We start from the raw sequence: 57,671 nt of genomic DNA, 5'->3' as shown, positions 1-57,671 counted from the left end.
GATTTTTTCTGAACCTGAGCCATAGCCCTTTGCATAGAATTGAGCCAGGTAAAAGTATGCGTACCCACGCATTGCTTTAGCTTGACCCATAATGTGGCGTTTCAAAGGCTCTGTTTGCTCTGCATCAGTGCCACCTAGTGCATCTATCACTGTATTTGCACCAAATATTATTCTGTAATAATATCGCCATGGTTTGTAAGCTCCAATATCTGTGTTATTAACAGTTGCTTGATATCTCGCTATCCTGGAGTACCATCCATAGGTTACCCCTGCCAGCGCCATATCAGAAGATAACATGTCGCTATAAATATCGTAGCCTTTTTGGCCAAAATCATCGTGGTCCAGATCTGTACCGCCTGTGCCTGTGTTATACATTGTAGAGTATAGACCAGCAATATTACCATTTAGCAAACTTGGGTCCTTCTCCGCCGCAGCTGCAATTTGTTCTGGAGATAACTGTTCAGTTGGCTCAACATCCAAGAAATCGTCATTACAGCTTGAGGCCAGTAATGACAGGGCAAGTGCCCCAACTATATATATACTTTTTTTCATATTGATTCTCTATATTATATTTTAATTCTTAAACCTGCTGTTACTGTTGATAGCGGCGAATAGCGGTAAGTGCTTGAGCTTCCGGCTTCGGCAGTTGACGGGTTGAAGCCATCACGCGCTGTGTTGATCCAAAGGTTATCACCAGTAACCCAAACAGAGAGACCACCGATGCCATACTTCGATACAAAGCTCGTAGGAACCGTGTAGCTTAATCGCACATTGTTAAGAACTAAATAATTTGCTTTTGTAATAAATCTTGAGGAAGTAGAGGCAACATTAGCGTCATACTCATTCGATAAACGCGGAACATCAGTAATGTCTCCTTCTTTCTGCCATCTATTGAAGATATCAGTATGCCAGTTGTTACCACCAACTACATCGTTGCTCATTAGTCCTGCATAGGTATAGTCATAAGCATAACCTCCAAAGCTATACAGTAACTGGGCGCTAAGGTCAAACCCTTTATAGCCAGCTGATAGGTTAAATGCACCTCTTACATCAGGCAAAGCTGATTTACCGATATATTTCTGAGTTGCCTGAGCATAGTTCTTTGTAGTAGAGGTAAGCAATGTTGCCCCAGGATTTTTAGACTCGTAGTCAGCCAAGTTGGTAACCTGCTCTCCAGAATCGAATGAGCCATTTCCGTTAGCGTCGTCATAGTGTACTGTCCACATACCTAATCCATCCTGTGGGTCTACACCCGCCCATTCTCTTACATAGAAGTCATAAATTGAGTGGCCTTCAGACCAAGCGTATGGTGCCTGCACATCAATAGTCTTAGGCTGTCCTGTTGCAGGGTCAATCGGCATTTTAGTAATCTCATTGCTAAATATTTCGCCGTTAACGTTCAAGCTCAATCTATAGTCTTTTGCCTTAAATACATCTCCTGTCAAATCAAATTCAACGCCTTGGTTTTTCAGGTTACCGTCGTTTACCTGGAGCAATGCATACCCAAGAGAAGGCCCAACGCGTCTTTCAAAGATCAAATCCTCGGTATTCTTCTGATAATAATCAACTGAACCAGTAATGTGGTTTCCTATCCCGAACTCTATACCTGTTTGGAACATCTTCGACGTTTCCCATGTAAGGTCAGGGTTACCCTTCACATCAAATGAGAAAGCCGGAGCATCGTTCAGGTTATCAACATTAAACAGGTCATATCCTGGATAAAAGCCTACACCTGCCTGATCACCAATCAAACCATAGCTTGCCTTTAGTTTCAAAGAATTGAAAATCGGCAAGTTATCCATGAAGTCCTCATTTGTAACTAACCATGCGGCACCAACTGATCCGAATGTACCCCACTTGTCCTTTCTGAATCTAGAAGAACCGTCTCTTCTTAGTGTAGTTGACAAGAAGTACTTTTTGTCAAAGTCATAGTTGATTTGACCAAAATAACTCTCTAACGAATACTCATCAGTATAAGAGGCTGAAGGGTTTTTTACAATGGCATTATTCAGGTCCTCTAACAATGGATCTACTAAGCTATATCCTGAAGCATCTAAAATGTTTCTTTTCCAGTTAGTAGCTTCGTGTGCAGCAAGAGCCTCAACGTTATGTTGCCCGAAGTCTTTGCTGTATCTTACTAGGTTCAGGAGGTTATAGTTAAACAACTCCGTTCTTCTAAGGAATAAACTACCATTCTGTGATGCTGAACCACCATAGTATTTATTACCTCTATCTACGTATTTGTTATGATAGTACTGCGCGCCAATTCTGTTCTCAAATGTTAGCCCTTTGGCAATATTGAAGTCTAAACTAGCACTACCATTCAATTCGTTGCGGTTGTTTCTGTTTGTGTCATACGTTGCATCGGCGATTGCATTAGTTAAACCACCAAAGCCACGTGCAGTTACTGTTCCGTAATCATACTGGTTTCCGCCAAAGATAGGGTCTGTAATAAACCCGCCTTCAGCATCTCTCATGAACAGTGGATAGATAGAAGGGATATTATCTACGAACCAAAAAATGCTTCCTGAGTTGCTGCTCTGGCCATTGTTATTGGTTTCGCTTCTAGCATAGTTAAAGTTTATTCCGCCGGTTAACCAGCTATTAACTTCCTGCCTAACGTTAAGGCGAGCCGATATACGCTCGTAATCAGAATTAATGATATAGCCTTTATCATTCAAATACCCGAAAGAAGAGTAGTAGCTTGTTTTGTCTGATGAGCCACCAAACTTAACATTAACTTCCTGGCGGGCGGAATTTTGAAAACCATAATCTTCCCAGTTCTCAGGATCGTACTTTCTGGTTACTCCCGGCCTTACAGTTCTGGTTTCAGGGTCAATCAGTTCGCCACCATCAGCTACATTCCATAAGTTATATCCTGGTCTAATTCCGGCATTTGAGAACAAATTTGCATTTGCATAATCAACTGGGTTAGTTGTAATTTTTGGGTTAGCATCGGCATAGTTATAGAGTGCTTCCCAGCTCAGGCCAATATATTGCTCAGGAGATTTGATTGTGCTATAGCGTGGCAACAGGGCCATATTTGTACCAAAATTGGCATCTGCCTCTATGTAAGACTTTTTACCTCTGCCGCTTTTGGTAGTAATCACAACTACGCCGTTTGCTCCTCTTGAGCCATAAATTGCTGTTGCAGCTGCATCCTTCAGCACTGTTGTTGATTCGATATCAGCTGGGTTGATTGAGTTTAAGCTTCCTGAAAAAGGTACACCATCTACAACATATAATGGAGCACGGTTACCATTAACGGAACCAATACCACGAATACGGATAGTAGCTTCTGTGCCAGGCTGCCCGCTCGTGTTAATTACTCTCACACCTGCAACCTCACCTGCTAATGCCTGTGAAACGTTTGAAACGCTTTTGCTTTCAAGCTTTTCGCCGCTAACAACTTTTGCTGTACCAGTAAAAGATTGCTGGGTTGTAGTAGAGTAACCAACTATAACTACTTCTTCAAGCTTTTTGTCGTCAATTGCCAATGAAACATTAATAGTATTAGTATTTCCAATGGCGCGTTCCACTGTTTCGTAGCCAATAAATCGGAATACTAAGGTATTTGCCCCATCAGGCACATTTATCGTGTAAGCTCCATCGGCAGAGGTTGCCGTACCTACTGTTGTGCCTTTTGCAAGCACAGTTACTCCTGGCAACGCATCACCAGAAGCAACCGCAGTCACTCGTCCAGATACTGTTTTACTCTGTGCTTCTACATCCTGCAGAAACGCAAAAAACAGAGTAAAACTTAACAGTAATAGTTTTCTCATAAAATGATGTTTAAGGTAAGTAGATTTTTGTGTTTAATTCAAATATAACTATTTTATTCATAACATCTGCTATTCCATTAAAAAAAGCATAAACATTTTCTGATAAAATCTCCTAAACACAACATCTACGTTACAACACATTTTAGGAATTTTTACCGAAAACGCACAATTCTAGCTAATTAGCCAACATTTTAAATATGCGCATACATGATGTTTAAAATAATTCATAAACCATCAACCAACAGGCAGAACCTTTAAAAATATAACTTTACCAATAATACAACCTTTTAACACTACCTATACGCATAATATCATTGGAATATATATGTACTTTTACACTCTTATACTTTGGTTATTTTAGCAATAAGTAATAGCAATTAAGTTTGTTCCAATCTATCACTGAGCAGAGCGCATGCTCTCTTTATTAGGAAGAAATGCTTAGCTTAGATGCTTGTCTATGAAGGACGATTTGAATAGCACTGACAAATTTTTCTCAAGAAGTCTGAGATATCAGTAAAAATACGGCGGAAACTACCAAATTATGTGCACTAAGGTAATTACTGTACCATACGCACATAACTAATCACCGCAATTAGGCGCTAACGCAAACCTCTCGCCACGCACCGATTTGTGGCCAGCAGTAGTACTATAATCCATATATAAAGAGTCAGTTATTCATCATCATTGCACCAATCACTACTTTAAATTTTATACTTCTCATGAAAACAACCCTAAAAATTATCTTCGCCTTAATGTTGGCGGCATGGCAAACGCTCCCTACTCTGGCAACTGGTGCCGACAAAGACCTGAATGCCTTGCTTTGGCAGATTTCTGGCAAAGGGCTCAAAAAACCATCGTATTTGTATGGTACCCTTCATGCTATTTGCCCTGAACAGATGGTTATTCCGCAAGTGCTGCGAGATAAAGTTGGCCAAACGGAGCAGCTTACCTTGGAGCTGGACATGGACGACCCGAATATGATGGGGCAGTTTATGGCAAGCGCGAAACTCCCGAAAGGGCAATCATTGAAAGCCTTATTTAGCGAGGCGCAGTATAGACTGCTTGCCGCTTACTTCGCTGAAAACTTTAGCGTTGACCTGAAGTACCTTGACAATATGAAGCCCTTCATACTTCAAACCATGATTCTTTCAAAGCTGACTGGCTGCACTCCGGAGTCTTATGAGCAGAGGCTGATGGATATTGCCCACAGCAATAAACATGAAGTGATAGGCCTCGAAACAGTACAGCAGCAAATGAGTGCCGTAGACCAGTTACCTGATTCTATGTATGCCGATATGCTGGTACGCATGGTAAGCGATATCCCTCAGGCGAAAACAGATTACCGCAGATTAGTGGACTTATACTTAGCGCAGGATTTAACTGGGCTGGAAAGTCTTATGAAACAGAATTACACACCGGAACAGTACTTAAAATTCAAGGAGGTGTTTTTGTCTCAGCGCAACAAAGCCTGGATACCGGTTATAGAGCAAATGGCAAACGCAAAGCCTACTTTCTTTGCAGTAGGGGCAGCGCATCTGCCCGGCGAGGACGGCGTAATAGCGTTGCTGCGCAAGCAGGGCTTTAAAGTTACACCCGTTATAAAGTAACCCTTACTCAAATTTATAAACTTTAAAAGGCAGGTGTAGCGTGCGCTACACCTGCCTTTTATATTCACCCGTATGTATAACCCTATGCACCAACCACATGCGCCCGATCATACTTAAATTTAAATGAAAAAGCTATGCATCAACAACTGCTACTAACCGTATTTTTGGGGCTGCTGCTGCAACCGTCAGTCACGCTTGCACAAAGTATAGATGCCTGCGCTGAAACCCGCTTACAGACAAACACAAGAAGAGCCGTTGTTACGCCACAGCATCAACAGCTTATGAGCAAGTATGATATCACCTTTTATAAATTGGAGCTGGAGATAGAAAGGGACAGAACGTTCATCAACGGAAAAGTAACACTCCAGGCAAATGCAATGCAGCCGCTGGATGTATTTGCCTTTGAGTTACACCCCAACATGCGCATAGATTCTGTATTTGTGAATGATCAACAGGTAACGAATATATCACGGGATGATGCCAATGCCAAGATTATACTTTCTTCGCCGATTGCCGCCTCCAGCATTGTTAAGGCAGTTATATATTACAACGGCAGAACATACACAAGGCAAGGGGGCTCTATTGGCTACGGGTTTAACACAGCTGTTGAGCCGCAATGGGGCAACTCCGTGACCTGGAGCCTAAGCGAACCATACTCTGCCTACGAATGGTGGCCAACAAAGCAAGTTCTATCCGACAAGGCCGACTCGGTGCATGTGTTTGTAACCACATCTGCAGAGAACAAGGTTGGCTCTAATGGCACACTTACCCGCGTAGTAGATTTGCCAGATGGCAAAAGGCGCCACGAATGGAAATCAAACTACCCTATTGCCTACTACCTGGTGTCTGTGGCCGTGTCAGATTACGAGGAGTATACCTTAACAGCACACCCCACCGGTGCACCAGCCCCCATACCAATCGTAAACTATGTTTACCGCGGCGGAGCCCTTGAGGCTTACAAGGAGGAGATAGATTATACACCAGGTTTGATAGAGCAGTTCTCCGAGCAGTTTGGCCTTTACCCCTTCTACAAGGAAAAGTATGGCCATAGCATGGCTCCCATCGGGGGCGGCATGGAGCACCAGACCATGACCACCCAAAGCACCTTTTTCTTTACCATAACAGCGCATGAGCTGGCACACCAGTGGTTCGGCGATAACGTAACCTGCGCCAGTTGGGAAGATATCTGGCTAAACGAGGGCTTTGCCTCCTACGCCGAGTTTTTGGCACTGGAGACATTCAATATCCCCGCCGCTTATGAATGGATTAACGGGGCACACCAGCAAGCGCTCTCACGGCCAAACGGCAGCCTTAAAGTTTCTGACACGACCAACGTAAACCGAATCTTTGACTCAGCGCTTAGCTATAAAAAAGGGGCCAGTGTATTACATATGCTGCGTTTTGAGATAAATGATGATGCAATATTTTTCAGAGGACTACAGGAGTACCAGCAGCGCTTTGCAGGGAAAACTGCCTATACTTCAGTTTTTAAGAAAGTAATGGAAGAGGTATCTGGCCTCGCGCTTGATTATTTCTTTGAACAATGGTTTGAGGGAGAAGGCTACCCTGTTTATACGTTTGAATGGAAGCAGGAAGGCAGCCGCCTGATGCTCAAGAGCACACAGACACCCAGCGGTAACACGCCTTTTTTTGCTTCAAACCTTGAGTTCAGGCTGGTATTGGCCAACGGGCAGGACAAGTATGTCCGCGTAAGGCAAGAGCAGCCTAGCCAAGAATTCATACTTGATCTACCGGCATCGCTTCAAGCTTTAGAACCTGACCCAGACAGCTGGCTGCTGATGCGGGTCCAGGACATACTCGAAAACCCTGAGCTTAAGTTTATGAAGCCGGCACAACCCGTACTTTACCCTAACCCAACCTATAGCCAGAATATTACTATTGCCAACTTAACTTTCAGTGCCACAGAGGCTGCGGTATATAATGCTGCCGGCCAGAAAATGAGGCATTATACATTTTCGCCTAATCTTAAGCCTGTGCTTAATACTACCGGACTAAGCGCTGGCACTTACATAATTTCACTAACAGACGGCAGGCAATACTATCAAACCACTTTCGTAAAAGCAGGCGACACTCCGTAAGCTCCATTTTGATATACTGCTGTTTTCCATTATCTTGATGGTAAATGCCGGACAGCACGCCCATACCTCCCCCATTAAAAGCACAGCGATACCAGTACCTGCTTGAGGCCGCCATGTGGCTATCGGGTTTGCTGTTGCTGGCTATCATGAACCCAAACGGCGAGCATCTCTTTAGTTTTTGTCCTTTTAGCTGGGTATTTGAGCACGGCTGTTGGGGCTGTGGGCTAGGCCATGGCATTGCATACCTTGTGCGCGGCGAGTGGCAGGCATCCTGGCAGGCACACCCTTTGGCCGCCCCTGCTATACTATTACTTATGGCCCGCTGCATACAGTTGTTCCGCTGGCACAGGCAACATTTCGACATCCACTTTATATAAGACTATGGCTAATATCTTAAACCTGATGCCGGACCTGGAGCCGGATGAAATGCAGTACATCCAAACGCTTGTGCAGGACATGACCGACCAGGAAGCACACCAGTTTGCCAGCATTTACCGGGCCCGCCGCCGTGAGCCTATGCTCATCCTGATCACAACGCTTATCGGGTTTATGGGCTTTGCAGGTATACAGCGCTTCCTGATCGGGCAGATCGGGCTGGGCATTTTATACTTCTTCACAGGTGGCCTCTGCCTGATAGGCACTATTGTAGACCTCGTTAACCACAAGCGTTTGGCTTATGAGTATAATGTAAAGGAGGCATACATGGTTAAACAGATGATGGGAGTAAACTATCGCCCCGGACAATAACTAACTAGTATACCTTTGATCCGCTACACAAGCTGCCGCTATACAAGATTTGGCAGCAGGCTATGCTTACCTGTAAGTATGGCCTTTGCATCGGCCTGTAGCCAATTTTGCAGGAGGGTGGCATATACATCCCTGAAATCAATTTTATACTTCAGGTCGCCGGCATCAAGGTCTGCCAGGTTAGGGGCTGCATTGTAAACTCCTGCCCTGCGTAAGCTGCCGCCAATTAGGAACAGGTTGTTTGCCGTGCCATGGTCGGTGCCGTTACTGGCGTTTTGCCCCACGCGGCGGCCAAACTCCGAGAACACCAGAATTAGCGTATCTTCAAATGCATGCTGCTGCCGAAGGTCCTGTACAAAGCTGTATATCCCCTCGGAGAGTTCCTGCAATAACCTGGCTTGCTGGTCGGCTTGCCGCACGTGCGTATCGAAGCCACTCAGGGAGGCATAGTATACCCTTGATTCCATCCCGCTGCTTATCAGTTCGGCGATTGTTTTCAGGTTTTTAGCAAACTCTCCCTGCGGGTATTCCTCCTTAGACCGGTATGTCTTCACCTGTTGATGAAGATAGGCTGCCGACTGCTGGGTGCTGATCAGCGTTTTATACAGATACTCCACATTTTCGTGTGCGTGGTCGGCGTGGTGCTCCTGCGCAACCTGCTTCAGAAACGTATCCTGCGAAGCTTGGTAAAAGCGCCGCACATCCTGCACAGCAACACCGGTATACTTCTCCCCTTTCAGTGCCAGGCTTAACGCATCGTCTACCTCTATGCCCATGGTATTTTTACTATTCCCGGTGGTGCAGCAGGAATCGAGGTAGCGGCCTAACCACCCAGTACTCAGGTACTCATCCGAAGCGCTGCCGGTTTGCCAGATATCCGTAGACCGGAAATGCGACCGATCAGGATTTGGATAGCCTACACTGTTGAGTACCGAAAGATAGCCTTGGTCATGAAGCTCTCTAAACTTGCCCATGGCAGGGTTAAGGCCTAATCCTTTCTCCAAACGCAGCACTTTGCCAGAAGGTATTGCCAGCGTTGGCCGCGCTTTAAAGTATAAATCGTCCTCGAACGGCACTATGGTATTGAGCCCGTCGTTGCCGCCGCTCAACTGTATCACGACCAGGCGCTTGCCGTTGGTATTGCTCAGCAAACCCATGCCGTTGGCCGTATGCAGGAAATTTGGCACGAGCAGCATGCCCGAGGCAAGCGACGTTAGTTTCAGGAAATCTCTTCTGGATGTTGCCATTGCTGGTGTTCTTTTAAATGGGTTGATACGTTAGCTTAGCTGATATTCTGGCAGCGATACCACACGCAGCAGCACAGCCATCATTTTTTCTTCCTGCGAGCCATGGGCTGGTATACTTTGCTGGATCATCGCCAGCTTTTGAGGCTGCAGCGGCACTTGCAGCAGGTAGTTAGCCATACTTTCGGCTAACTGCTGCTGTGGCACTTTTTGGAACGCTTTATAGAAATGGCTTAGATCAGCTTTGGCCCGAACAATGCGCAAACCATCCACGCGTTTAGCAACAGGCTTGGTAGGCTCTGTATCGTCATCAGGTTTTAAGGCAACTTCCAGAGCGGCATCTTGCAGCAGGGCTTGCCCCATCCGCAGCCTGAAGGCCAGTGTAGAAGAATCGATCCAACTGGGGCCGCCTTTCCAGCCACTCACGTTTGGCGGCTGAAACAGTACTTGCCCCAACACATTCTGCAGCACGATCGGGGCACGCTCCTCAGTATAGTTTAAGCTGAACATGCGCTGCATACCCACAAGCAGCTCCACCGGTGATTTTATGTGGCTGCCCATTACTTCCGAAGTATAAAACCAATCTGACGTGAAGATCTGCTCCAGCAAGACTTGCATATTATAACCGGAATCAAAAAACTGCTTGGCCAACGTTTCTACACGCAAGGCGTTGGGCTGCTCGCTAACAAAGAAGGTATAAATCTTTTGGGTGATAAACGTAGCCGTGCGAGGGTTATCAAGTATGATCTTTAAGATATCATCTCCGTTGAAATTGCCACTCCTGCCCATAAAAGTCTTGCGGCCCTCATCGTGCTGCCTGGCCCGGAACACGAACTCCCCCTGCAGGTTGTATCCCCAACCTGTAAACGCGCGCGCAGCTTCCTTTATATCCTGCTCTGTGTAGTGGCCACGGCCCAGGGTAAAAAGCTCCAGCAGCTCGCGGGCAAAGTTTTCGTTGGGTTGCTGTTTGCGGTTTTGCTGGTTGTTCAGGAATTGCAGCATCGCCGGATCTTTGGCCACTGCCGATAGCAACTCCGGGAAAGGCCGCAGCGCATAGGCCCGAAGCGTATTATTTTGCGCCTGAGCCAGCCCCGGATGGCGCAAACGGCAGGCGAAGTGCCCATGCCAGAAAAGCGTCATTTTCTCGCGGAGCTGAGCTTTGGAGGTAGCCATTTGGGTAAGCCAGGCTCGGTTAAGCTCCTGAAGCGACTCCCGTAGCATTTTGGCAGCTGCCGCGCGCTGCTCACCTGATAGTTTGCTTATGCTCTGCAAATCAGGAATTGGCACTGCAAGGGGTTGCGCTCCGCTGTTTTCATTCAACAACTGCTTAATGGCTTTCTTTAAACTTTCAGTAGTAGCATCGCCGGGTATCGGGCCAAAGCCGGCGCGCCACTGCAGATGCCTAATTTTTTGCGCTTCGGTTATGAGTGCCATCATATTGATAAGGTAGTGTAGTGGTTAGATAGGCAAGTGCCAGTGGGGTTTAAAAGTGCCTTTCAAAAACATAGACCGAAAGTAAATCCATAAAAAAAAGCCCCACAAAGTGAGGCTTTTTTCAGCTTACTATATGACGTTCACAGTTATTCTTTTTCTCCTGATGTCGTAGCGGCACCGCCTTCGGCGTTCATCCTAACCACACCAGTCTGGCCGGCGGCGTTGGTCATTTTAACCTCGTAAACTACTTCAGCGTTTACATCGCCTTCCTTTGGAGCTACCTTGCTGATTTCTCCAACGGTCCAGTCTTTATATACATCGTTTTTAAGGGCGTTCTGCACAGCTTCAGGTGTTTCCTCTAGCTTTACAACCTGGTGGTTAACATCCTGCACTGTTTGCTCTATAGCTTCTGTCTGTGCTTTTACCTGGCCTTGCACCTGGCCCTGCACTTGCGCGTTTGCATTAATTGACGTTAATCCTAATATGGCTGTTGCTGCCGCAAAAAATGTCGCTTTCTTCATAGGTCTTGTTTACTAGATTGTTATTGTCAAAATCTATAATGACAGAACCATGCCAAACACCTAACCTTGCTTAAGAACCTGATTTAGAGCCATTATTAAATAAATACATTTTATATATACTGTGGAATATATCTTCTATTATGTCCCGATGCACCCCATAATGTAGAAATATTCCACATCTCCTTCAGCATATTTCGCAGGCTTGTAGACACGTTATATATTCCTGGCGGCTATGCTAACTAATTAAGGTATGTAAAGTATAATAGGTATTGTTTTGAGACTTTAATTAGAAAAGCTATGGAATGCAACGTTGGAATTGTTGAACAGAAAGTACGCGTATTGGCTGGCATGACCTTGCTTGGGGTGGGTGCCTACTATAACTCTAAACCTGTAGCCGCAGTGGGGCTGATCCCTATACTTACTGGCATGTTGCGCTGGTGCCCTATTAATGCTGCAGTTGGCTACAATGGCTGCGATACGCATGGCAACTAGCTCGGCAACGCCACCTGTATCAGCACACACAATAAAAATTAAATTGCCTGCGCTGGTGTATGATGGTGCCTGCAGCTTTTGCAAGTACTGGATATCGCGCTGGCGCAGGCTCACCCAAAATAAGGTACAGTATGTTCCGTATCAGGAAGTGCCGGATGGCTTTTATGGCATCCGGCATGCGCAATTTAAAAAATCGGTATACCTAATAACGGTTTATGGCCGGCCATTACACGCTGCCGCCGCCGTGGCTGCATTACTGCAACTAAGTGGCTATGGCACTTGGCACTGGCTTTATCACCGTATTCCTTTAGCTGGCAAGCTAGCAGAGGCCGGGTACCGCATTGTGGCTAACCATCGGAATTTTTTCTACAAATTAACGCGGCTGTTCTTCAGGAACGCCTGACAGAAAGCAAGTATAACAACTACCCCCTGCGCTACAGTATAACTAAGTCAGTCAACCTCTTAGCACATGGGAGTACTAATCATTTTCATACTTACCCTCCTCAACGGTTTCTTTGCCCTGTCTGAAACTGCACTGGTTTCTGTAAAGAAGAGCCGGGTGGAGCATCAGGCCGCACAAGGCAGCACCCGTGCCAAAACGATACTCGATCTACACCAGCATCCCGAAAACTTTCTGTCGTCCATACAATTGGGCATTACCCTGATCGGCATTATTGCTGGCGCTTATGGCGGCACTACGTTATCCGATAAATTTACCCCGCTGCTAAGCAGAATCCCTTTGCTGGCCCCGTACGCACAGCAGCTCTCCATCACACTGCTGGTAATACTGATCACCTATTTTACGATTGTGGTGGGCGAGCTGATTCCTAAGACAATTGCCCTCCGCAACACCTTGGGCGTGGCCTTGCTGGTGGCTCCCTTCATCCAAGTGTTTACAAAAATCACATACCCTTTGGTGCACCTGCTGTCCGGGTCTACAAATCTGATCATCCGGTTACTGCGCATCCAGCCTAAAGGCAAAGCTCACACGGTAACAGAAGAGGAGCTGCGCCACATGCTGCGCATTGCAGGCCGGGAGGGTGTGCTGGAGCATGAGGAAGAGCAACTGCACCAAAACATTTTTATACTTTACGACCAGCGCAACAGCCACCTCATGACGCCCCGCAGCAACGTAGACTGGATAGAAGTAAGTATGCCCGCACCTGCTATACATCAGCTCATTCTCCAAAGCCCGCACTCTAAGTTTCCGGTATGCCGGCAGAGGATAGACCATGTAGAAGGCTTGCTTTCGGCCAAGGATTTCCTGGCTTATGAGAGGAAGGAGGATTTTAAGCTAAGTGTGCTTTTAAAAGAGCCTGTATTTGTATCGGAGAATATGCTGGTAGTAAACACGCTGCGGCTGTTCCGGGCGCGCAAGCAGTACTTGGGCATAGTAGTAGATGAGCATGGGGCCGTGGTTGGGGTAATTACGCTGCACGACATTCTAGAAGCCATTGTGGGGGACATCCCGAATGTAGAGCCGGCAACTGAACCAGACATTTTTATACGCGAAGATGGCTCTCGGCTGATAAACGGCATCACACCTGTCAGGCAACTAAACCAGCACCTAGGCTATGCGCTTATTCCCGAGAACAAAGCACTTTACAGTACGCTAGCCGGTTTTATACTTCATCGCATCTCACAGGTGCCACGCATCGGTGATAAGGTTAAATTGGATGGCCACGTGCTGGAGGTGATAGATATGGACGGCGCGCGCATAGATAAAATAATTCTGTCGGGAGAGGTTTCTGAAAGCCATACATAACTAACTTATAAACATGAGAAAGATAAGCTTATACATAGCCGCCAGTTTAGACGGCTACATTGCCCGCCCTACTGGTGACACCAGTTGGCTACAGGATGAGCGATATACTATAGCGGGAGAGGATTTCGGGTACAATTCCTTTCTGAAAACGATAGATACCACCCTGATGGGCAACCACACCTACCAGGATATCTTGGGTTTTGAGGGGCCATTTCCTTATCAAGGTAAAACAAACTATGTCTTTAGCCGCTCCTCTCACCCTGATACAGAACACGTGCGTTTTGTGCAGCACGAGCCCGTAGGATTTGTACAACGCCTCCGGCAACAAACAGGCCCTGGCATTTGGCTGATAGGCGGCAGTCAGCTCAACACCCTGTTTCTGAATGCCAAGCTGATTGACGAGATCATACTTACCTGCATTCCTGTTATACTTGGCGATGGTATTCCGTTGTTTGCGCCTGGCGCCACGGAAACGCGCCTGAAGCTTCAAGAAAGCAAGTCTTACCAAAATGGTTTTGTGCAACTCACCTATACACCCGGTGCATAAAAGCCGAAGGGCTGCCAACATGAAGTAAGGTGGCAGCCCTTCGGCTTTTTTTAAAGTTTTTAAACTGAGCGTCTTTGGTAAACTGGTGGCTTGTAAAATCGGTTGGATTAAATCTTTTTGGGTGGATAACCGGTTGGGCGCTCTGAGAGGTCGCAGCTTGGGTAGGTCTGGTTTTGCTGTTGTTGCTTATCCAACCTGTGCTTGCGAAGTATACGCTCTTCGTCCAACAATTCTTGGCTTACGCCGTCGGTAAACCCTTTAGTAGCCCCCAAGCTATCATCCGCTGAACTTAAATCATAGTTCCAGGTATCAGATATTGATCCTGTGGAACTTCTTCTATGCCTTTTCATATCATACACTCCTTTCGTAATTGAGTGCTGGCTGGGTGCCTGCACAAATGCTTAGTACTTATTGTACTATCTTATACGAAAAAATCAACCCTTTTAGCTACACCCTATGTTATGACATTGTAAAAAAGTGCGCTCTAATGCCTTAAAACCAGTTTCCTGTAAAAATAAAAGGCCAAACCGCAAAGCTATCCGGTTTGGCCTTTTTGCATAGATTGCTATGCTTATTTCTTTTTCTTGGCTTTTGCCTTAGCCTTTTTGGCTTTGGCAGCCTTTACCTTGGCATCGGTTTCCTCGGCTTCCTTCATCAGGGCTTTCCAATCATAGGTGGCAGCAGCGCTGAAGTCTATGGTGGCCTCGTAATCGTCTTTATCAACTGACAGTACTTTAATATCCTTAGTCAGGTATTTCTGGATCTCGTCCAGGATAGGCTTTTCTTCAGGGCTACAGAACGATACAGCAATGCCTTTTTCAGTGCCTCGGCCCGTACGGCCTACACGGTGCACGTAGTTCTCAGGCTGCTCCGGCAGGTCGTAGTTCACTACATACTCCACCCCTTGTATATCAATGCCGCGAGCACTCACGTCGGTTGCCACTAGCAGCTTTACCTCCCCTTTCTTAAACTTGCGCATCACATCCAGGCGGTCTTTCTGCTCTTTGCCGCCATGTATGCTTATGGCCTCAATACCTGCGCGCTCCATGGCTGCCACCACGCGCTCGGCACGCACTTTAGTACGCACAAAGGCCAATATCTTCTTCTCCGGATTTTCCTTTACCACTCGCTCCAGGAAAAAGCGCTTGTCATCCATATCTACATACATCACCGAGTGGTCCACGCTTTTGGCTACCGGGTCTTTCGGGGATATTTGTATACGCACGGGCTTATTCACCAGCGAGTAGGCCAGTTCCTTGATCTTTTCGTTAATAGTAGCCGAGAAAAACAGCGTTTGCCGCTGTCGGGGTAGTTTCGTGATCAGTTGGCGGATATCATGTATAAAGCCCAGGTCCAGCATGTGGTCGGCCTCGTCCAGCACCAGCACTTCTACACGATGCAGCTGTATGTGGCCCTGGCTTACCAGGTCGAACAGGCGGCCCGGCGTGGCTACCAGCACATCAATACCGGCCTCCAGCTTGGCAATCTGCGGGCCTTGCTCCACGCCTCCGAACACGCAAAAAGTATTTACGCGCGTGCCGCGGCCAATCTCGTTAAACACTTCCGTAATTTGTAGGGCCAGCTCACGCGTTGGCACCATTACCACGCACTTAATGCCATCACCGCGCTTGCGGTTTTTGCTGAACTGAATCCTATCAAGCACCGGAATAGCAAAAGCAGCTGTTTTACCCGTACCGGTCTGGGCAATGGCCAGCACATCCTCACCCTTCATAATCGGCGGGATAGCTTTAAACTGGATATCGGTTGGCTTCCTAAAGCCCAGTTTGCTCAGGCTTTTCTTTATCTCGTCGGAGATGCGGTAATCTTCAAATCTCATGGTGCTGGTATTTATACTTGGCTTACCTATACTTACGGTGCTGCCAGGCTGCAAAGGTACGCTTAATTGTTAAATTGCTGCAGGCTTTATTGTTGCCCTTTCCTCTCTTGCTGTACCGCTTCTGGTATGGCACGTATATACTTCCTTTGCTCCAACTTTTATCTGCCTTTTTAAAGAGTTTAGCATGATTTAAATAAAAAAATCAAAGTATTCTAAACATTTTTAATAGCAATACTATTATTCACTAGAGTAAGTGTATCTTTGCACGACAAAACAAATAGGTCACAGCTAACAAGTATAAAAGCAAAGCATGTACGCAACAGGAATTAAGCTCTCGTTGAACCACAGGTCATACTTGCGGGAGCCGGAAGCAACAGAACTGGGCCGTAAAATCATCACCGAAAGTATAACGCTGATTGATGCGCTTGGTTTTGAGCAATTCACATTTAAGAAGCTTGCCGCTGAGATTGGCTCTACGGAGGCATCTGTTTACCGTTACTTCGAGAACAAGCACAAGCTGCTGGTATACTTAGTGTCCTGGTACTGGGCCTGGCTGGATTACCGCGTTACCTTCGAGACAAACAACATTGCCTCACCGCGCAAGCGTCTGCTCCGTGTTATACAGGTGGTTAGCAGCGCAAACTTAAACGACCCGGCCACTACCCATATTGATGAGGCCACGCTGCACCGCATTGTTATTTCTGAGGCATCCAAAGTATACCTTACCAAGGAAGTGGACGCCGATAACAAGGAAGGTTACTTTCTCGAGTACAAACGCCTTTGCAAGCGTATTGCCGAGATTGTATCGGAACTGAACCCAGCATACGCCTATCCGCACGCGTTGGTAAGCACGATGCTGGAGGCGGCGCACCAGCAGGTTTTCTTTGCCAGGCATCTGCCCTCACTCACCGACGTGCACGGCCATGAGCAGCCCGAAGCCGCTACCTGTGACTTTTTAAAGCACTTGATTTTTTCTGCCATTGACGATAAAACTACCCGCTAACTTATGTGCGCTAAATTAAAAAAACCTACACCCATGCAGCGTTTCCTGCAGCTTCTTGCTTTGGAGCGGCGCGAAATTATTTACATGTATGTGTACGCCCTCACAGCCGGCCTTATCAGCCTTTCGTTGCCGCTGGGCATACAAAGTATCATCGGCTTCGTATCGAGCGGCGAGATTCCGGTTTCGGTAGTGGTGCTGATCGGGCTGATTGTGCTGGCGCTGCTGCTGATGGGTGGCCTGCAGGTCATGCAGCTTTGGCTAGTGGAGTTTATCCAGCAACGCCTTTTTGCCCGCACCGCCTTCGATTTTGCGTACCGTGTACCGCGCCTGCAGCAGGAAGCCCTCCATAATTATTATCCGCCTGAGCTCATGAATCGCTTCTTTGACGTGCCCCTGTTGCAAAAAGGCATGGCAAAGATCCTGATTGATTTTTCGATGGCTGTAATCCAGATCATCTTCGGCCTGCTCCTGCTCTCGCTGTACCACCCATACTTCATCTTCTTTGGCGTGCTGCTGATTTTTGCGCTCGTGCTTATACTCTGGTGGACCGGCGACAAAGGCGTGAAGACCAGCCTGGAAGAATCGAAGTACAAGTATAGGCTAGTGGCCTGGCTCCAGGAGATGGCCCGCTCGCTAAGCACCTTCCAGCTGGTAGGCCATACCAACCTGCCTATGCAGCGCACCGATGCCTACGTGAGCAGCTACCTGCGTGTGCGCAAGCAGCACTTCCGGGTACTCATGACGCAGTACTTCAGCTTTGTGGGCTTCAAGACATTTATAACCGGAGGCTTGCTGGTGCTGGGCTGTGTGCTGGTAGTGCAGCAGGAGATTAACATCGGCCAGTTTGTGGCTTCTGAGATCGTGATCATTCTTATCATGTCGGCGGTCGAAAAGATTATAGTGAAGCTTGACACCGTGTATGACGTACTGGCCTCGGTTGACAAGATTGGCATGGTAACCGACCTGCCTATTGAGGAAGCCAAGGGCATTGACCTGCGCGAGGTGGCACAGCGCGGCCTGGAGCTGCAGGTAGACCATCTCTCCTACCAGTATCCCGACTCCCTGAAGTCGGCTTTGCATGATATTTCTTTCCATGTGCAGTCTGGCGAGCGGGTTTGCCTGGCAGGGTACAACAGTTCCGGAAAGTCCACACTGATTAACCTGCTACTAGGGCTGCTGCCGTCTTATGAAGGCAGCATCTCCTACAATAACCTCTCGCTGCGCGACATTAACAAAGCCACGCTGCGCAGTTTGGTGGGCGACAACATTTCCAAAGAGCAGGTTTTTGACGGCACGTTTCTGGATAACCTTACTCTGGGCCAAGACCTGCCGATGCAGGACATTGTATGGGCCCTTGAGGTAACTGGCCTGACTACCTTCGTGCACGCCCTGCCTGATGGCCTGCATACCTACCTTACCGGGGGCAGTATGCGCCTGCCGGCCAGCGTGGCACGCAAAATCATACTTGCCCGCAGCCTAGTGCAACGCCCTAGGCTCCTGATTATCGATGATTTCTGGGCAGGCATGGAAAAGCCTGAGAAAATGCGCCTTTTAAACCTGCTGTTTGCCCCGGAGTTTAACTGGACGGTGCTGATTGTGAGCAACGACCCGGATGTGATGCAGCTTTGCCACCGCACCCTGCTGTTGCAAAACGGCAAACTGGCCCTAAGCGGCTCCTTTGATGAAATACGGCAGCAAACCGAGTTACAAGACCTGATTACCATACCGCTTTAAACCATGGCTAACTACCAAGAGCAACAAACCGGGCCCAGCGCCCACCTGGAAGCACTAAAGCATGTGCATTCGCCGAGACTGGGCCGCGTACTTACTTACTGGATTGGCGCTATTTTCCTGATCGGGATCATCTGCCTTTTCCTCCCCTGGACGCAGAACATCCGTACGCAAGGCACGCTTACTGCTTTTACACCGCAAGATAGGCCCCAAACTATTGAGGCCACCATTGCCGGGCGTATTGAGGCTTGGCATGTGCGCGAGGGGCAACTGGTAAAGGCCGGCGATACCATAGTGCGCATTTCGGAAGTGAAGGAAAAGTACCTTGACCCAAACCTGTTAAGCCGCCTCGAGGAGCAGGTGCAAGCCAAGGAAGGCGCCGCAGATGCCACCGAGGCCAAGGCCAAATCTATGGCGCAGCAAATACAGGCGCTGCGCGAGGGCCTACGCTTCAGCCAACAAAAGGCCCGCAACAAGGTGGCCCAAACCCGCCTGAAACTGCAAAGCGACAGCATGGACCTGGTGGCGCAACGCACCGAGCTGCAAATTGCCGAGGCCCAGTTTGCTCGCCAGCAGAATCTCTACGAGCAAGGCCTTAAATCGCTGACGGAGCTGGAACAGCGCCGCCTGAAGCTACAGGAAGCCCAGGCAAAACTGCTGGCCATGCAAAACAAGGTGGCCGCCTCGCGTGCCGAGCTTCAGAACGCATTCACCGAGCTAAACTCCCTGCAAGCCGAATACAGTGACAAAATAGCCAAAGCCGAAGCCGAGCTAAACGCCACCCGATCTTACTTGTATGGCACCCAGGCCGAGATCTCGAAACTCCAAAACGAGTACAGCAGCACCGAGGTTCGGAGCCGCTACTATAGCATTGTGGCGCCGCAAACAGGGTATGTAGTAAAAACACTGAAGGCTGGTATCGGCGAAACTATAAAAGAAGGCGAGGCCGTGGCCACCATTATGCCCGAAAACCCGCAAATGGCCGCCGAGCTGTATGTAAAGCCCCTAGACCTCCCCTTACTAAAGGTAGGCGACGAAATGCGCCTGCAGTTTGAAGGCTGGCCTGCACTGGTTTTCTCGGGCTGGCCAGGCGCCAGCTTCGGTACCTTTGGTGGCAAGGTAGCCGTCATAGATTACGCCGGAGCTAACAACAAGTATAGAATACTGGTAACACCCGACCCAAGCGGAGAACCCTGGCCGGATGCGCTGCGCGTGGGTTCCGGGGTGTATGGCTGGGCCATGCTGAACACCGTGCCAATATGGTATGAGATGTGGCGCCAGCTCAACGGCTTCCCACCGGACTTCGAGGTTGATGGCGAAGCAAGTGCGGCAGATAAGAACGTAAAGGATAAATAAGGATGCTACGCAACATCATAGGTATACTTTGGGCGTGCGCCATACTTTTCTCGGCGCAGGCAAGGCAAACGGACTCGGTACAGGTGCTTACGCTGCATCAATACCATCAGCTTATACTTACGCACCACCCGGTAGCTGCGCAGGCAGGTTTGCTAACCGAGCAGGCGCGCCAGGAGTTGCGCATGTCCCGTGGCTCCCTGGACCCCGTGCTGCAAAGCAAGCTGTACCGCAAGGAGTTCGGCGGCAAGGAATACTATAACCTCTGGGACACCTACCTGCAGGTGCCGCTGTGGTTTGGGCCCGCCATAAAGGCCGGCTTCGAGCGCAACACCGGCCAATTCGTTAACCCCGAGAACAGCACGCCTTCCAATGGGTTGAGCTATGTTGGTATTTCTGTGCCGCTGGGGCAGGGGCTTTTTATGGATGAGCGCAGAGCGGCCATAAAGCAGGCCAAACTGATGCAAGGCATTGCCGAGGCCGAGCGCGTAAAGCTGATCAACAAACTTCTGCTGCAGGCCACCAAGGATTACTGGGATTGGGTTTTACAGCACCGCACCACGCAACTTTACCAGGAAGCGCGGGAACTGGCAGATTTCCGCTTAAACGCCGTGCGGGCGCGCGTGCAGCAAGGCGATTTGGCCGCAATTGATACAGTAGAGGCGCTCATGGCCTTGCAAGACCGCGAAGTAATGTTGCAACAGGCACAACTGGCGCTGCAAAACGCAAGGCTGCAAGTAGCTGTACACTTGTGGGCCGAAGACCAAGTGCCGCTAGAGTTGCAGCCAACAACTATTCCATCCTCTGTAGGTGCCGAAACAGCCACCATTGGTGCAGAGGAACTTGATCGGTTGCTAGCCGCTGCCAAAAGCAACCATCCCGTATTACAAAAGCTAAGCTTAAAAAGCGAGCAACTGGAAGTGGAACGGCGCTTCGCAGCGAATAAGTTATTGCCCAAGTTAAACGCAGAGTATAACGTGCTCCAAAGCGATTTCTACCAACAGCCAGATGCCATAAACCAGTCTTACCTGCAACAGAATTATAAGCTTGGAGTGAGTGTAAGCATGCCTTTGTTTCTGCGCGAGGAGCGGGGCAAGCTTCAGGTAACTAAAACAAAGCAGCAGGCCAATGCACTCGAGCTTGTACAGCAAAGCCGCGTAATAGAGGCGTCTGTGCAAACAGCTTACAATGATTTGTTGGCCCTGGAGAGACAGCTGTACTTGCAGCAAAGTATGGTTGCAAGCGCCCGCATATTGCGCAACGGCGAGCAGACCCGCTTCGAGAACGGCGAAAGCTCTCTTTTCCTGATCAACTCGCGTGAGGTAAAGTTGCTGGAAGCCGAGGCCAAACTCTACGCCCTCCGTACCAAGTATGCAAAGGCCAAAACCATGCTCTACTGGGCCGCCGGCCAGATTCCGGTGGAATAAAAGTGAACTGTTGGTTGATGATTGTCAGGTAGCTTGATGGCTTTATTGTTAAATTGTTTGATGTTTAAATAGTTAAATTGATAAATAGCGCTGTGGAGACATGTTACTGTCGGAGTGAGGAATTGATCTTGAGCAGGCACTTCTCTGGCAAAGACTACCATTTAGCTGAAGTATACTATTTACTACAAACCACGAGATAACTATCGAAGGCGCGCAGCAATTCATTTATCGCTACCTATCTGACATCAAAAAACTAACAATCAACGATTTACCAACAAAACCATCTAACCTATTAAGCAATCAACAATTTATTGCCATCGAACAATTAACAACTCACCTTAATACCCAGGCTTTAACCATACTTGTAACTTGGGCGAGTTGCTGCCCGCCGAAGGTATCGTAGGCAAACCTTAAGATGATGCCGCTCATCACGATTAGAAAAAGTATGCGCACAAACCCTACACCACGTTTCAGGGCGGTGCGGGTGCCAAGCTGCGAGCCAATAATGCTGCAGACAGCCATCGGCACGGCTACATCATACAAGATATAGCCTTTGTAGCCAAAGTATAGTAACGCCGACAGGTTGGTGGCCACATTGATAACTTTAGCCGCCGCCGATGCTGCCAGAAAGTTAAAGCCAAACACCCCGATAAAAATAAAGATCAGGAAACTGCCTGTGCCCGGCCCGAAGAATCCATCGTAAAAACCGATGCTTGCCCCAATTAGCAAGCCGTACACCCGCTCCTTCTGCTCTGTTAGCCGGGGCGCGTGCAACGACCCAAAGTCTTTTTTAATGAACGTATAGATGGCCACCAAAATCAGCAGCAGCAGTATAAGCGGCTTAAGCAAATTGGCATCGAGGTGGCTAAGCGCGCGCGCTCCAAGGAAAGAGAAGAGAAAGGCCGCGCCTGCCGCCGGGAGTATAGCCCGGTAGTTAATTTCAACCGTGCGCACATAGCGCACCATAGCTGCCGTGGTGCCCGCAATGCCGGCAAACTTGCCTGTACCAAAAACAGTGGGCAACGGAGCACCAGGCAGAAAAACAAGCAAGGCCGGTAACTGTATCAGTCCGCCACCACCTACCACCGAGTCAATAAAGCCTGCCATAAACGCGAACAGGCACAGGTATAGAATATTCTCCACGTCCAAAGTATAAATGCGTGTGCGCCCAGCCTGCGGCCATACTTTTTAGAGACCCCAGCGAAAGCCGCGCAAGTTACGCGCCCGCCCACTTTCCTCTAGCAAATGGCAGCCAAATTATTTTCGAATTTATACTTAGCCAAAGGCACTTACAGGCCATTTGCGCTGTTGCTTCCTTGCACATCAAAAAAAACGTCCCGTGTTACACAAATTCCTGAGCTATGCCTTGCTGCTCGGCACCCTACTAGGCAATGCATCCTGCGAGAAAGAAGCCACCGCCACCGCGGTACTAAACCCCACCGAGGCCCCAACAGCGAAAGATCTCTACGTTTCGTCTGAGTTGCTGGTAAGCGTGCCCAAAGAAATGCTGCGCCAGCTGGCCACCGAACAAGGCTACGGCACCTATGGCAACGAGATAAAGTATGGCGTTAGCGTGTACAAGCTGATTTACGCCACTACCTACCAGGGCCGCGAGATACATGCATCGGGTTTGGTTTGTGTGCCGCAGCAAATGGCAACGCCTGCCCCTGTTATCAGTGCGCAGCACGGCACCATTTTCGCGCATCAAGATGCGCCTTCCAATTTTCAGGACATGTCTGGTTTCGAGCTATTTGCCTCCGCCGGGTATATCATGCTCATCCCGGATTATATCGGTTTCGGGGCATCAGAAAACATCCTGCACCCATACTACGACCAGAAGCACTCGGCACTGGCTGTGGTGGATATGATTAAGGCAGCCGAAGCCGTGTATAAAAAGTATGAGGTGCTGGCCAGCGATAAGCTATTTCTGGTGGGTTACTCCGAGGGAGGCTATGTAACCCTGGCCGCTCAGAAAGAAATCGAAACAAACCCAGCGCACGGCCTGAAAGTAACGGCAGCGGCAGCCGGCGCGGGCGGCTACGACCTGACGGAGATGCTCGGCAACATCAAAAGTGGGCAGCCTTACTCGTACCCAGCCTACCTGGCCTATGTGTTGCAGGCTTATAACACCACAAACAACTGGCAGCGCCCTCTTTCTGATTTCTTCCGGGAGCCTTACGCCACCAAGCTGCCTGGCCTGTTTGATGGCAGCAAAGGCGGCAGCGCCATTAACCAGGAGCTTACCACAGACCCGCGCCAATTGTTCAGCGAGCAATTCTATGCTGATCTGCAGCATGCGCAAAAAGAGCTTACTTTAAAGCAGGCCCTTCAGGCAAACAGCTTCCACAACTGGGTACCGCAAAGCCCTACACGCCTCTACCACGGCACCACCGACAATATTGTGCCCTTCAGCAACTCCCGCCAAACCTATGAAATGTTTCTAGACAAAGGAGCCGGGCAGCTTGAGTTTATACCTATCGAGGGGAAAGGCCATGGCTCAGCCTTTGAGCCCATGCTGCAATCGGTAGTGCCCTGGATACAGCAGTTTTAAGCGAAACACCCCGCAGGCCTGGCTTGCGGGGTGCTTTGTTATGCAGTTGCCAAAGTATGAGTTAAGGTGCTAGTTCCGGGCAGCTACCACTACTTTTTCGCGGTATGTGTGCTTTTCGCCATTCAGTCCAAACAGCTCGATGTATAGCAGATAGTAGCCCCAGTTAGCCTTGGTGCCATCCTGGCGCAGGCCGTCCCACTGAAAAAAGCCATTTGCCGCTAATAACTCATTCCGGACCAGTTTCCTGATTTCGCGGCCTCGGTCATCAAAAATAGTAATGTTTGCTACTAGCCCCGATTGCTGCGTGCTATAATTTATAGTTGTAAAATCCTCGAAGCCGTCGCCATCCGGTGAGAAAACCTGCGGTGCTACTGTAAATACTTGTGCTGCCTCAACCTGCTCCTGTGCCTGCGAGTTTTTGTAGCCGGGCGTGGCAAATACTGTACTTGCCGCCGAGTGGAAGTTGCTGGCTATACTAGGCCCCTCCAGCCGCAGCCGCTCCAACGACACGCCATTTACATCATCCAGCAAGGCAAAGTGCATATCATCGGTATAGCTGAAACGATCAGCGGTGCGGCCATCGGGTTGCAGCACTACTACGGTGCCGGCATCGTCGGGGTAACTGGGCAGGCTGCTCATCCGGAGAAAGGTTTCTTGCCAGGCTGCCGGGTAGTTGCTCTTGATGTTATCGGGGTTGGCGGTGAGCACGATGTATTGCCCCGGTGCCAGCACGTAGTTCCCTGTTGTAATAACTCTTTGGTTGCTGGTGGTATCGCCGCTGGTGTTGGCCAGTTGCCAGTTTTGAAGGTTTATATACTTGCGACTGCGGTTTACTAGCTCCACAAAATCGGAGCCGCCCGTGCGTGGGTTGAATAAAATCTCATTGATAACCACATCGCCGGGTTCTGGAGCCGAGGGCAAAGCAAACGTAGCCGCTACTGGTTGATTTAGTAAATTACCGGCGCAATCACTGATATTCTGGGCTGTAAGCGTATACTGCTGCTGCTCTTGCAATGGTGCGCCTAACCTAAGTATAACTTCTGTAAACAGCGGCCCTGTAACTTGCACATTGGCAACAGGTATACTTGGGCTGATGCTGTAGTTGAGTATACTTGCCGCCTGCGCACTGTCTAGCTTCTCGTTAAAAAGCAACTGGATTCTATCTGTAGCCAAGGCTACAGCGCTGGTAAGTATGGGTGGCGTGTTGTCAGGGTTCTGGGCAGCTACTGAATTGGCTTGGGCAGGCGTTCCGCCGCGTGGATCTGTAGCGGCTGTCCAGTTTTCCATACCGCCGCAGGGGTTATTCACATCGATCATCTCCAGGCTCCAGCCACCATCTCTTTTGCTGCTGTTTTTGTACCAGGCATCTGTGTAGTTAACCGCATAGATCAGGCGGCCATTGGGTTGGCGCAGCTGCAAAAGCTCCCCGCTGTTGTTCAGGCTCGGGAAATTACTGATCCCGATCACCTTGCCGTACTGCGTAAAATTGGCCACTTGCGTATTGGGCACCACCACGGCATACTCACCGGGAAGCAGCTCCGCATTCGGGAGCATGGCCGTGGAAGTGGCATCAGAGTAGCGGATGCCCTGCAACGTAAGCACCTTATCGGTGGTGGCATTGTAGAGCTCGATATACTCCTGGGCCGGCAAGCCAACGATTGGTGTTTCGTCGGCCATGATCTCGGTGATAAGCAGCTCGTTGTAGCCGGGCAGCACGGCAGGCGGTGTGAAGCTGAACTCGCGCACGATGGGGATTGGCTGGCTGTTACCGTAGAGGTCGGGCAGGTTGTTTATACTTAGGGAGTTGTTGCCGCTACGGAAGCTCTGCGCAAACACCAGGCGCACTTTTTCGGGTGCTACTAACTCGGCAAGTATGGGTTTTATACTTTGATTTAAGGTGTACGTGACCAGATTCTGTGCCTGCACTGGGCTAAGCGGCTCGTTAAACTCTAAGGTTAATTCTTGAGGGTTTATGGTTTGCAATGCGGTAAGCACGGGCGGCGCCGTGTCCGTGATCAGGAAATCATCGAAGTAGAACTTTTGGCTGTTGGCTGAGCTATACTTCAGCAGCACCCCAAAGTATGCCGAGTGGGTAAAGGTGGCATCAGTGGCGGTACCCTGGCTTGCGTAACTCTGCCCTGTACCGCTTACGTCTATGCTTAATTGCCACTCATGGCTCATACTTCGGCTTACCCGCACGCGCACCAGGTTGTTGCTGGTTGCCACAGTTTTGTCTTGTCCGTTGATGAGTATGGTTCCGCTTTTTCCGGGGTCTTTGCGGTAGAGGCTTACCTCGTCGGCGGTGTTGCCGATGCGCACAAAGTAACCGCTGTTGTTTATACTTTTAAGGTCTTCGGAGGTGGAAATGAGGTATACATCGGCATAGTTGCTGGCAGAGGTGGCCAGTTTCAGGTTTGCCCAGAACTCCCAGACGGTGCCTAATGCTGCCTGCGAGGGCGTTACCAATTGCAAGGTGGTGCCAGTTACAGCCGGGCCGTTGCTTTGCAATTGCTGCTGGGTATTTACGGTAAACGAAGCCGCATCGCCGGACCAGACGGGGTTTTGGGTGAAGTTGCCGTCGGTGAACCGCTCCTGCAACTGGCCGTGCGCCCACCACGGAAGTAGCAGCAGCATAGCGAGTAAAGTTTGTTTCATAGGCTGGATTATGTGTAAAACTTACGTAATTTGCAGTTGCGTGAGGGATAGAGCCGGCACCCCGCAGCGCAGCGAGGAGTACAGGCGAAAGCCCGGCCCTGCTCGCGCCAGCGAAAGGGACACGCCCCACTTTTTGGCAACCTTTGTACTAAATATAGAACTTTTACGATAGCTGGTGTGGTTGGTTAAGCACTTGGGGCGAGTGAATGGATGATTGGGCGAATGAGTGAACCCTGTACATATCCTAAACTAGAGCCGGCAAATAAGAAGCTAACAATCAGCCATTAAACAATTAAAATAAACCCTTAAATGAAAGTAGCAGTTGTAGGCGCCACCGGATTGGTAGGCGGCGAGATTTTGAAAGTGCTGGCGGAGCGCGACTTCCCGGTGACAGAACTATTGTTGGTTGCTTCAGAGCGGTCTGTTGGTAAACAGATGGCGTTTAAGGGTAAACAGATAAAGGTTATCGGGATGCAGGACGCGATTGCGGCTGCCCCGCAAATTGCGATCTTCTCGGCGGGCGGCAGCACCTCTACGGAATGGGCGCCCAAGTTTGCCGAAGTAGGCACGGTGGTGATAGACAACTCCTCAGCCTGGCGCATGGACCCTAGCAAAAAGCTGGTGGTGCCCGAGATTAACGCGAAAGAACTGACGAAGGAGGACAAGATTATTGCCAACCCGAACTGCTCTACCATTCAAATGGTGGTGGCCCTGAACAAGCTGCACGAAGAATTACAGATGAAGCGCATTGTGGTGAGCACCTACCAATCGGTAACGGGTACAGGTAAAAATGCTGTGGACCAACTTATGAACGAGCGTTCCGGCAAGGAGGGCGACATGGCTTACCCTTACCCGATCGACCTGAACGTGCTGCCGCACATCGATGTGTTCCAGGACAATGGCTACACTAAAGAGGAGATGAAGATGATCCTGGAAACCAAGAAGATCATGGGCGACGACTCTATCCGGGTAACAGCCACAGCGGTGCGCATACCGGTGATGGGCGGCCACTCGGAGTCGGTGAACGTGGAGTTTGAGAAAGACTTTACCCTGGACGAAGTATACCGTATCCTTAACCAGACGGAAGGCGTGCTAGTGGTTGATGACGTGAAGAACCTGCAATACCCGATGCCGAAGGATGCTCACGGCAAGGACGAAGTTTTGGTTGGCCGCATACGTTTAGACGAAACTCAACCGCGCACCCTGAACATGTGGATTGTGGCAGATAACCTGCGCAAAGGAGCCGCTACCAATGCCGTGCAAATTGCCGAGTACCTAGTGAAGCACAGCCTGGTGTAGTTTTTCAGATGCTAGATGCTAGCTATTAGACGCTAGACTATTATAAAATACTCTTCTTGGCTTTCTAGCCTAAAGGCTACTGATGGGGACTTTTTCAGTCCCCGTTTTTTTATTGGCGGGAAATTAGGGTTAGGACGCTATACTTCAATAAATACGTAGAATGAAAGTTATCTATAAGATCACGCATCCGAATGGTAAAATTTACATTGGGAAAGACCTCACTAATACCTTGAATTACTTTGGAAGTGCAAATAGTAAAATCATAGAGCTAGACTTTACTTATGAGCAGTTGCGTGACTTCACTATCAGAAAACAAATTATTTGGGAATCTGAAGTCGCTTCGGATTCAGAAGTTAGCAGATTAGAAGTTGAGCTCATCAGGAAATACAATTCTAATGACCCTAAGATTGGGTACAATAATTGGCCAAAGTTTAAAAATAAAGTATAGCTTACCTATGCCGCTATCTGAAGGATCAGGGCTTGACCAGTATCCATCTGCAAGAGAAAACCTATAGCAGGTGCTAATTATATAATGGGCTGACTTCAGCAGTTTCTGTGAGGTACCAGCCACCACGGCTGCCTTTTGCTACTTTGGCCTCCACCTGCACTGCGCCGCTGGTGCCCTGCAGCGTAAACTTTAGGATAGCAGGATTATCGCTTGGTCTAGGGAGATCTTCGTTGTTGTATACCACCTGCTTAAACTGGCCTATTTTAGAAGTGAGCTGAGGCTGCTGCTTAACAAGTTCCACGCCCTGCAAGAAAGACTCTGGTGGCTTTTCCTCCGAGAAGTAATAGCTGATGGTGGAAAACAAAAGGGCCGCGCCATATACTATCAGAAACCAACGAAGTGTCTTTTTTCGGTTTACCCTGTTTTTCAGGAAAGGATAAAACAGAAAATACAGCACCCCACTTACTACAAATAATATAATCACCGCTTTCGCCATAGCCCAAAAGTAACAAAATAGCTTCGGAGTTTTTACTCATTGCACACCTGACGCAAGCTTTCAACTTGTGGCTACACTTGGGCCAAGCTTTCAGTTTGCACTTTACGTCTTCTGAAAATTTATACCGGCACAGTATAAATGGACGCTTACGCCAGAATTATACATGCATGGCAACCACGTTAAAACAAAAAAGCCGGCTATAAACCGGCTGTCATTTTAAACTGGGTTGTCCTTTTTCTCAGGGCACTTGCTATCCATCAGCTCCCTGAAGTTCTCGATGCAGGCTACAGGTATAAATGTGTAGATTTCGGTTTCGCCATCGCAATACTTAAAGCTGGCAAAGTTGGTACGGCTCTTAGGGTATACCCATTTATCGCTTTCGCAACCGTAAACGAATAACGGGAAATCGGTATAGAAATAGTCTACATACGACACAACTTCCTGGCCTTTCACAAACAGCAGACGGCGGTGGTTATCGGGCACTACAGAGCCTTCCCACTTAAAACCGAGCGTCTCGCTAATGGCCTCGCTGTCCTCGTTGGGCTGGAAGTAGTACATCGTATCCCAATCGAAATCGGTAAGATCCGCCATCTGTATCGTTTTATATCCTTCTGCTCCGGGCTCGCCTTCGGTCACGACTTTCATGAGTTTTTCGTTCAGGTTGCTGTTGCTGCCCGAGCAGCTTGCAAGCCACAGCAGGGCTACTATAGGCCAAATGTAATGTTTCATCGAGGTGTTTTATATACTTGGTGTAAGGTATACTTTCTGGTGATAACTAATAACCCTAAACGCCAGCCATACTTTGGTTTTAGTTTTTATACCTGGAAGCCAGCTCTTCCTGTTCTTTGTGTTGCCGGCCAAAAACTTTGGCAATCCAGCGCGGCAGGAAAATGGAGCCTAGTATCAGGTATGGGTAGTATGTGATCAATCGGTACAGCACCACCACAATGCCGCTGAACGGCCCCAAAAACAAGCCAAAGAAACTCGGGAAAGCCATTTCTACAATTCCCGCACCGCCCGGTGTAATGGCAATCAGCATCACGATCCAGAAAATGAGGTTCCGCGACAGGATGAGCAGATGTTCCGCAAAACCTACTTCCACGAAGGCAGCAATAAGGCAGTTTAGCAGAAAATAGCGTGCGCTCCACACAAACACGGTAGAGATGATGGCGCGGGCCCAGTAATTAAAGTCTTTGCCTTTTAACTGCTCCGATGCCCAGATAATCTCGTTGCCATGCTGGAACGCCTGTACACGCCACTTGCGCAGAAAACCAAGTGAAGTAGCCTTTAACAAGAGCCATTTAAATGCACGGGGGCGTACAAACAGCGCATAAATCATCACGAAGGTATACACGGCAATTAGCCCATAGCTAATGTAAAAAGCAGATTGCAGCTTGGCCATGTCGGCCGGGTCCAGGTTAAAGGTCGGGAATACCTGCCCTTGCGTTAGCAGCAGGGCAATGGGTGCGGCCACAATAAAGAACATGTTGTCCAGCACGGCCGTCAGCATAACGTAAGCCAGTGACTTGCCCAACGGAATACCCTCTTTGTTAAGTATGATGGTGGCTATGGTGGTGCCTCCCACCACGGAAGGCGTAATGGCCGAGGCAAACTCCCAAAGCATAATCACATCCACGGAGTTACGCCAAGTCAGGTATTTATCGGTAAGCGACCGGATACGGTACATGTAACCTGCATCCCGGATAACCAGCACGACCAGCGCAGCCATCAGCCACCATACATTGGCCTGGGCAATTCCTTTCAGCTCGTTTACCCTGTCATCCTTAATAAAAATCCAGGCGGTGGCGCCCAAGCCCAACAGTACTGGTATCAGCACTTTTATGGGGCTAAAGCTTTTAAGTATAGTTTTCTTGTTCTGATCCATGTAAGGTGGTCACGGTTTGTCTGCTCCTCCTTCTGCTATGGCTCCTCAGCCCTCTTGCGGCAGACGCGTAAAGCTATTACTATTCGGGAACTAAGCCTAAACGTTGAAAAAAATTGCACTCATATCCCGTACTGCCTACTCCTGAACCAGCAGTTGCGTTACCTGGGCAGCTTGCCCTTCAGCCTCCGTAATAATGAAATCATTAAAGCCATCGCCTACCTCTACGCCTATCAGGTTAAGCTGCAGCATATCCAGGATAGCCAAGAAGTTGAAGATCATGCCGATCTTGTCCGGGAACTCCTCTATCAGTTTGGAGAACGCCAGCCGGTTACGCTGCTGCACCATGCTCAGGATAATATCTCGCTGCTCATCTATAGTATAAGCGTATTGTATAACGGTATGCTTTGGGCGGTTCTGCTCTTCTGTGTAGCGCGCCATCACCTTTTCAAACACCCGCATAATTTTGTACAGGCTTAGGTCCTGCAGCTCATACTCGAAGTGGTTGGCATTGGCTATCTGCTGCAGCTCGTGATGTATGTTACCCCGGCTCTCCTGGGCCATGCGCTGATCCTCCATCTCTGATAGGTCGGGCACAGCGCTTTTATACTTTTTATACTCCAGCAGGTGCTGCACCAGCTCCTCGCGCGGGTCAATTTCGTTGCCGTCCTCGTCTTTCTCCACACGGGGCAGCAGCATTTTCGCCTTTATGCGCATCAGGGTGGCGGCGGTAAGTATAAAATCGCTGGCCACCTCTATGTTCAGCTGCTCCAGCTCCTGTAGGTAGCCCACAAACTCGTTCGTAATCTGGAAGATCGGAATGTCGTGTATGTCAAGCTCATCGCGCTCAATAAAGAAAAGCAACAGGTCAAACGGACCCTCAAACAATGGTAATCTTATCTCGAAACTCACCTTATCAACTCATTTTTAGGCGCGTGTAGCTGCGCAGGTGGCAAAAATAAACAATTTCAGCGGATTGAAACATGCCCGCCCTACTGCATCAACCTAAACCACGGCCGCCATAGTTCATAACCATTTTTAAAGAGACAGGTATAACCCTGAACACACCTGCCGGGGCTCCGCCGATTAAGGCCTTAGCAGACAACGAACGGGTTATATATATTTTTTCATATACTATAGGCACAAGATTCTGCCATGGCTTCGCTGGTTAAAGTGGCTGCTTGTGTTGCATAATTTATTAACTTTACGATTTGGCTCGAATAGTGCCCTTTGCAAACTTTAGCCAGATTTTTTTGTTAGAGGTCTATAAAGACAATTCTATGATTATCAAACCCGGAGAGCTGCTTGCCTCCATCAACTCGCCTGCCGACCTGCGCCAGTTAAAACCGGAGCAATTGCTGCAAGTGAGCCAGGAACTCAGGCAGTATATCATCGATGTTGTTTCGATTCACGGCGGCCATTTTGGCGCAAGCCTCGGCGTGGTGGAGCTTACTACAGCGCTACATTATGTGTTTAACACGCCTTACGACCAGTTGGTGTGGGATGTGGGCCACCAGGCTTACGGCCACAAAATACTGACGGGCCGCCGCGATGTGTTTCATACCAACCGCAAGTATGGCGGTATCTCCGGGTTCCCGAAACGCAAGGAAAGCGAGTACGATACCTTTGGCGTAGGCCACTCCAGTACCTCTATTTCGGCGGCGCTGGGTATGGCGGTTGCCTCTAAGTATAAAGGCGAGGAGCAGCGCCAGCACATTGCCGTGATCGGTGACGGCGCCATGACCGGCGGTATGGCCTTCGAGGCCCTGAACCACGGTGGCGTAGCCAATGCCAATCTGCTCGTAGTCCTCAACGACAACTGCATGAGCATCGACCCGAATGTGGGCGCGCTCAAAGAATATTTAACAGACATCACCACCTCCCGCACCTATAACAAGATGCGCGATGAGGTTTGGAAGATACTTGGCAAGATTAGTAAGTTTGGCCCGGATGCCCGCACCATTGTTTCCAAAATTGAGGGTGGCGTAAAAGCAGCCATCCTGAAGCAGAGCAACCTGTTTGAGGGCCTTAACTTCCGCTACTTCGGCCCGATAGATGGCCACGATGTAAACCACCTGGTTTCGGTGATGGAAGACCTGAAGCATATTCCGGGTCCGAAGATTCTGCACTGCCTAACCACCAAAGGCAAAGGCTTTGCCCTCGCCGAGAAAGACCAGACCAAATGGCACGCGCCAGGCCTGTTCGATAAAATTACCGGCGAGATCTACAAAACTGTTCCGGACAAGCCGCAGCCACCAAAGTACCAGGATGTGTTTGGCCATACTATTGTGGAGCTGGCCGAGCAAAACCCGAAGATCATGGGCGTAACGCCTGCCATGCCTTCCGGCTGCTCGCTCAACATCATGATGAAAGCCATGCCCGACCGCGCCTTTGACGTGGGCATTGCCGAACAGCATGCCGTTACGTTCTCAGCTGGTTTGGCCACGCAGGGCTTGGTGCCTTTCTGCAACATTTACAGCACGTTTATGCAGCGCGCCTACGACCAGGTGCTGCACGATGTATGCCTCCAAAACCTGAACGTGGTTTTCTGCCTGGATAGAGCCGGTTTTGCCGGGGCCGATGGCCCAACCCACCACGGCGCTTACGATATTGCTTACATGCGTTGCATCCCGAACATGGTGGTAGCCGCCCCTATGGATGAGCAGGAGCTGCGCAACATGATGTATACCGCCTCGCAGGAGGATATGGGTCCGTTTACGATACGCTACCCGCGCGGAGAGGGCGTTATGCCGCAGTGGCGCACGCCCCTGGAGCTTCAGCAGGTAGGCAAAGGCCGCACCATACAAGAAGGCGAAGAGCTTGCCATACTTACCTTCGGCCATGTGGGCAACTACGCAGTAGATATCTGCCAGAAGCTAGAGCAGGATGGTATTACGCCTGGCCATTACGATATGCGTTACGCCAAGCCACTGGATGCCGAGTTGCTGCACCACATCTTTGCGAAGTATGATAAAGTGATTACCGTGGAAGATGGCTGCCTGCAGGGCGGTTTCGGAAGCGCAGTGCTGGAGTTTATGGTCGATAACGGCTATACGGCTCAGGTGAAGCGCCTTGGTATTCCGGATGCAATTTTTGAGCACGGCTCCCAGCTGCAGCTGCAGCACGAGGCAGGCTTCGCTCCGCAGGATATCGAAAACGCCGTGCGCGAACTGGTTGGCGCAACTGTGAAAGTATAATTTATTAGACGCTAGATATTAGAAAGAGGCCCCGCAGATATTAAACTTGCGGGGCCTTTTGTTTTTTGTCTGAATCAGGATTTTAAAATTGACAGGATTACGTTTGTGCAGGCAGCTATACTTTGCAGTAACTCGTTCAAAGTATAAATTTACAACAGCACAGGTTGCAAGCGCACAATTGGGCAGGCCACGACCTATCCCTGCAGATATGCGTAACGCAGCAACAAATCCTGATTCAGACATATGCAAAACACTTACTCCGACCACGGCTCCGGCGACACATTGGTTTTCCTGCATGGCTTCTGCGAGAGCAAGCACGTATGGGCAGAGTTTACTAAGCCACTGCAACAGAAATTTCGCATTATTGCCCTGGATTTGCCGGGCTTCGGCGAGAACATCGAAGGCATCAGCAACTACAGCATAGAAAGCATGGCTGATTACGTGAAACACAAGCTGGAGGAGCTGCGTGTGCACCGGTGCATTTTAGTGGGCCACTCCATGGGCGGCTATGTAAGTATGGCCTTTTCCGCAAAGTATGGAAGTATGCTGCAAGGCCTTTGCCTGTTCCACTCCTCTGCCCTGCCCGATACCGACGAGAAGAGGGAAAACCGAAGCAAAAGTATCGATTACGTGGAGCGCCACGGCGTCATCAATTTTATAAACCCGTTTGTAGAGCCGCTTTTCTACAAAGAAAACCGCGACTGGCTGAAGCAGGAAATTGAGCTCATGAAAGAGATTGGCCGCGCCACTCCGCAGGAAAGCGTAACCGGTGCCCTGGCCGCCATGCGCGACCGCCCCGACCGTACTGATGTGCTGCGCAAAGCCAAGTTCCCGGTGCTGTTCATTTTCGGGAAAGATGACGGTGCCGTGCCACTTGAAAAAGCGTTGGAGCAATGCCACCTACCCGGCAACAGCATGGTATACTTCCTGGAGAAAACCGGCCACATGGGCATGTTCGAGCGCACCTACGAAACCCGCAAAGCCATCGAGAAATTTGCCGAAACGATCTTTGGGTAAGTTAGAAGGTTAAAAAGTTTGGAGGTTAGAAAGTTATACTTTCAATACGGCATGCATAGGCTCACCTTACACTTCCAGATACGCAAAAGGAATGTAACTTTAACGCCTGATCCTAGACCTCCCCGCTTATGACACAGACAGCCGTACTTGCGCCTGCGCGCATCTTGCCAACCATTGTGTTCTCGCAGTTTGCGGGCACCTCGCTTTGGTTTGCCGGCAATGCCGTGCTGCCGGAGCTGCAGGCATCGCTGGGTTTGCAGCAGGGCGCGCTTGGCTTGCTTACTTCAGCAGTGCAGTTCGGGTTTATACTTGGCACGCTCTGTTTTGCCTTTTTCTCGCTAGCCGATAGGGTATCGCCACGGCTTCTTTTTTTGCTGTGCGCGCTGCTAGGTGCCCTTGCCAATGCCCTGATTCTGGTATCTGCCACAAGTATAGCCGGTGTGTTGCTTTTGCGTGGCCTTACAGGTTTTTTGCTGGCAGGAATTTACCCGGTAGGCATGAAGATAGCGGCCAGTTGGTATAGCGGCAACCTGGGCAAGGCTATCGGGTATTTGGTGGGGGCTTTGGTATTAGGTACAGCTTTTCCGCATTTGCTACGCGGCTTGGGTGCAGCGCTGCCCTGGCAAAGTATGCTACTGGCTATAAGTACGCTTTCGGCTGCAGGCGGCTTGCTCATGTACCTGCTCGTTCCGGACGGCCCATACTTAGCAAAGGGAGCAGGCTTTAAGGTAAGCAACATGCTGCAGGTATTTAGGGTACGGGAGTTCAGGGCGGCGGCTTTCGGGTACTTTGGGCATATGTGGGAATTGTATACGCTGTGGGCCTTCGTGCCATTTATACTTGCTTACGCTTACCCGGAGTGGCAGCAGGGGCAGCTATCAATTGGTAGCTTTAAGGTGATTGCAGCTGGCGCTATTGGGTGTGTTAGTGGCGGCTATGCTTCGCAGCGTTGGGGCAGTGCCCGGGTAGCCTTTGTGCAGCTGTTGCTCTCAGGGCTTTGCTGTATACTTAGTGTCTGGATTTTACAGGAGCCTTCTCTGCTCCTGCCTTTTCTTTTATTTTGGGGTGTAGTGGTGGCCGGAGATTCGCCACAGTTTTCAGCGCTGACGGCGCGTACGGCACCGCCGCAGTTGGTCGGTACCGCCCTTACGGTGGTTACCTCTATCGGCTTTGCCATTACCATTATCAGCATACAGTTAACAGGCTACCTGCTCACTTCACTGCCTGTTCCGGCTGTTTTCATACTTCTGGTTTTCGGCCCGGTTATGGGCTTATTGAGTATGGGCAAGTTGTTGCAAAAATAAAGTGGCGGCAACCTGCCTTATACAAGTTGCCGCCACCATCGAAACCATTAGTTTATACTTTAAAAGTATAGAATAGTTACTCCTTTACCTCCAGTTCCAGGGTAGTTCCGTCTGGGGCTTTCAGGTCCATTTCGTCGTCGTCTAGCTTTAGCACCTCAAAGGTTTGAGTTACATCTTCATCCTCAAACTGCAGGGTGATGCGCTTGGCAGTCTGATCGAAAGACCAGGTACCTGTTTGCAACATGCCGTTACCACCCATTGCGAAGCGTCCATCGGCATAAAACTGCATATTTTGCGCTTCCTCGGTGTCTGTTAGGTCCTGCTCCTGCCCTGAAGCATCCTTCTCTTCGTCTACCACCCAGGTTTTGTTATCGGCCCCAGAGATCATATTTTCTGAGCCCACTTCTTCTTCGCCGCCGCAGCTAGTAAAAAATATAGTAAGTAACACGGCAAATAGCGGTGCCACAGCTTTATGTGTCTTTTTCATTGTTTTCGGTTTGGTTATACTGAGCCTAGGTTTACGTCCTGCCCCTGCATCTCGTTGCAATCGGCTCATAACAACTAAGTGATTCTGCCAGCGTATCTTATAAGGATGCAGCCGCATTTTATACTGTCTGTGCTGCTCTAAGTAAAACCAAATCAGACTTAAAAACACTAGAATATGGGACTGTTAGATTTTTTTAAGAAGGGCAAGGAAGAGCCGGCTAAACCAGCCAGCAATGTATCATCTAAAAACGTGCAGACGCCGAAGGGCACACAGCCTGTTAGCAAAGGGACTGATGTTACCTCGCGCACGCCCGGTCAGGGTTTTAATAGCCCAGGCGACGTGAACAGGACTTCGGCTGGCCCTAACCAGGACGTGTATACTGTGCAGAGCGGCGACTCGCTTTCCAAAATAGCCAAGAAGCATTACGGCAACGCCAACGACTGGACCAAGATCTATCAGGCAAACAAATCCGAAATAGGCGACAACCCGGACCTTATCCGCCCAGGCCAGCGTTTTGTGATACCGAGAGATTAAAAATAACTGTTTGAGTTAAGGTAGAACAGCCAGCCTCCTTTTGAGGTTGGCTGTTTGTTTTTATATTTGCTGTTGTTTATACTTCTATAGCTGCTGCTTATTACTTTGTACAGGCTATCATTACCGGCCACCGTTCATCCTCAGTTTTATAAACGGCTTGTTTCATTTCTGGCTTTGGTGCCCTCTAGCCCGGGAGGGCTCGTCCTCCCGCATTGCGCTGTGTATTGAAGCTGCCGGGGGTAGGGGCCCTCTTTAGCTTCGCTACAGCCTGCCCTTCGGGCACCGCATCAATACAAGGCGCTCTTTTTCGAGGGCCCCTACCCCCACGGAAAGACTGGGATCAGGTTCGATAGCAGCTGCTTTCCGCACAGTCCCCCTTCGAAGGGGTGGGGTGATTGGTATCGCAGAAAATCCTGTACATCCAACCTAATTTAATAAATCCTGGTTCTGATAAACAAAAAAGCCCACCAGGCATTACACCTGGCGGGCTCTCAATCAATAAGTATACTTTTGCTTAGAAACGCTCGTCAGCAGCGAAGAAGAAGTCGCCTTCGATCTGTGCGTTTTCGTCAGAGTCAGAACCGTGAACAGCGTTTGCCTCGATAGACTTTGCGAATTTCTTACGGATAGTACCTTCTGCAGCATCAGCCGGGTTAGTAGCGCCGATCAGCTTACGGAAATCCTCTACAGCGTTGTCTTTCTCCAGGATCATCGCCACGATAGGGCCAGAAGACATGTATTTTACCAGGTCTCCGTAGAACGGACGCTCCTTGTGCACCTCGTAAAACTTACCTGCGCGCTCTTCAGACAGTCTTGTCTTTTTCATCGCCACAATGCGGAAGCCACCTTCCTCGATCATCTGGGTAATGCCGCCAATGTGGTTTTCTGCTACCGCATCAGGCTTAATCATGGTGAATGTAGTGTTACCGGCCATGTTGTCTTTTTACTTTATTGTTTATAACTTCTAATTTAGCTCGCAAAAATAGCGCATTTCGGCTAATATAGCATACTTTTAAGGCATACTTTAGTTAAGTACCTGATTTACCTGGCGGGTGCAGGGGGCCGGCAAAAGCGCCTTGGTGTTGCTTTAGACTTATTTTATTCAGAAATTCGCGCCTTATATCCTTATTAATCAGAGGATTTATATTTACAGCATGCACGACATTATTGCGCTACAAGAGCTCCTAAAAGAGCCTAAAGAGGTGATGATCACCACACACCATAAACCGGACGCCGATGCGTTGGGCTCTTCGCTTGGCTTGGCTGGCTACCTAAAAAAGAAAGGCCACCGCGTCACCGTAGTCACCCCGTCTGATTACCCTTCGTTCCTGAACTGGATGGAAGGCAACGACGATGTGATTGTTTACTCCTCTAAAAACGATGCTTTGGTGCGTCGTATCATCAACGAGGCACAGGTTATTTTTTGCCTGGATTTTAACAACCTGTCGCGCATCAACGAAATCGGTGAGTACATCCGGGAGGCCGAAGGTACCAAGGTACTGGTAGACCACCACCTACAGCCCGAGGATTTTGCCGACCTGGACTACGCCAACACTAGTGCCGCCGCTACCGCCGAAATCGTGTATGACCTGATTAAGGCCATGGGCGACGGCGACCTGATCGACGCGGGCATTGGCGAGTGCCTCTATGCCGGCATCATGACGGACACAGGTTCGTTCCGACACCCTAGCACTTCCCAGAACGTGCACCTCATAATTGCAGACCTCCTGCATATCGGGGTAAAAACCTCTGACATCCACCGCCTGATCTACGATAGCTCTTCGGAACTGCGCCTGCGCTTTTTGGGTTATGCCCTGAAGGATAAACTGGTGGTGCTGCGCGAGTACAATACAGCATATATCGCTATCACGGCAGAAGAGCTAAAAGCCTACGATTCTAAAACCGGTGATACCGAAGGACTTGTAAACTATGCCCTGTCTATTGAAGGCATCGTTTTTGCAGCCCTCATCATCGATCGTACGCAGGCTGTTAAGATGTCTTTCCGGTCTGTTGGCGATTTCTCGGCCAACGAGTTTGCGCGCAACCACTTTAACGGGGGTGGCCACAAAAACGCTGCCGGCGGCATGTCCATGGACTCGCTAGAGAACACCGTGGCGAAATTCGAAAGCTTGCTGCCGCTTTACAAAGAGCAGTTGCAGCAAGCCACAAACAAGTAAAAACTTATATCAACCTATACTAAATGCTATCTAAATCTAAATTCTTACTGCCAGTGCTGGCAGGTGTGTTGTCGTTGCAGGCTTGCAACAAAAACAATGACGAGTTTTATACTACGGCTGATGGCCTGACTTATAAAATCTTCGAGCAGAAAGAAAACGGCGAGTATGAAAACAGAGGCAAAGTAGCCCCGGAAGACTCTACAGGCGCTAAAATTGGACAGGTGGTAACTATGCACATGTCTTATAAAAATGCGGAAGACTCCCTGCTGTTCGATTCGCGCACGCAAGGTATGCCTATCATGATCCCGGTAATGGAACCATCGTTTAAAGGCAGCCTGGAGCAGGCTCTGATGATGTTATCTCCGGGCGATAGCGGCGTGTTTAAGGTAAGTGCTGACTCTTTGTTTGCTAAGACTTTCGGCCAGCCAATGCCTCCATTCATTAAGCCGGGCTCACAGCTTACGTTCTTCATCAAGGCTGACAAAATCCAGTCGAAGGAGCAGGCGATGGTAGACCAGCAGAAGATGTTTGAAGAGCAGATGAAGCAGGCGCAGGTTCGCGCAGAGAAGCAACTGAAAGTGGACGACGATAAAATTCAGCAGTACATCAAAGAAAAAAGCCTCGCTAACGCTCAGAAAACCGAGTCTGGCGTATATTACGTGGTAACGCAGGCAGGCAAAGGCCCACAAGCCAGCGCCGGCGACGAGGTGACGGTACACTATACTTTAACGCACCTGGATGGCAAGGAACTGGAGTCATCGCGCAACAACCCGATGAACAACAACGAGCCGTTCAAGTTTACGCTTGGCCAGGGCCAGGTTATTAAGGGTTGGGATGATGCCATTCAGCAACTGAAGGAAGGCAGCAAGGCTACCCTATTGGTTCCTTCTCCACTTGCCTACGGCGACCAAGAGCGTGGCCCGGACATGCCGGCTAACTCTATCCTGCGCTTCGACATTGAGTTGATGAACGTTGCCAAACAAAAATAACATAAGCAACTATGTTTTATAACAGCATAAATAACAAAGGAAGCCGCCTGCTACAGGCGCTTCTGCTGTTGTTTGTAGTGGTTACTTTTGCTGCCTGCAAAGACGATGACGTTGACCAGCGTGCAAAAGACGACGCGCAAATACAGCAGTACTTCCAAGCAAATAACATTGATGTTAATACGGTAACCAAGACGAGCAGCGGCTTATACTATCAGAAACTGGAAGACGGCACCGGCGATCAGGTATATCGCGGAGACAGAGTTTCGGTGCACTATACTGGCACACTGTTAAACGGCACCAAATTCGACTCGAGCTACGACCGCAACGAACCTTTTGAGTTTCAGATAGGCGTTGGAAACGTGATAAGAGGCTGGGATGAAGGATTGCAACTCATGCGTGAAGGCGAAAAAGCCCGACTGTTTATACCTTCTCATCTGGGGTATGGCAGCAGCAATTCTATTACTATCCCGGCTAACTCTCCATTGGTTTTCGAGATAGAAGTGCTGGAAATCAAGTAAGACCTTACTTTTACCACAAAAAAGGCCGCCGGATCATACTTCCGGCGGCCTTTTTTTATACTTGGTTTTTACGTTTCGCTACTCGGCCAGCACTTCAGAAAGTATAGCCAACGACTTTATCTCGCCCAGTTTATCCACGTGCAGCTGGTAATACCGGATCACGATATCGAGCAGCTCGCGGCGCACTTTCCCGTTAGGTATAGTGGCGTGGTCAGGCTCCTGCAGCAACTGGTCGAAGTATGCCTCGTGGGCTTGCAGGGCGAGTACAGGCGGTGCCGCAGTGGCTGCCTGCACGTTATGCGAGAAGGCCACCTGCTCCACAATCTCTGCCCCGGAGCTAGGCCCGAAACCCAAATGAAAGCTAAGTTGCAGCAAGAACACCAGATGGAAATTCTCAAACCCACGGTCCATCTCATCAAACGTAACCACCGCGTTAAACAGGAAGTAAAACAGCGGCTGGTTCTCCTCCTCCTCCTTCACCGTGCGCGATACAAGTTCTGACAGGAACAACAGGATGCTGCTTTTGCGGATATCAAAAGGAATAGTGGAAAAAGGGTAGGCCGATTTATACTCTGAAATACGTGTTAGCCCGCCGCGCGGCGAAGTATAAACTACCATATCCAGCAGGGTAAAAGACTGAAAAAGCGCAATGCGCGAGCCAGTACCTTTTTTGCGCACACCGTTTACAATGTACGACTGCACACCCAGCGCCTCGGTATAAATCCTGGTGATGATCGAGGACTCCCTATACCTGATATAGTTGAGCACGATGCCTTTTGTCTTGACTAGCATTTACTCCAGTACGGCTATTTTAGTGATGCAGGTTTGATTGCCGTCCTCACTGGCGCTTAGCACCAGGTACACACCGGCTTTTACGCGGTTTCCGTTGTAGTCGCGGGCGTTCCAGGCCAGGGTGCCCCCGGTGGCTTTCGCCTTGTAAACCAGGTTGCCCGCTACATCGGTGATGCGCACATTTGCATGGTTAGGTAAGCCGGAAATGCCTACTTGGCCTGTAAAATCACGTTGCACAGGGTTCGGGAATACCATGGCACAGGCTGGTTTGCCCTCGGTGCGGGTGGCATCGGAGCGGAAGGAGGCTACACCAGCTTCGGTTGCCACAAAAACCTCCCCTGATTGATGCTCTACGCCTACAGCGTATACTTTATCGGAAGGCAACGGGCTGTTCTGTGCGGTAAAGTGATGTATCAGTTTATCGCCATCTGGCCCGAAAAGCCACAGGCCGTTGTCAGTACCCATCCATTTGCGGTTGGCTCCATCCACGGCAATGCTCCGCACGGTTTGCCCTGCCAGTAAAGGCCGGCCATCAATAATAGGAATGCGGGCATCATAAGGGTTGGAATCAAAGGCAAAAGCCGGGTTGTAATATACGCCCACACCGCTTGCCGTGCCAACCCAGATGTCGCCATTCAGATCTTTGGCCATACTATAAACCATGCCATCGGGCAGGCCGCCGTTCCTGTCTCCTGTGGATAAAATACGGAGCCTGTTCTGCACATCATCGTAAACCACCACACCACTACGGCTGTTACGCCGCCTGGCAATGGAGAGCCACTTCTGCCCAAAATCATCAATAACGATATATGTTAGGTTGCTGCCATCAACCAGGTTTGGTAAGGTATAAGATTGCCAGGTGCCGTCTGGCTGCAGTTTAAACAGGCCGGGCGCAGCGGTTTGCTGGTTTCGGTTTACGGCCCATACATTGCCCTCCGCATCAACATCCACGTCCGTTACGCGCACATAGTCTGTTTGCGTGCTGGGCCCTGCGGCGCTCAGCAGCGGGCTGTTCAGGCCATTGTATACTTTGCCCTGCTCAGGGCTTTCCCACTCTATCAGGCCGGTGTGGTAGCTGCCGAAGTATAGCTTTTTAGTAACCGGGTTATAAACGGCGCTAACCAGATCTTGAGCTCCGCCAACAGCCGAAGCAGGATTGAGCTCCCGGTTAAAGTTTTGCCAGGTGCCGTTTTCATACTTGTAGAAACCATCCGTGATGCCGCTTTGCAGATAGCTCTCGTTGTAGCCGCCGCTCAAAACGTACACAGCACCCCCGTAAGTATAAACCCCGAAACTGTTGCTGGCATATGGGCCATTCGGGGCGTGCGCCGTAGCCTGCCCAGAAAGAAAGCTGGCTTTTACCAACCCTTTGCTATTGTCGGCAACCCACAGGGAGCCATCGGTTTCGGCGGCAGCTTTGCGGGGCTGGGCCAGCAGCGGGTGCGCAACTGTATGTTTCTGGCCTTTGGCGTCCAGCACTGTTAGGCCGGTAGTGGTGGTAATGCTTAGGGCTGCAGGCGTGGCATGAATGCTTTGCACAACGCTCCCGGAGGCAAGTAGCGTGTTCTGCCATTTGCCATTTTGTAAAGTATAAACGGCATTTGGCGTGCTGCAATACAGCTGCTCCTGAAAAACGGCCAGCCCGCTAATTTCTGTCGTGCCAGGCAAGCCTTTGCTCTGGTTGCTCCAGCTCTGGAAATCCTGCAGGTTGGCCCCGCTTACCGGCGCCGAAAGTATGCCATAGTTTGTAGCAGCGTAAACCTTGCCTTGAAGTATGGCAGTGGCCGTTGCGCTGATGGCCTCGCCGTTGGGGCCAAGGTTACTGTAAGTGTCCTTTACCTCGCGCTTTTGCAGGTCCAGCACCACTATGCCAAAGCTGCACGACAAGTAAGCAAGCTTGTTATGGATGTATAGGCTGTTGATCTTTTTTTCGCCGGGGATGCTTTTCCGGAAGATGTCTGTGATGCTGTATACCTTATTATCGCGGAGCAGGTCTACCTTGGTGCTTTGGTAGGCAATTACGAGTGTGCGGGTAGTTTCATCGTAAGCGATGTCGCTGATCTGTTGCTCGCTCAGGCCGTCTACTTTGGTTAGGGCCTCGGTGGTGTTAAACTCTTTGTCGTAGTAGAACAAGCCTTGCTCGGCAGCCACATACACCAGGTCTCCGGCCAGGGCCACGGCTTTGCCGCGTTGGTAAGGCACGTGCACCTGCCACCCTCCTATCGGAACCTGGCTCTGCGCCTGCACCGCCGCAAAATTACCGCAAAGCATCCAGGCCAGGAGTAAGTATGGCAGGTATTTCAGCGCTTGTATCTGGATGGCATGTTTGGCTTTCACGGCAATGGCTTTAAAATATGGTTAGCTCTTTTTGCCCTTGAGGCCCTCTATAAAGCAGTGGCGGCAGCGGGCTTCGTAAGAATCCGACTCGCCCAGCAGCACCTGCTTTTCGTCGGCGGCGTTTCTAAACGAGTAATTGGCAATATCCCCGCACTGCACGCACACGGCATGCACCTTGGTAACGTACTCGGCCACCGACATCAGCGCCGGCATAGGCCCGAAAGGCTTGCCCAGGTAATCCATATCCAGGCCAGCCGCAATAACGCGCACGCCGCTGTTGGCCAGTTTTACGCATACTTCGGCCAGGCCCTCGTCAAAAAACTGCGCCTCGTCTATACCCACTACATCGCAGCTGCCACCCAAAAGCAGCATATCCTGTGCAAAGCCTATGGGCGTAGAGCGAATGGCGTTGGCGTTATGCGATACCACATCCTCGTCGTGGTAGCGTTTATCTACGGTAGGTTTAAAAATTTCGATCTTCTGCTTGGCGATCTTGGCGCGGTTTAGCCTTCGGATCAGCTCCTCGGTTTTGCCTGAAAACATGGATCCGCAGATCACCTCAATCCAACCTCTTCGGGTAGCGTGGTTGTCGTTGCCTACGCGTGGTTCAATAAACATTTATACTATATGTGCTAATGTGGTAATTCGTGACTATGCCGCAGCAGGGTAACTGTTGTTGATTGTTAATTGTTGGATTGCTGAATGGCTAAATTGTTAATGGCTAGGTTAACAACCTTCTAACTTCCCACCTTTCTAACCTTCTAACTACCTAACCTCCCAAAATCTCTACCTCTCTAACTACTATAGCTCATGTGCGGCAGTTTGGTTTGTTCTGGCACTTTTCCTGTAACTTCGCCACTGGGCAAAGTACATTGGCAGGTCAATCTTTCGTTATCCTGTAGGCGGCCCTTTTCGCGGTAGCGCAGCTCGGCTGCCGTAAGCGGCGCAGTGTGTTCCATACCTTGCAACACAACTATGCGGCAGGTAGTGCAGCGGCCTTTGCCTCCGCAGGCATGCATCCAGTCGGTGCCCTGGCCCTGCAGCAGGGCTTCGAGCAACGTCTGCCCTTCGGCAACCTTTACTTCAAGGCCCGATAGGTTTTGCACCGTCAACTTTGGCATATTTTTATAACTTTACAGGAGAAAGCGACATCAATGGAAGACAAATATAATCAATTACACCTGGAACGGTACAGCAAACAGCTGGCAAATCTGCTGTGCGACCGCCACTTTGCCTCTCACGACACCCTGAACGGCCCTCAGCTTATCAGCTTTACGGCTGTGAAACAGGTAAATCTGTTCGTGATAAAAGAATTACTCTTAAAGTGGCACCACGAAATGGCCAACCTGCGCAGCCCATACTTCGACTATGAGCATGAGGAGGTGAAAGAGGCCTTGGTTAATTTTATGAACGTGCTTTCGCGTAAGATTCTGATGAAGCGTAATGCTTTTGAACCGCTGCTGCAGAAAGCTATTTATGACACATTTTTGGTGGCGCTGGCCCCGGCCACCACGTTCGAGGAGAAATTCCTGCGCATTCAGGAAGAGATTACCTTGCCTAAGCTGCAAGAGAACTTAAAGTATATTGATATCGACAAGCCGCTTTTTGCCGGTTTTATAGATACCCTTTCACCTAGCTCCCGCGACCGTGAGTATATCCTGAGCCGCTTTAAGCTGTACGCAAACGCTAACCAGCAGCAACGCACGCCACTCAGCGACCTGGTGGCGCAGTTCAATGCCTTGCTGCCGATTTCGGAGCAGGAAGCAACTGGCCAAGCACCGCCAACCGCAGCCATTCCGCTGCCTAAGGCCACGCCTGCGGCACCCATACAGGAGAAAGATATTGTGGCGCCCATGCATGCGGCCCAACGTGAAGCCTCTGCCCCTACGGTACGCCCAGCAGTTATGTTTAAACAGGATGAAGAGGAGGATGAAGCCGAGGAAACCGGCGGCCATGTGCGCCCTACCCTTAACGACAATTTCCGGAAGGCGGCTTCCTCATCTGTTGCAGACGCGCACAGCAACCGCAAAATAGATTCGCTTAAAAACTCCATTTCTATAAACCAGCGTTTCAGCTTTATTAACGAGCTATTTGATGGCGACAACCTGACCTATTACCAGACTATCCAAACACTGGATGGGTTCACGGATGCGCAGTCGGCCAAGCAGTTTATATCGCACACGCTGACCCCAAAGTATGACTGGAGCAAAAAGCAGGACCATGTAAACAAGCTGCTCCGCCTGGTAGAGCGCAAGTTTGCCTAAACTTTTATATTCACCCTCTCAGAAAAGCCATCGCCTGCGCGGTGGCTTTTCTGCTTTTACGTATGCTACGTGATAGGCAGCAAGGTTAGCCCCATTAAAGCCTGCCTCTGGTAAAAAGTTTAAGATTGTGGCTAAAAGTGCGCCATCAGGCATTGCAAATTATGGTTCGAAATACTAATTATGCACTTTGCTTAACACAGGGGGCACGTACTTTTGCGCCTGCTTTGGTTTTTAAATTAAGACGCTAAAAACAACACCTTCCTGACACAAACAGAGTTTTAACCCGTAACAACAAAAAAACAACCTGATTATCAGCCATGAGAGACGATTTTGACTACGACGACGACTTCGCCTACAACAACTTTGACGACGAGGATGAGGATGATGATTTTGGAATGACGTTCGAGGAGGATTTGTACCTGATGATACGGGAGAAGCTCCGCGATACCATTCAAGAATACAAAGCGCAGTACCCAGCGCTAAAGAAGTTGGAGAGTGCGGTTACCTCTTTTAAGGTGAACGCCAAAAACACAGACGACTCCAAGTTTTATCCTTTGGCAGCCAAGTTACTGAGCGAGCACATTAAGCCCCTTACCCAGGAATCCGAAGAAATTCAGGAGATTTACGATAACATGCAAACCGACATTACCCGCTTTAAAAACCAACGCGCGCACGGGTACGAAGGAGAGCTTTACCTGACTGATTGAGTATACTTTAAGTATATTTTTAACGCGAACAGCCTGCCCTACTCGGGCAGGCTGTTCGCGTTTTTAGTATCTCCACCTTCTAATTACTGCATTTAACTAGTATTATATATCAATCATTCGCCATTAAATTATGAACACCGTACTAAGCTCTATTAAGCGATTCCCGCTTTACATTTAAAAATCTATATTTGTAGGCTCTAAGGATGCAACCCTTTCAGCATTTTCGGAATCATATACCCGAAACCTTAAACCTGCAGATTGTGACGATGACCTTTACCCGACACCTAGTTACAGACAAACTTAAGACTTCGGCACAAATGGTGACAAACAAGCTATTACCTGGAGAACAACACCTTATTCAAACCGTGGATAAGCGCATTGCCCTTACAACGCACCGCCTGATCCTCCGCAAGTTTTCTTGGGCGCGGCACCATGGCAACGCCGTGATGCTCGAAGACATCTCGGATTGGGAGGTGAAAGCAACAGGTGTTAACCTATACGTGGGCTTAAGCATTGCCTCAGCACTGTTAGTATACTTAAATGATGCTTTTTTTCTACTCAGTGGCTTCTTTCTGGCACTCTTTATCATGACCCGCCGGCAACGCATACATGTGCGCACTAACAAGGGCAACTTGCTAGTGCTTCCGCTGGATGTACACCAAAAGCGCCTGCACACCCTGATACCATTGATAAAAGAAGCACAGCAAAACCGAATGTCTTACCTGATGCATCATAAATTGAAAGTTGCATAAACATACCTGCCCGCTGCTATGCGTCATCAAGCACCTTTTTCAGGTGCTTTTTTGTTACACGCCTGCAAGCAATATCTTGGCAGTACTACCGTATTATCTCTATATTTAGGGTTTTAACGGCTAGTGCAAGTACGGCTTGGCTGAGAACTTTGATAGACAGATAGCGTGAATACATACCAGTTAAAAATAAAGCAAGTTTTTAATGAGGTGAGCAAGGTAGTTGTAGGCCAGTCATATATGGTTAACCGCCTGCTGATCGGCCTCTTTACCGGGGGGCACATTCTGTTGGAAGGCGTGCCTGGCCTGGCCAAGACGCTTACCATTAATTCGCTTTCCAAAGCGCTGCACCTCGATTTCCAGCGCATACAGTTTACACCAGACCTTCTCCCCTCCGACCTAATCGGCACCATGATCTACAACCAAAATGCTTCTGTGTTTGAGGTAAAGAAAGGGCCGATCTTTGCCAACCTTATACTTGCCGATGAAGTAAACCGCTCCCCGGCTAAGGTGCAATCAGCGCTGCTGGAGGCCATGCAGGAAAAACAGGTAACCATCGGCGAAACCACTTACCTCCTGGACCTGCCCTTCCTGGTGCTGGCTACCCAAAACCCTGTGGAGCATGAGGGTACTTACCCGCTACCCGAAGCACAGGTAGACCGCTTTATGATGAAAGTATACATCGACTACCCTAAGAAGGAAGATGAGCTGGAAATCATGCGCCGCATGGCTAACATGACTTATGCCGACACGGTGAACAAAGTGCTGAGTAAGGAGGATATCTTCGCCATCCGGAACGAGATAAACCAGGTACAGATATCAGAAACACTGGAAAAATACATTATTGAGCTGGTGTTCGCCACACGCCGCCCCGCAGAGTATGATCTGCTGGAGTTTGCGCCTTATATTCAGTTTGGGGTATCGCCGCGGGCAAGTATAGCCCTGAATCGCGCCGCCAAAGCTGTGGCCTACTTCGACGACCGCGACTATGTGCTGCCTGAGGACATAAAGGAAGTGGCTTACGACGTAATGAACCACCGCATTATACTTAACTACGAGGCAGAGGCCGACGGCATCCGGACCAAAGACTTTATAGAGGCCATTCTGCGCAAAGTGCCCATCAGCTAAACCTGCCTAAGTACAAACAGAAGTATAAAAAGAGAAGCCCGGAGTATTCGCTCCGGGCTTCTCTTTTTATACTTGGCAGGCAAGTATGGCTTTTGTTTTTCGCAAAGAAGCCCACCGAAAGGGCGGGCTTCTGGCAGCATGGGAGACTAAGCCACGCCACTAATGATTGCCACGATGTTTCTCACCCATACATGTGCAACCAGTTTCTTACAAATTTAATTAGTAAGCAGTACCCTGTGGGTTATAGTTAGCCCAGCCGGCAGTCCAGTCGGTAGCACCGAAGGCACCAACGTAGTCTACTGTAGTAAAGAAGCTATCCAAACCAGTGAAGCTTGGCTGCACCGTGGTCGTTGCCTTCACGAAGCTAGGCGTTGCATTGTAAGCGCCACTGATGTTTAGGTCTGCCAGGTTGGCAACTACTGCGTTTCCTTTCGCTGATGCGTTGAACCATGTGGCTACGTCGAATGTGCTGCCATCAGTGACTGTAAGGGCCTTGCCAGCAGAAGAACCCGCAATGATCGTGTTTTGGATTTTGAACTCGTTTGCAGCAGCGTTAGTCTCTGTTGCCGTACCATCCAACAGCAGGCCTGTAGGCCAGCCCAGCACGATTGAGTTGTGCAGTTTTGTCTTGTTGTTGCGGCGCAGGTGCAGGCCACGCTTAAAGTTAGAGTTGATAGTAGTTGAAGCACCCAGCGGGCCGAACAACGTTACGTTAGAGTATGTAGGCGATGTGATTGGTGTGGCAGGCGAGCCGCTACCGTCGTTATCAGACTCAAAACCGTTAGAACCGGAAGCATCGGCCACGCTCGGGTTTGCGATACCTAACAGGAACTGCAGCTTGCCTGAGTAGCCGTTGTCTGTATCAAACATATCGTCCACTGTCTTGTAAGCGATCAGGTGCTTGGCGTTCACAGACCCGCCGAACCACTCAAAAGAGTCGTCGCCGCTGAAAGACACCTGCACATAGTCGATGGTAGTGCCTGAGCCTACGCCACCCAATGTAAGGCCGTTTATCTCGTTATCTGGCTGGAAAGCGATACCAGGGTATTCGATGCGCACATACTTCAGGATACCAGAGTTGTCGGCAGCATCTGTACCGCCAAACTCACGGTCAACGCCACCTTCAATCTTAGCTGAGGTTCCTAAGTTAACCGGAGCCTTGCCCAGGATGATCACGCCACCCCAGTCGCCAGCGGCACGAGAGCCGGCAGGCTGTGCAGAAGTGAATACGATTGGCTTGGCAGCGGTTCCCTCTGCCATAATTTTGGCACCACGCTCCACAATAAGCGTAGCTTTAGAGGCCTTGTCGCCCATAATAACTGTGCCTGGCTCAATGGTAAGCGTAGCACCGCTCTTCACATATACAAATCCCTTCAGCAGGTATTTAGTACCCGCCTTCATAGTATAATCTTGTTCTGTAGAGCCCGAAACAGCCATCATGCCATTTGTCTGCTCTGTCGTGAACTGCTCACCCGTTGCTACCGGGGTGCTGTCATCATCATTGTTGTCGCAGGCAACGAAAGACACCGCAAGAAAAGCGACTAGCAATAGGTTAAATAACTTTTTCATAAGTAGTTAATTATTGGTTTTAGTTGTTTTTTGGGGTTCTATTTAAAATTTGTAAGTCACTCCGATAGTGGAGTACTGGCCTTTGCGGTACTCTCTGAAAGACTCATCTATAGAGGTAATATCGCTGTTGTTATCAGAGTCTTGGATCAGGCGCGTTTTCTGGTTTAGCAGGTCCTGGATGCCAGCTTTTACCTCGAAGTGCCCGCCGATACCTTTAGTCAGGGACAGGTCTACCTGGTGGCGCGGCATCTCATACACTGCCTGGCGCTGGTTGCTGCCCGCCGCGAAAATGCGCTTGCCGATTATGTTATACAGCACGTTAAACTGTAGCTTTCTGTCATCATCCTGGTAATACACACCGGTGTTAACCACATAAGGCGATTGGCCCACCATGGCGCGCTTGCCAGGCTGAAACTCTGCATACTTCTCCGTCAGCTCCACCTCACTCTGCACTAAGGCAGCGTTCAATACCAGTGTCAGGTTCTGCACAAAGCGCGACTCTGACAGGTCAAGCAGTGATTTCCTTACCTCTGCCTCCACGCCATAGCTGTAAGCATGCTTTGCGTTCTCGAAAGTGATGGTGTTGCCGCCAGGCGTGTTGGCAAACACTGCTTCGATGGGCTTATTGAAGTATTTGTAGAAGCCGCCGAAGGATAGCAGCTCAGTTGGGTTCGGGTAGAATTCGTAGCGCAGATCGCTGTTATAAATCGTGGCAATATCCAGATCCGGGTTACCAATTACCTCCAGCAGGTTCACAAAGTCGAAGTATGGGGCTGGTGCCAGCTCACGGAACTCAGGGCGGTTTACGCTAACACTGGCTCCAGCACGCAGCATGGCGCGTGGTGTAAGGTTATAAGTGAGGTTTGCAGAGGGCAATACACTTAGCACCGGGTTGTCTTTCTTAATTGGGGAGTTGTCGAAGTTACGCGTAATAAGCTCCTGGTTATTATACTCTACACGCACACCACCCGATACCGACAGCTTTTCTGTGAGCGGGGAAGAGCCGCCTACATAACCGGCCACATTTAGATTGGAAGCATCGTAGTTGTTTTGTGGGTTAGCATCCTCCAGCAGCATTAGGCCATCTACGTTATTGATGTTCTCCGGGGAGAAAACCTGGTCGAGTGGCAGGAAGCGGATAGACTCGTTATAAGCTCCGTTGTTTCCGTTGCTATTATATCCAAAAGAGAAATAACGCGAGGTGTAGTCTCTCTTTTTGCGCTCTAGGTAGAAGCCGGTTCTAATCTTGGGGGCGTTCTCTGCGGTAGAGTCGGCGGTTTCGAAGCGGTGCTCAAACTGGCCGCTACCCATTACCACGTGTTCGTTCAGGTCAGAGTAAAAGCGGCCCGCATCCTGAAGGCTTGGGTTAGTTTCCGGCTGGAACTGCACACCATAGGCTTGCTCTTCGTCTTCGTATACTGTTCTAAACCTGCGGTAGTCGGGCTCATTTCGGTTGGTGTAGTTATAACCACCTGTCCAGGTTACGGTAGAGTTGTTATCGCTGAAGTCGTGTGTGCCCTGAAGCTGGCCGGAGTAAATTGTGCGGCTCTCATAGCGCATTGCGTAATTGTGCTGCAGCTGCGTGCCATTTGTTCTGTCCACGCCTTCGCGGTCCAGCACCTCGCTTGTGCCTAGCTGGTTAAACAGGTTTCTGAACTCTACCTTGTTATTGTTGTTAAGGCGCGCCGACCAGTTGCTAACTATACCTAAGCGGGCGTTGTTGGCATATACTTTATCGTTAAAGCTAAGGTATGAGGAGCTCTTGCCTGTAGCTGGGTCAAAGCTGCCATACGTATTTCTCGTGCCTTCTGTAACAGATTGTGTGTTGCTGTAAGACACCGCCGAGATGGTGCTCATTCTTACATCACCCAGGTCGAAGCGGCGGTTCAGGCCCAGCGACATACGCAGGTCTGGCGTAGCTGTAGTTGACTTTGGTGCCCAGGTGTTCGGGAAAAGGCGGCCTAAGCGCTGGCGCTCGTCGCTACCTTTGCTCACCATGTTTATATCAGCAGGAATGCCAGTAGGTATGGCGCGGTCTCCGTTATCGAAACCCAAAAGATCAGTGCTGCCTTTCGTATTGGTCAGGAAGCTGTTGAAGGTTGTGCCCACGCGATAAGAGCCCGACACTCCGATGGTCGTCTTGTTCTCATCTACCACATTCTTAGTATAGATCTTGATCACACCGCCGCCAAACTCACCAGGCAGCTCCGGAGAACCGTTTTTATAGATCATGATGCGGTCGATCACGCTGGTTGGCAGGATATCGAAGGAGAAGGCTTTTTGGTCTGGCTCTGTACTTGGGGTCAGGGCATCGTTCAGCAGCACCGTGTTGTAGCGCTGGTTCATACCCCGTATAACCACGTATCGGTCGTTAAGTATGGTTACGCCCGGTATGCGCTTCACTGTTTCGGCTGCGTCGCGGTCCATGGATTTGGCAATCTGCTCGCCTGCCACGCCGCTAACTACTACCTCACTCTGGCGCATTGTCTCCAAAACGGCCGTTTCGGTGTTCGTTTGGCGGGTTCCTACAATCTCTACTGTCTGTATCTGGGTTGTGTTTTGCTCCAGCTGCACATTCAGGGTTTTGGTTTGGCCGGCTGCCACTTGCACCCCTGCTTGCTCGAAAGGCTTGTAAGACACAAAAGTTACGGACACATTATAAGCGCCTGGCTCCAGCGGAAGCGTAAATTTACCCTCATAGTCGGTGGTGGTGCCTTTAGCGGTTCCTTTAATAAAAACTACAGCGCCGATTACCTCTTCGCCGGTAGTTTTGTCGGTAACCTTCCCTTTTAAGGTGCCCTGCTGGGCAAATCCGAAAGTAGCTGTAGCTAAGATGGTGAGAATCGTAAATAAAAATTTCATTGAAGTACTGTTGTTTAGTCTCGCTGCAAAAGTATAGCGGCTAGTTTAAGCCAGCTTTAAGTCGGAGTTATGATACCGTTAAGTAACGCTTGCTTGTGTTAAGCTGGGGTTACGGTAGCTTTACCGCACTTTTAACTGCACATTACCATAATATTAAGCATGCCTAATTTAACGTATAGCCTGTGTGCTCACTTCCTCAGGCACGCTATACATTGTTAATATGCAGCTGTTTACACAAAACAGGACGCTAAGCGGCAACCTTTAAATGTTAACATTAGCTTAACATTGCGGTAAAGCAGCAGTAACAGTAATACACTTATTTTGCACCAAGATTTCGGAAGCCACTGTTGCCGCCCCTGACTAAGGCGGTGCTAAGGCAAAAGAAAGAGTGGACCGGCAACTGCAGCCTGACTAACTACAGTTGCCGGGCAAGTATAAAAACACTTTCTGCACTTACTATTCAGAGCCAGAAAGCATACTTGTTTAGTTAGATAGGTTAAAATAACTAACAGCCATTTAGCAAAGTAATTTTCTCACCAAACAAATAGTACCGTGTACAAAAAGCTGAGAGGCGCACTTATTGTAGCGCTAGCATGCCTTGCCTTAAACACCGCAGAGGCTCAAACTGTTAACAAAAGTAAATTTGGCAAGGGCCTGCAGTTTATAGCCGCCGACTCTTCCTTCAGCCTTAAGTTGGGCACCCGTTTTCAGATGTTGTACCAAGGTGCCATCAACAACAGCACCGATCAGTTGGACGACCGTTTTCTGATCCGTAGAGCCCGTCTTAAGTTTGAAGGCTTCGCCTACTCGCCTAAACTAGAGTATAAAATAGAGTTGGGCCTTAGTAACAGCGACATCGGCAACGACGATCCTGCCAGGTTCAACAACGCCGACAATATTATTTTAGACGCGGTAGCTATGTGGAATTTCGCTCCAAACTGGGAGCTTTGGGTAGGCCAAACAAAACTGCCTGGTAACCGCGAGCGGATCATCTCTTCTCAGAAAATGCAGTTCGTAGACCGAAGCTTACTAAACTCCCGCTTTAACATTGACCGTGACGCGGGTCTGCAACTACACCACACCCATACAATGGGTACTACCGTTGTCAGAGAGTCTGGCTCTATTTCTATGGGCGAGGGCCGCGATATTACGGTGAACAATGCCGGCGGCTACGATTATACTGCTAAAATTGAGGTAATGCCTTTCGGGGAGTTTGAGGGAGGCGGTGCTTATGTAGGCAGCGATCTGGTACGCGAAGAGACACCTAAGTTGGCTATTGCAGCTGCGTACAACTTTAATGATAATGCTTCTAGAGAAGGTGGCCAGTTAGGCGACTTTTTAGTAGATGAGCGCGACCTGCGTACACTGTTTGTAGACTACATGTTCAAATATAGAGGTTTCTCTTCTATGGCAGAATACGCCAATAAAACTGCCCCTGCCGGACCTGTGGTTTTAAGAAGCGATGATGGAGCTGTTGAGGAGACATTTGTAACCGGAAATGCTTTTAATATTCAGGCTGGTTACCTTTTCCCGAGCAATTGGGAAGTTGCGGGCCGCTACACAACTTACAATCCTGACAAAGCCACCAACTTACGTTCACAAGAGCAGTATACACTGGGATTATCCAAATATATCTCAGGCCACAGCCTAAAGGTACAAAGCGACGTAACGCTTCAGGACCAGCCTGGGCGGGAGAACGCTTACTTGTTCAGGTTGCAGATGGAAGTGGCCCTATAACGCCTGCCAACTGCACTTTCATAACTACTTATATGGCATCTAAGTATAAAGCAAAAAATTACTGATGCCTGCTGAACAAATCATAAAAGACACTCAACTAAACCAAACACTGACTTATGCTTAACTTAAAGCTTAACAATCTAAACGCTGCCATGCTGCTGGGCGCTACGATGCTCTTCAGCGCCTGCGGTGGTAATTCAGAGAATGCTGAAGGTGGATCTAGCCTTTCTGGAAGCATCCAGATCGACGGATCTTCTACAGTATACCCTATTACAGAGGCCGTGGCGGAGGAGTTTCGTGCTGAAGCCCCTGACGTGAAAGTAACAGTAGGCGTTTCAGGTACCGGGGGAGGTATGAAGAAGTTTACCCGAGGCGATATCGACATTGTAGATGCATCGCGCCAGATGAAACCGTCTGAGGATAGCCTTGCGCAGGCAAACGGCATTACTTATGTTGAACTTTCGGTAGCTTATGATGGCCTAACTGTAGTGGTGCACCCGGAAAACGATTGGGTAAAAGACATTACAGTAGCTGAGCTAAAGAAAATATGGGAGCCGGCTGCACAAGGCACTATCAAAAAATGGAACCAGATCCGCCCGGAGTGGCCTGATAAAGAGCTGCACCTGTATGGCCCTGGTGTTGAGTCTGGCACCTATGATTATTTTACAGAGGCAGTTGTAGGCGAGAGCCACTCTAGCCGCGGCGACTATACAGCCAGCGAGGATGATAACGTACTGGTACAAGGCGTATCAACAGATCCTTATGCTCTGGGCTTCTTCGGGTTTGCTTATTTCGAGGAAAACCAGAGTAAGCTTAAGGCTGTGCCAGTAGACGATATGGACGACAGCAACGGAAAAGGCGCGATCCTTCCATCGCTGGAGACTGTTAAAGACGGTTCGTATGCGCCGCTTTCCCGCCCGCTATACATCTATGTAAACTCAAAAGCTACGGCGCGCCCTGAAGTCATCACCTTTATCAACTTCTATCTGGATAACGCAGGTGAGCTAAGCCAGGAAGTAGGCTACATTCCGCTGCCTGACGAGCTGTACAAAGAGCAGAAGCAGAAGTTCGAGCAATTTGCAAAAGGTGCTCAAAAGTAAAATCCAACTATAATATAAAGCGCAGGCAGTGCGGCATGTAAATTTGCTGCCCTGCCTGCGCCTTTAACAAGAAACAGCACCTTGAGAGTATCAGAGAAAGTTATCGAGGGCTTGTTGTGGTTAGCTGCCGTAATCACAATACTCATCACTGCCGGCATCATCTGGGTGCTGCTATCAGAGTCCATCAGCTTCTTCAGAGTAGTGTCGCTTGCAGAGTTCCTCACCGAGAAAGAATGGACACCGCTGTTTGCAGATAAAAAATTTGGCATTATGCCACTGGTGGCGGGCACACTCTTAACCACAGGCGTGGCTATTGCCGTGGCGCTCCCTATCGGGCTAACCATTGCCGTTTACTTAAACGAGTATGCGCACGCCACTCTCAAGCAGGTTGTGAAGCCGTTGCTAGAGGTGCTTGCAACCATCCCAACGGTTGTATATGGTTTTTTTGCCTTAACAGTGGTAACGCCCTTCTTGCAACAGTTCATACCTTCACTGGCCGGTTTCAACGCCCTTTCCGCAGGTATCGTCATGGGAATCATGATCATCCCCATGATTTCCTCGCTTAGCGAAGATGCCATTAGCTCTGTGCCCCGCTCCCTACGCGAAGCAGCGTATGGAATGGGCTCTACCCGCTTGCAAACTTCCTTCGGCGTAATGGTGCCAGCTGCCTCATCGGGCATAATCGTATCGGTTATACTTGCTATCTCCAGAGCCGTGGGCGAAACCATGATCGTGGCAGTGGCCGCTGGCCAGCAGCCGCGCCTTACCCTAAACCCCTTGGTGCCTATCGAGACGATTACCACCTACATTGTGCAGGTGAGTTTAGGCGATGTGCCGCAGGGGTCATTGGAGTACAAAACCATTTTTGCGGCAGGTATAACCCTCTTCGTTTTCACGTTTGCGCTGAACAACCTCAGCTTCTGGATCAAAAAGAAATACCAGGAAAAATATGACTAACTCTGACATAAACAGGCTAAAGGATAAGGCCTTCCAGGTTTTCGGCATCTTTTGCACCTTCATTGGCTTGGTTGTGCTGGCAGTGTTCCTTTTCGATATTATCGCAGAGGGCATTGCGCGCATCGATTGGGACTTTCTTACAAGCCTGCCATCGCGCAGGGCCAGCCGTGCCGGTATACTTACCGCTTGGGTAGGCACGCTCTGGATTCTGGTATTAACCACAATTATTGCCTTCCCGCTAGGGGTGGCTGCCGGTGTATACCTCGAAGAGTATGGCAAGAAGAATAAAATGGCTAACTTTCTGGAGATAAACATTGCCAACCTAG

The 57,671-nt window shown here is 49.5% G+C and carries 51 protein-coding genes (2 of these 51 cut by a window edge); 30 read left to right on the top strand and 21 right to left on the bottom strand.

Features of this window, described 5'->3' with window-relative positions; genetic code table 11:
* Together D1627_RS12735 and D1627_RS12730 are read right to left on the bottom strand one after the other, a co-directional pair.
* Positions 1-552: the beginning of a RagB/SusD family nutrient uptake outer membrane protein gene (locus D1627_RS12735; RefSeq protein WP_119432651.1), read on the bottom strand. It extends 957 nt beyond the left edge of the window; 552 of the gene's 1,509 nt are visible here — the first part of the coding sequence; the start codon lies at positions 550-552; the stop codon falls past the left edge of the window.
* Between the two features lie 14 nt (positions 553-566).
* Positions 567-3,782 carry a SusC/RagA family TonB-linked outer membrane protein gene (locus D1627_RS12730; protein ID WP_119432650.1) on the bottom strand — a complete coding sequence of 1,072 codons (3,216 nt, stop codon included), beginning with the start codon at positions 3,780-3,782 and terminating at the stop codon, positions 567-569.
* Between the two features lie 719 nt (positions 3,783-4,501).
* Between D1627_RS12730 and D1627_RS12725 the strand changes: the two genes are divergently transcribed.
* The 4 genes from D1627_RS12725 to D1627_RS12710 all read left to right on the top strand — a co-directional run bounded on the left by D1627_RS12725 (position 4,502) and on the right by D1627_RS12710 (position 8,235).
* Entirely contained in the window at positions 4,502-5,389 is an 888-nt protein-coding gene (locus D1627_RS12725; protein WP_119432649.1) for a TraB/GumN family protein, read from the top strand.
* Between the two features lie 134 nt (positions 5,390-5,523).
* Positions 5,524-7,488: a M1 family aminopeptidase gene (locus D1627_RS12720; protein WP_119432648.1), complete on the top strand. Its 1,965-nt coding sequence runs from the start codon at positions 5,524-5,526 to the stop codon at positions 7,486-7,488.
* 44 nt (positions 7,489-7,532) lie between these two features.
* Entirely contained in the window at positions 7,533-7,865 is a 333-nt protein-coding gene (locus D1627_RS12715; protein WP_119432647.1) for a DUF2752 domain-containing protein, read from the top strand.
* Positions 7,866-7,869: 4 nt separating this feature from the next.
* A complete protein-coding gene (locus D1627_RS12710) occupies positions 7,870-8,235 on the top strand; it encodes a TM2 domain-containing protein (protein WP_119432646.1) in 366 nt (121 codons plus the stop codon).
* Positions 8,236-8,273: 38 nt separating this feature from the next.
* Here the strand turns inward: D1627_RS12710 and D1627_RS12705 are convergent, their stop codons facing one another.
* From D1627_RS12705 to D1627_RS12695, 3 genes are all read right to left on the bottom strand, one after another.
* The gene (locus D1627_RS12705) at positions 8,274-9,482 is read right to left on the bottom strand and encodes a DUF1501 domain-containing protein (RefSeq protein ID WP_119432645.1); all 1,209 of its coding nucleotides are present in this window, start codon (positions 9,480-9,482) and stop codon (positions 8,274-8,276) included.
* Positions 9,483-9,512: 30 nt separating this feature from the next.
* Complete coding sequence (locus tag D1627_RS12700) at positions 9,513-10,916, bottom strand: DUF1800 domain-containing protein (RefSeq protein ID WP_119432644.1); 1,404 nt, start codon at positions 10,914-10,916, stop codon at positions 9,513-9,515.
* A 143-nt stretch (positions 10,917-11,059) separates the two neighbouring features.
* Positions 11,060-11,434, bottom strand: coding sequence for a hypothetical protein (locus D1627_RS12695; RefSeq protein WP_119432643.1), 375 nt, complete (start codon positions 11,432-11,434; stop codon positions 11,060-11,062).
* Positions 11,435-11,731: 297 nt separating this feature from the next.
* Here D1627_RS12695 and D1627_RS12690 point away from each other — a divergent pair, with 297 nt between their 5' ends.
* From D1627_RS12690 to D1627_RS12675, 4 genes are all read left to right on the top strand, one after another.
* A complete protein-coding gene (locus D1627_RS12690) occupies positions 11,732-11,926 on the top strand; it encodes a YgaP family membrane protein (protein ID WP_119432642.1) in 195 nt (64 codons plus the stop codon).
* Complete coding sequence (locus tag D1627_RS12685) at positions 11,916-12,329, top strand: thiol-disulfide oxidoreductase DCC family protein (protein ID WP_158607184.1); 414 nt, start codon at positions 11,916-11,918, stop codon at positions 12,327-12,329. Before D1627_RS12690 ends, D1627_RS12685 begins: the two co-directional genes overlap by 11 nt.
* A gap of 66 nt (positions 12,330-12,395) precedes the next feature.
* The gene (locus D1627_RS12680) at positions 12,396-13,691 is read left to right on the top strand and encodes a hemolysin family protein (RefSeq protein WP_119432640.1); all 1,296 of its coding nucleotides are present in this window, start codon (positions 12,396-12,398) and stop codon (positions 13,689-13,691) included.
* 13 nt (positions 13,692-13,704) lie between these two features.
* The gene (locus D1627_RS12675) at positions 13,705-14,238 is read left to right on the top strand and encodes a dihydrofolate reductase family protein (RefSeq protein WP_119432639.1); all 534 of its coding nucleotides are present in this window, start codon (positions 13,705-13,707) and stop codon (positions 14,236-14,238) included.
* Positions 14,239-14,345: 107 nt separating this feature from the next.
* Here D1627_RS12675 and D1627_RS18290 read toward each other — a convergent pair whose 3' ends face one another.
* Together D1627_RS18290 and D1627_RS12665 are read right to left on the bottom strand one after the other, a co-directional pair.
* Positions 14,346-14,588, bottom strand: a complete 243-nt coding sequence (locus tag D1627_RS18290) for a hypothetical protein (RefSeq protein WP_147383296.1) — start codon at positions 14,586-14,588, stop codon at positions 14,346-14,348.
* Between the two features lie 221 nt (positions 14,589-14,809).
* Entirely contained in the window at positions 14,810-16,075 is a 1,266-nt protein-coding gene (locus D1627_RS12665; RefSeq protein WP_119433019.1) for a DEAD/DEAH box helicase, read from the bottom strand.
* Between the two features lie 310 nt (positions 16,076-16,385).
* Between D1627_RS12665 and D1627_RS12660 the strand changes: the two genes are divergently transcribed.
* The 4 genes from D1627_RS12660 to D1627_RS12645 are packed head-to-tail and all read left to right on the top strand — an operon-like array spanning position 16,386 to position 21,589.
* Entirely contained in the window at positions 16,386-17,078 is a 693-nt protein-coding gene (locus D1627_RS12660; protein WP_119432638.1) for a TetR/AcrR family transcriptional regulator, read from the top strand.
* 3 nt (positions 17,079-17,081) lie between these two features.
* Complete coding sequence (locus D1627_RS12655) at positions 17,082-18,812, top strand: peptidase domain-containing ABC transporter (RefSeq protein WP_233555626.1); 1,731 nt, start codon at positions 17,082-17,084, stop codon at positions 18,810-18,812.
* A 3-nt stretch (positions 18,813-18,815) separates the two neighbouring features.
* Positions 18,816-20,165, top strand: a complete 1,350-nt coding sequence (locus D1627_RS12650; protein WP_119432636.1) for an HlyD family secretion protein — start codon at positions 18,816-18,818, stop codon at positions 20,163-20,165.
* Positions 20,166-20,167: 2 nt separating this feature from the next.
* Entirely contained in the window at positions 20,168-21,589 is a 1,422-nt protein-coding gene (locus tag D1627_RS12645) for a TolC family protein (protein WP_119432635.1), read from the top strand.
* Positions 21,590-21,922: 333 nt separating this feature from the next.
* On the opposite strand, the gene D1627_RS12640 is transcribed toward D1627_RS12645, so the two are convergent.
* Positions 21,923-22,732, bottom strand: a complete 810-nt coding sequence (locus D1627_RS12640; RefSeq protein WP_199688434.1) for a sulfite exporter TauE/SafE family protein — start codon at positions 22,730-22,732, stop codon at positions 21,923-21,925.
* 196 nt (positions 22,733-22,928) lie between these two features.
* On the opposite strand from D1627_RS12640, the gene D1627_RS12635 reads away from it, so the two are divergent.
* A complete protein-coding gene (locus tag D1627_RS12635) occupies positions 22,929-24,140 on the top strand; it encodes an alpha/beta fold hydrolase (protein ID WP_233555625.1) in 1,212 nt (403 codons plus the stop codon).
* A 69-nt stretch (positions 24,141-24,209) separates the two neighbouring features.
* On the opposite strand, the gene D1627_RS12630 is transcribed toward D1627_RS12635, so the two are convergent.
* The gene (locus tag D1627_RS12630) at positions 24,210-26,795 is read right to left on the bottom strand and encodes a lamin tail domain-containing protein (RefSeq protein WP_119432634.1); all 2,586 of its coding nucleotides are present in this window, start codon (positions 26,793-26,795) and stop codon (positions 24,210-24,212) included.
* Between the two features lie 309 nt (positions 26,796-27,104).
* On the opposite strand from D1627_RS12630, the gene D1627_RS12625 reads away from it, so the two are divergent.
* Together D1627_RS12625 and D1627_RS12620 are read left to right on the top strand one after the other, a co-directional pair.
* On the top strand, positions 27,105-28,094 hold the full coding sequence (locus D1627_RS12625) for an aspartate-semialdehyde dehydrogenase (RefSeq protein WP_119432633.1): 990 nt from the start codon (positions 27,105-27,107) through the stop codon (positions 28,092-28,094).
* 160 nt (positions 28,095-28,254) lie between these two features.
* On the top strand, positions 28,255-28,542 hold the full coding sequence (locus D1627_RS12620) for a GIY-YIG nuclease family protein (protein ID WP_119432632.1): 288 nt from the start codon (positions 28,255-28,257) through the stop codon (positions 28,540-28,542).
* A gap of 73 nt (positions 28,543-28,615) precedes the next feature.
* On the opposite strand, the gene D1627_RS12615 is transcribed toward D1627_RS12620, so the two are convergent.
* From D1627_RS12615 to D1627_RS12600, 4 genes are all read right to left on the bottom strand, one after another.
* A complete protein-coding gene (locus tag D1627_RS12615) occupies positions 28,616-29,026 on the bottom strand; it encodes a hypothetical protein (RefSeq protein ID WP_147383294.1) in 411 nt (136 codons plus the stop codon).
* A gap of 228 nt (positions 29,027-29,254) precedes the next feature.
* The gene (locus D1627_RS12610) at positions 29,255-29,767 is read right to left on the bottom strand and encodes a hypothetical protein (protein WP_119432630.1); all 513 of its coding nucleotides are present in this window, start codon (positions 29,765-29,767) and stop codon (positions 29,255-29,257) included.
* Positions 29,768-29,846: 79 nt separating this feature from the next.
* Positions 29,847-30,923 carry a lysylphosphatidylglycerol synthase transmembrane domain-containing protein gene (locus D1627_RS12605; RefSeq protein WP_119432629.1) on the bottom strand — a complete coding sequence of 359 codons (1,077 nt, stop codon included), beginning with the start codon at positions 30,921-30,923 and terminating at the stop codon, positions 29,847-29,849.
* 135 nt (positions 30,924-31,058) lie between these two features.
* Positions 31,059-31,832, bottom strand: a complete 774-nt coding sequence (locus D1627_RS12600; RefSeq protein ID WP_199688433.1) for a segregation and condensation protein A — start codon at positions 31,830-31,832, stop codon at positions 31,059-31,061.
* A gap of 368 nt (positions 31,833-32,200) precedes the next feature.
* Between D1627_RS12600 and dxs the strand changes: the two genes are divergently transcribed.
* The 3 genes from dxs to D1627_RS12585 all read left to right on the top strand — a co-directional run bounded on the left by dxs (position 32,201) and on the right by D1627_RS12585 (position 36,438).
* Entirely contained in the window at positions 32,201-34,117 is a 1,917-nt protein-coding gene (gene dxs / locus D1627_RS12595; protein WP_119433016.1) for a 1-deoxy-D-xylulose-5-phosphate synthase, read from the top strand.
* A gap of 243 nt (positions 34,118-34,360) precedes the next feature.
* Entirely contained in the window at positions 34,361-35,134 is a 774-nt protein-coding gene (locus D1627_RS12590; protein WP_119432627.1) for an alpha/beta fold hydrolase, read from the top strand.
* A gap of 128 nt (positions 35,135-35,262) precedes the next feature.
* Positions 35,263-36,438, top strand: a complete 1,176-nt coding sequence (locus D1627_RS12585) for an MFS transporter (RefSeq protein ID WP_119432626.1) — start codon at positions 35,263-35,265, stop codon at positions 36,436-36,438.
* Between the two features lie 76 nt (positions 36,439-36,514).
* Here the strand turns inward: D1627_RS12585 and D1627_RS12580 are convergent, their stop codons facing one another.
* Positions 36,515-36,925, bottom strand: a complete 411-nt coding sequence (locus D1627_RS12580; protein ID WP_119432625.1) for a hypothetical protein — start codon at positions 36,923-36,925, stop codon at positions 36,515-36,517.
* Positions 36,926-37,099: 174 nt separating this feature from the next.
* Here D1627_RS12580 and D1627_RS12575 point away from each other — a divergent pair, with 174 nt between their 5' ends.
* Positions 37,100-37,459: a LysM peptidoglycan-binding domain-containing protein gene (locus tag D1627_RS12575; protein ID WP_119432624.1), complete on the top strand. Its 360-nt coding sequence runs from the start codon at positions 37,100-37,102 to the stop codon at positions 37,457-37,459.
* Positions 37,460-37,973: 514 nt separating this feature from the next.
* Here the strand turns inward: D1627_RS12575 and D1627_RS12570 are convergent.
* Complete coding sequence (locus D1627_RS12570) at positions 37,974-38,393, bottom strand: nucleoside-diphosphate kinase (protein ID WP_119432623.1); 420 nt, start codon at positions 38,391-38,393, stop codon at positions 37,974-37,976.
* Between the two features lie 220 nt (positions 38,394-38,613).
* Here D1627_RS12570 and D1627_RS12565 point away from each other — a divergent pair, with 220 nt between their 5' ends.
* Genes D1627_RS12565 through D1627_RS12555 form a run of 3 tightly spaced genes read left to right on the top strand, consistent with a single transcriptional unit; the run spans position 38,614 to position 41,143 of the window.
* Entirely contained in the window at positions 38,614-39,636 is a 1,023-nt protein-coding gene (locus D1627_RS12565) for a DHH family phosphoesterase (RefSeq protein WP_119432622.1), read from the top strand.
* Between the two features lie 23 nt (positions 39,637-39,659).
* The gene (locus tag D1627_RS12560) at positions 39,660-40,625 is read left to right on the top strand and encodes an FKBP-type peptidyl-prolyl cis-trans isomerase (protein ID WP_119432621.1); all 966 of its coding nucleotides are present in this window, start codon (positions 39,660-39,662) and stop codon (positions 40,623-40,625) included.
* A gap of 11 nt (positions 40,626-40,636) precedes the next feature.
* A complete protein-coding gene (locus tag D1627_RS12555; protein WP_119432620.1) occupies positions 40,637-41,143 on the top strand; it encodes an FKBP-type peptidyl-prolyl cis-trans isomerase in 507 nt (168 codons plus the stop codon).
* Between the two features lie 78 nt (positions 41,144-41,221).
* Here D1627_RS12555 and recO read toward each other — a convergent pair whose 3' ends face one another.
* The 4 genes from recO to D1627_RS12535 all read right to left on the bottom strand — a co-directional run bounded on the left by recO (position 41,222) and on the right by D1627_RS12535 (position 45,393).
* Entirely contained in the window at positions 41,222-41,935 is a 714-nt protein-coding gene (gene recO / locus D1627_RS12550) for a DNA repair protein RecO (RefSeq protein ID WP_119432619.1), read from the bottom strand.
* Positions 41,936-44,272, bottom strand: a complete 2,337-nt coding sequence (gene porZ / locus D1627_RS12545) for a type IX secretion system anionic LPS delivery protein PorZ (RefSeq protein ID WP_119432618.1) — start codon at positions 44,270-44,272, stop codon at positions 41,936-41,938.
* Between the two features lie 21 nt (positions 44,273-44,293).
* Positions 44,294-44,890, bottom strand: a complete 597-nt coding sequence (locus D1627_RS12540) for a thymidine kinase (protein WP_119432617.1) — start codon at positions 44,888-44,890, stop codon at positions 44,294-44,296.
* 176 nt (positions 44,891-45,066) lie between these two features.
* Positions 45,067-45,393, bottom strand: coding sequence for a 2Fe-2S iron-sulfur cluster-binding protein (locus D1627_RS12535; RefSeq protein ID WP_119432616.1), 327 nt, complete (start codon positions 45,391-45,393; stop codon positions 45,067-45,069).
* A gap of 33 nt (positions 45,394-45,426) precedes the next feature.
* On the opposite strand from D1627_RS12535, the gene D1627_RS12530 reads away from it, so the two are divergent.
* The 4 genes from D1627_RS12530 to D1627_RS12515 all read left to right on the top strand — a co-directional run bounded on the left by D1627_RS12530 (position 45,427) and on the right by D1627_RS12515 (position 49,120).
* Positions 45,427-46,536: a hypothetical protein gene (locus D1627_RS12530; RefSeq protein WP_119432615.1), complete on the top strand. Its 1,110-nt coding sequence runs from the start codon at positions 45,427-45,429 to the stop codon at positions 46,534-46,536.
* A 317-nt stretch (positions 46,537-46,853) separates the two neighbouring features.
* A complete protein-coding gene (locus tag D1627_RS12525) occupies positions 46,854-47,243 on the top strand; it encodes a hypothetical protein (protein ID WP_119432614.1) in 390 nt (129 codons plus the stop codon).
* A 266-nt stretch (positions 47,244-47,509) separates the two neighbouring features.
* Positions 47,510-47,995 carry a hypothetical protein gene (locus D1627_RS12520; protein WP_119432613.1) on the top strand — a complete coding sequence of 162 codons (486 nt, stop codon included), beginning with the start codon at positions 47,510-47,512 and terminating at the stop codon, positions 47,993-47,995.
* 165 nt (positions 47,996-48,160) lie between these two features.
* Complete coding sequence (locus D1627_RS12515) at positions 48,161-49,120, top strand: AAA family ATPase (protein WP_119432612.1); 960 nt, start codon at positions 48,161-48,163, stop codon at positions 49,118-49,120.
* A gap of 219 nt (positions 49,121-49,339) precedes the next feature.
* On the opposite strand, the gene D1627_RS12510 is transcribed toward D1627_RS12515, so the two are convergent.
* Together D1627_RS12510 and D1627_RS12505 are read right to left on the bottom strand one after the other, a co-directional pair.
* Entirely contained in the window at positions 49,340-50,689 is a 1,350-nt protein-coding gene (locus tag D1627_RS12510) for a T9SS C-terminal target domain-containing protein (RefSeq protein ID WP_119432611.1), read from the bottom strand.
* A gap of 42 nt (positions 50,690-50,731) precedes the next feature.
* Complete coding sequence (locus D1627_RS12505) at positions 50,732-53,551, bottom strand: TonB-dependent receptor (RefSeq protein ID WP_119432610.1); 2,820 nt, start codon at positions 53,549-53,551, stop codon at positions 50,732-50,734.
* 552 nt (positions 53,552-54,103) lie between these two features.
* Here D1627_RS12505 and D1627_RS12500 point away from each other — a divergent pair.
* From D1627_RS12500 to pstA, 4 genes are all read left to right on the top strand, one after another.
* Positions 54,104-55,288 (top strand): porin, encoded by a 1,185-nt coding sequence (locus tag D1627_RS12500; protein WP_233555623.1) that lies wholly within the window; start codon positions 54,104-54,106, stop codon positions 55,286-55,288.
* A gap of 116 nt (positions 55,289-55,404) precedes the next feature.
* On the top strand, positions 55,405-56,388 hold the full coding sequence (locus D1627_RS12495) for a PstS family phosphate ABC transporter substrate-binding protein (RefSeq protein ID WP_199688432.1): 984 nt from the start codon (positions 55,405-55,407) through the stop codon (positions 56,386-56,388).
* 81 nt (positions 56,389-56,469) lie between these two features.
* Positions 56,470-57,345 carry a phosphate ABC transporter permease subunit PstC gene (gene pstC, locus D1627_RS12490; RefSeq protein WP_119432609.1) on the top strand — a complete coding sequence of 292 codons (876 nt, stop codon included), beginning with the start codon at positions 56,470-56,472 and terminating at the stop codon, positions 57,343-57,345.
* A protein-coding gene (gene pstA / locus D1627_RS12485) for a phosphate ABC transporter permease PstA (RefSeq protein ID WP_119432608.1) crosses the window boundary here: on the top strand, positions 57,338-57,671 show its start. It continues 524 nt past the right edge of the window; the window shows 334 of its 858 coding nt (coding positions 1-334); its start codon is at positions 57,338-57,340; its stop codon lies beyond the right edge, outside the window. The genes pstC and pstA overlap by 8 nt, the downstream gene beginning before the upstream one ends.

Source organism: Pontibacter oryzae, from assembly GCF_003576375.1.
In the GTDB taxonomy this organism is placed as follows: domain Bacteria; phylum Bacteroidota; class Bacteroidia; order Cytophagales; family Hymenobacteraceae; genus Pontibacter; species Pontibacter oryzae.
The sequence above is the reverse complement of the archived record's forward strand: the minus strand, read 5'-3'. Positions and strand labels throughout refer to the sequence as shown.

Coding starts and splice junctions, on each gene's coding strand:
- D1627_RS12680 (WP_119432640.1), top strand. CDS start 12,396: ATGGGAGTACTAATCATTTTCATACTTACCCTCCTCAACGGTTTCTTT.
- D1627_RS12555 (WP_119432620.1), top strand. CDS start 40,637: ATGTTTTATAACAGCATAAATAACAAAGGAAGCCGCCTGCTACAGGCG.
- D1627_RS12645 (WP_119432635.1), top strand. CDS start 20,168: ATGCTACGCAACATCATAGGTATACTTTGGGCGTGCGCCATACTTTTC.
- D1627_RS12560 (WP_119432621.1), top strand. CDS start 39,660: ATGCTATCTAAATCTAAATTCTTACTGCCAGTGCTGGCAGGTGTGTTG.
- D1627_RS12650 (WP_119432636.1), top strand. CDS start 18,816: ATGGCTAACTACCAAGAGCAACAAACCGGGCCCAGCGCCCACCTGGAA.
- D1627_RS12625 (WP_119432633.1), top strand. CDS start 27,105: ATGAAAGTAGCAGTTGTAGGCGCCACCGGATTGGTAGGCGGCGAGATT.
- D1627_RS12540 (WP_119432617.1), bottom strand. CDS start 44,890: ATGTTTATTGAACCACGCGTAGGCAACGACAACCACGCTACCCGAAGA.
- D1627_RS12535 (WP_119432616.1), bottom strand. CDS start 45,393: ATGCCAAAGTTGACGGTGCAAAACCTATCGGGCCTTGAAGTAAAGGTT.
- D1627_RS12590 (WP_119432627.1), top strand. CDS start 34,361: ATGCAAAACACTTACTCCGACCACGGCTCCGGCGACACATTGGTTTTC.
- D1627_RS12610 (WP_119432630.1), bottom strand. CDS start 29,767: ATGAAACATTACATTTGGCCTATAGTAGCCCTGCTGTGGCTTGCAAGC.
- D1627_RS12660 (WP_119432638.1), top strand. CDS start 16,386: ATGTACGCAACAGGAATTAAGCTCTCGTTGAACCACAGGTCATACTTG.
- dxs (WP_119433016.1), top strand. CDS start 32,201: ATGATTATCAAACCCGGAGAGCTGCTTGCCTCCATCAACTCGCCTGCC.
- D1627_RS12520 (WP_119432613.1), top strand. CDS start 47,510: ATGACCTTTACCCGACACCTAGTTACAGACAAACTTAAGACTTCGGCA.
- D1627_RS12710 (WP_119432646.1), top strand. CDS start 7,870: ATGGCTAATATCTTAAACCTGATGCCGGACCTGGAGCCGGATGAAATG.
- D1627_RS12700 (WP_119432644.1), bottom strand. CDS start 10,916: ATGATGGCACTCATAACCGAAGCGCAAAAAATTAGGCATCTGCAGTGG.
- D1627_RS12730 (WP_119432650.1), bottom strand. CDS start 3,782: ATGAGAAAACTATTACTGTTAAGTTTTACTCTGTTTTTTGCGTTTCTG.
- D1627_RS12665 (WP_119433019.1), bottom strand. CDS start 16,075: ATGAGATTTGAAGATTACCGCATCTCCGACGAGATAAAGAAAAGCCTG.
- D1627_RS12510 (WP_119432611.1), bottom strand. CDS start 50,689: ATGAAAAAGTTATTTAACCTATTGCTAGTCGCTTTTCTTGCGGTGTCT.
- D1627_RS12675 (WP_119432639.1), top strand. CDS start 13,705: ATGAGAAAGATAAGCTTATACATAGCCGCCAGTTTAGACGGCTACATT.
- D1627_RS12715 (WP_119432647.1), top strand. CDS start 7,533: ATGCCGGACAGCACGCCCATACCTCCCCCATTAAAAGCACAGCGATAC.
- D1627_RS12575 (WP_119432624.1), top strand. CDS start 37,100: ATGGGACTGTTAGATTTTTTTAAGAAGGGCAAGGAAGAGCCGGCTAAA.
- D1627_RS12570 (WP_119432623.1), bottom strand. CDS start 38,393: ATGGCCGGTAACACTACATTCACCATGATTAAGCCTGATGCGGTAGCA.
- D1627_RS12580 (WP_119432625.1), bottom strand. CDS start 36,925: ATGAAAAAGACACATAAAGCTGTGGCACCGCTATTTGCCGTGTTACTT.
- D1627_RS12720 (WP_119432648.1), top strand. CDS start 5,524: ATGCATCAACAACTGCTACTAACCGTATTTTTGGGGCTGCTGCTGCAA.
- D1627_RS12725 (WP_119432649.1), top strand. CDS start 4,502: ATGAAAACAACCCTAAAAATTATCTTCGCCTTAATGTTGGCGGCATGG.
- D1627_RS12530 (WP_119432615.1), top strand. CDS start 45,427: ATGGAAGACAAATATAATCAATTACACCTGGAACGGTACAGCAAACAG.
- D1627_RS12685 (WP_158607184.1), top strand. CDS start 11,916: ATGGCAACTAGCTCGGCAACGCCACCTGTATCAGCACACACAATAAAA.
- D1627_RS12495 (WP_199688432.1), top strand. CDS start 55,405: ATGCTTAACTTAAAGCTTAACAATCTAAACGCTGCCATGCTGCTGGGC.
- D1627_RS12630 (WP_119432634.1), bottom strand. CDS start 26,795: ATGAAACAAACTTTACTCGCTATGCTGCTGCTACTTCCGTGGTGGGCG.
- D1627_RS12565 (WP_119432622.1), top strand. CDS start 38,614: ATGCACGACATTATTGCGCTACAAGAGCTCCTAAAAGAGCCTAAAGAG.
- D1627_RS12655 (WP_233555626.1), top strand. CDS start 17,082: ATGTGCGCTAAATTAAAAAAACCTACACCCATGCAGCGTTTCCTGCAG.
- recO (WP_119432619.1), bottom strand. CDS start 41,935: ATGCTAGTCAAGACAAAAGGCATCGTGCTCAACTATATCAGGTATAGG.
- D1627_RS12525 (WP_119432614.1), top strand. CDS start 46,854: ATGAGAGACGATTTTGACTACGACGACGACTTCGCCTACAACAACTTT.
- D1627_RS12505 (WP_119432610.1), bottom strand. CDS start 53,551: ATGAAATTTTTATTTACGATTCTCACCATCTTAGCTACAGCTACTTTC.
- D1627_RS12705 (WP_119432645.1), bottom strand. CDS start 9,482: ATGGCAACATCCAGAAGAGATTTCCTGAAACTAACGTCGCTTGCCTCG.
- D1627_RS12605 (WP_119432629.1), bottom strand. CDS start 30,923: ATGGATCAGAACAAGAAAACTATACTTAAAAGCTTTAGCCCCATAAAA.
- D1627_RS12690 (WP_119432642.1), top strand. CDS start 11,732: ATGGAATGCAACGTTGGAATTGTTGAACAGAAAGTACGCGTATTGGCT.
- D1627_RS18290 (WP_147383296.1), bottom strand. CDS start 14,588: ATGAAAAGGCATAGAAGAAGTTCCACAGGATCAATATCTGATACCTGG.
- D1627_RS12620 (WP_119432632.1), top strand. CDS start 28,255: ATGAAAGTTATCTATAAGATCACGCATCCGAATGGTAAAATTTACATT.
- D1627_RS12695 (WP_119432643.1), bottom strand. CDS start 11,434: ATGAAGAAAGCGACATTTTTTGCGGCAGCAACAGCCATATTAGGATTA.
- D1627_RS12585 (WP_119432626.1), top strand. CDS start 35,263: ATGACACAGACAGCCGTACTTGCGCCTGCGCGCATCTTGCCAACCATT.